Annotated in this window: 36 protein-coding genes (1 of these 36 running past the window's edge); 22 read left to right on the top strand and 14 right to left on the bottom strand. The window is 62.4% G+C overall.

Annotated features, from left to right (window positions below):
* Together HX815_RS29965 and ercA are read right to left on the bottom strand one after the other, a co-directional pair.
* On the bottom strand, window positions 1-810 hold the 5' portion of the coding sequence (locus HX815_RS29965) for a hybrid sensor histidine kinase/response regulator (RefSeq protein ID WP_003207799.1). The gene continues 561 nt to the left of window position 1, outside the view; 810 of the gene's 1,371 nt are visible here — the first part of the coding sequence; the start codon lies at window positions 808-810; its stop codon lies off the left edge, out of view.
* Window positions 794-1,957 (bottom strand): alcohol dehydrogenase-like regulatory protein ErcA, encoded by a 1,164-nt coding sequence (ercA, locus tag HX815_RS29960; RefSeq protein ID WP_003207798.1) that lies wholly within the window; start codon window positions 1,955-1,957, stop codon window positions 794-796. Before ercA ends, HX815_RS29965 begins: the two co-directional genes overlap by 17 nt.
* Window positions 1,958-2,194: 237 nt before the next feature.
* Here ercA and HX815_RS29955 point away from each other — a divergent pair, with 237 nt between their 5' ends.
* A complete protein-coding gene (locus tag HX815_RS29955; RefSeq protein ID WP_063028558.1) occupies window positions 2,195-2,860 on the top strand; it encodes a response regulator transcription factor in 666 nt (221 codons plus the stop codon).
* Between the two features lie 30 nt (window positions 2,861-2,890).
* Here the strand turns inward: HX815_RS29955 and HX815_RS29950 are convergent, their stop codons facing one another.
* Both HX815_RS29950 and HX815_RS29945 read right to left on the bottom strand, forming a co-directional pair.
* A complete protein-coding gene (locus HX815_RS29950) occupies window positions 2,891-3,706 on the bottom strand; it encodes a sulfite exporter TauE/SafE family protein (protein WP_003207794.1) in 816 nt (271 codons plus the stop codon).
* 9 nt (window positions 3,707-3,715) lie between these two features.
* Window positions 3,716-4,960 carry an FAD/NAD(P)-binding oxidoreductase gene (locus tag HX815_RS29945; RefSeq protein WP_177029416.1) on the bottom strand — a complete coding sequence of 415 codons (1,245 nt, stop codon included), beginning with the start codon at window positions 4,958-4,960 and terminating at the stop codon, window positions 3,716-3,718.
* Window positions 4,961-5,139: 179 nt separating this feature from the next.
* On the opposite strand from HX815_RS29945, the gene HX815_RS29940 reads away from it, so the two are divergent.
* On the top strand, window positions 5,140-6,003 hold the full coding sequence (locus HX815_RS29940) for an MBL fold metallo-hydrolase (protein ID WP_177029415.1): 864 nt from the start codon (window positions 5,140-5,142) through the stop codon (window positions 6,001-6,003).
* A 122-nt stretch (window positions 6,004-6,125) separates the two neighbouring features.
* On the opposite strand, the gene bkdR is transcribed toward HX815_RS29940, so the two are convergent.
* On the bottom strand, window positions 6,126-6,611 hold the full coding sequence (bkdR, locus tag HX815_RS29935; RefSeq protein WP_003212855.1) for a Bkd operon transcriptional regulator BkdR: 486 nt from the start codon (window positions 6,609-6,611) through the stop codon (window positions 6,126-6,128).
* A gap of 195 nt (window positions 6,612-6,806) precedes the next feature.
* On the opposite strand from bkdR, the gene HX815_RS29930 reads away from it, so the two are divergent.
* From HX815_RS29930 to HX815_RS29910, 5 genes are all read left to right on the top strand, one after another.
* A complete protein-coding gene (locus HX815_RS29930) occupies window positions 6,807-8,042 on the top strand; it encodes a 3-methyl-2-oxobutanoate dehydrogenase (2-methylpropanoyl-transferring) subunit alpha (RefSeq protein WP_003212857.1) in 1,236 nt (411 codons plus the stop codon).
* A gap of 1 nt (window position 8,043) precedes the next feature.
* Entirely contained in the window at window positions 8,044-9,102 is a 1,059-nt protein-coding gene (locus HX815_RS29925) for an alpha-ketoacid dehydrogenase subunit beta (protein WP_003212859.1), read from the top strand.
* On the top strand, window positions 9,103-10,386 hold the full coding sequence (locus HX815_RS29920; RefSeq protein WP_177029414.1) for a dihydrolipoamide acetyltransferase family protein: 1,284 nt from the start codon (window positions 9,103-9,105) through the stop codon (window positions 10,384-10,386).
* Window positions 10,387-10,389: 3 nt separating this feature from the next.
* Window positions 10,390-11,769: a dihydrolipoyl dehydrogenase gene (gene lpdA / locus HX815_RS29915; protein ID WP_177029413.1), complete on the top strand. Its 1,380-nt coding sequence runs from the start codon at window positions 10,390-10,392 to the stop codon at window positions 11,767-11,769.
* Between the two features lie 195 nt (window positions 11,770-11,964).
* On the top strand, window positions 11,965-12,984 hold the full coding sequence (locus HX815_RS29910; protein WP_003212864.1) for a branched-chain amino acid aminotransferase: 1,020 nt from the start codon (window positions 11,965-11,967) through the stop codon (window positions 12,982-12,984).
* Between the two features lie 140 nt (window positions 12,985-13,124).
* On the opposite strand, the gene HX815_RS29905 is transcribed toward HX815_RS29910, so the two are convergent.
* Window positions 13,125-14,021, bottom strand: coding sequence for a GNAT family acetyltransferase (locus tag HX815_RS29905; RefSeq protein WP_008434482.1), 897 nt, complete (start codon window positions 14,019-14,021; stop codon window positions 13,125-13,127).
* A gap of 284 nt (window positions 14,022-14,305) precedes the next feature.
* Here HX815_RS29905 and ctlX point away from each other — a divergent pair, with 284 nt between their 5' ends.
* The 7 genes from ctlX to HX815_RS29870 all read left to right on the top strand — a co-directional run bounded on the left by ctlX (window position 14,306) and on the right by HX815_RS29870 (window position 20,390).
* On the top strand, window positions 14,306-15,232 hold the full coding sequence (gene ctlX / locus HX815_RS29900) for a citrulline utilization hydrolase CtlX (protein ID WP_177029412.1): 927 nt from the start codon (window positions 14,306-14,308) through the stop codon (window positions 15,230-15,232).
* An 11-nt stretch (window positions 15,233-15,243) separates the two neighbouring features.
* Window positions 15,244-16,290 (top strand): ornithine cyclodeaminase, encoded by a 1,047-nt coding sequence (locus tag HX815_RS29895; protein WP_177029411.1) that lies wholly within the window; start codon window positions 15,244-15,246, stop codon window positions 16,288-16,290.
* Between the two features lie 389 nt (window positions 16,291-16,679).
* The gene (locus tag HX815_RS29890) at window positions 16,680-17,459 is read left to right on the top strand and encodes an ABC transporter substrate-binding protein (RefSeq protein WP_003212870.1); all 780 of its coding nucleotides are present in this window, start codon (window positions 16,680-16,682) and stop codon (window positions 17,457-17,459) included.
* A gap of 160 nt (window positions 17,460-17,619) precedes the next feature.
* Window positions 17,620-18,321 carry an ABC transporter permease gene (locus HX815_RS29885; RefSeq protein WP_177029410.1) on the top strand — a complete coding sequence of 234 codons (702 nt, stop codon included), beginning with the start codon at window positions 17,620-17,622 and terminating at the stop codon, window positions 18,319-18,321.
* Complete coding sequence (locus HX815_RS29880; RefSeq protein ID WP_003208574.1) at window positions 18,318-19,031, top strand: ABC transporter permease; 714 nt, start codon at window positions 18,318-18,320, stop codon at window positions 19,029-19,031. The genes HX815_RS29885 and HX815_RS29880 overlap by 4 nt, the downstream gene beginning before the upstream one ends.
* Before the next feature lie 3 nt (window positions 19,032-19,034).
* Window positions 19,035-19,880, top strand: a complete 846-nt coding sequence (locus HX815_RS29875; RefSeq protein WP_003208573.1) for an ABC transporter ATP-binding protein — start codon at window positions 19,035-19,037, stop codon at window positions 19,878-19,880.
* Between the two features lie 12 nt (window positions 19,881-19,892).
* Complete coding sequence (locus tag HX815_RS29870; protein ID WP_003208571.1) at window positions 19,893-20,390, top strand: Lrp/AsnC family transcriptional regulator; 498 nt, start codon at window positions 19,893-19,895, stop codon at window positions 20,388-20,390.
* A gap of 119 nt (window positions 20,391-20,509) precedes the next feature.
* Here the strand turns inward: HX815_RS29870 and HX815_RS29865 are convergent, their stop codons facing one another.
* From HX815_RS29865 to HX815_RS29850, 4 genes are all read right to left on the bottom strand, one after another.
* Window positions 20,510-21,343, bottom strand: a complete 834-nt coding sequence (locus HX815_RS29865; protein ID WP_102369559.1) for a TIGR03915 family putative DNA repair protein — start codon at window positions 21,341-21,343, stop codon at window positions 20,510-20,512.
* Window positions 21,340-22,560 carry a putative DNA modification/repair radical SAM protein gene (locus tag HX815_RS29860; RefSeq protein WP_177021070.1) on the bottom strand — a complete coding sequence of 407 codons (1,221 nt, stop codon included), beginning with the start codon at window positions 22,558-22,560 and terminating at the stop codon, window positions 21,340-21,342. Before HX815_RS29860 ends, HX815_RS29865 begins: the two co-directional genes overlap by 4 nt.
* 68 nt (window positions 22,561-22,628) lie before the next feature.
* Window positions 22,629-23,966, bottom strand: a complete 1,338-nt coding sequence (locus HX815_RS29855; protein WP_003208565.1) for a lysine N(6)-hydroxylase/L-ornithine N(5)-oxygenase family protein — start codon at window positions 23,964-23,966, stop codon at window positions 22,629-22,631.
* 127 nt (window positions 23,967-24,093) lie between these two features.
* Window positions 24,094-24,576: a sigma-70 family RNA polymerase sigma factor gene (locus HX815_RS29850; RefSeq protein ID WP_032899291.1), complete on the bottom strand. Its 483-nt coding sequence runs from the start codon at window positions 24,574-24,576 to the stop codon at window positions 24,094-24,096.
* Window positions 24,577-24,832: 256 nt separating this feature from the next.
* On the opposite strand from HX815_RS29850, the gene HX815_RS29845 reads away from it, so the two are divergent.
* From HX815_RS29845 to HX815_RS29835, 3 genes are read left to right on the top strand one after another with little or no spacing between them, the layout of a single operon-like run.
* Window positions 24,833-26,005: an efflux RND transporter periplasmic adaptor subunit gene (locus HX815_RS29845; RefSeq protein WP_177029409.1), complete on the top strand. Its 1,173-nt coding sequence runs from the start codon at window positions 24,833-24,835 to the stop codon at window positions 26,003-26,005.
* Window positions 26,006-27,976, top strand: coding sequence for a MacB family efflux pump subunit (locus HX815_RS29840; RefSeq protein WP_177029408.1), 1,971 nt, complete (start codon window positions 26,006-26,008; stop codon window positions 27,974-27,976).
* A gap of 7 nt (window positions 27,977-27,983) precedes the next feature.
* Window positions 27,984-29,393, top strand: a complete 1,410-nt coding sequence (locus HX815_RS29835; protein ID WP_177029407.1) for an efflux transporter outer membrane subunit — start codon at window positions 27,984-27,986, stop codon at window positions 29,391-29,393.
* 44 nt (window positions 29,394-29,437) lie between these two features.
* Here HX815_RS29835 and HX815_RS29830 read toward each other — a convergent pair whose 3' ends face one another.
* Window positions 29,438-31,066 carry a PvdJ/PvdD/PvdP-like protein gene (locus HX815_RS29830; RefSeq protein ID WP_102369565.1) on the bottom strand — a complete coding sequence of 543 codons (1,629 nt, stop codon included), beginning with the start codon at window positions 31,064-31,066 and terminating at the stop codon, window positions 29,438-29,440.
* A 152-nt stretch (window positions 31,067-31,218) separates the two neighbouring features.
* Here HX815_RS29830 and pvdM point away from each other — a divergent pair, with 152 nt between their 5' ends.
* The 5 genes from pvdM to HX815_RS29805 all read left to right on the top strand — a co-directional run bounded on the left by pvdM (window position 31,219) and on the right by HX815_RS29805 (window position 39,150).
* Window positions 31,219-32,568, top strand: coding sequence for a pyoverdine-tailoring dipeptidase-like protein PvdM (gene pvdM, locus HX815_RS29825; protein ID WP_177029406.1), 1,350 nt, complete (start codon window positions 31,219-31,221; stop codon window positions 32,566-32,568).
* Window positions 32,569-32,595: 27 nt separating this feature from the next.
* Entirely contained in the window at window positions 32,596-33,873 is a 1,278-nt protein-coding gene (locus HX815_RS29820; protein WP_003208551.1) for an aminotransferase class V-fold PLP-dependent enzyme, read from the top strand.
* 31 nt (window positions 33,874-33,904) lie between these two features.
* Window positions 33,905-34,780, top strand: a complete 876-nt coding sequence (locus HX815_RS29815) for a formylglycine-generating enzyme family protein (protein WP_003208550.1) — start codon at window positions 33,905-33,907, stop codon at window positions 34,778-34,780.
* A gap of 157 nt (window positions 34,781-34,937) precedes the next feature.
* Window positions 34,938-36,587 (top strand): cyclic peptide export ABC transporter, encoded by a 1,650-nt coding sequence (locus tag HX815_RS29810; RefSeq protein ID WP_003208548.1) that lies wholly within the window; start codon window positions 34,938-34,940, stop codon window positions 36,585-36,587.
* A 97-nt stretch (window positions 36,588-36,684) separates the two neighbouring features.
* Entirely contained in the window at window positions 36,685-39,150 is a 2,466-nt protein-coding gene (locus HX815_RS29805; RefSeq protein ID WP_177029405.1) for a TonB-dependent siderophore receptor, read from the top strand.
* A gap of 50 nt (window positions 39,151-39,200) precedes the next feature.
* Here HX815_RS29805 and HX815_RS29800 read toward each other — a convergent pair whose 3' ends face one another.
* The 3 genes from HX815_RS29800 to HX815_RS29790 form a co-directional block, all read right to left on the bottom strand.
* On the bottom strand, window positions 39,201-40,163 hold the full coding sequence (locus HX815_RS29800) for an alpha/beta hydrolase (RefSeq protein ID WP_177029404.1): 963 nt from the start codon (window positions 40,161-40,163) through the stop codon (window positions 39,201-39,203).
* An 84-nt stretch (window positions 40,164-40,247) separates the two neighbouring features.
* Window positions 40,248-52,577, bottom strand: coding sequence for a non-ribosomal peptide synthase/polyketide synthase (locus HX815_RS29795; RefSeq protein WP_177029403.1), 12,330 nt, complete (start codon window positions 52,575-52,577; stop codon window positions 40,248-40,250).
* On the bottom strand, window positions 52,577-57,671 hold a 5,095-nt coding region (locus HX815_RS29790), incomplete at its 5' end, for a non-ribosomal peptide synthetase (RefSeq protein WP_177029402.1). The genes HX815_RS29790 and HX815_RS29795, both read right to left, overlap by 1 nt.

Raw genomic sequence — 57,671 nt, 5'->3', positions numbered from 1 at the left:
CACGTCCAGTTGATTGAACTCCAGGAAGATGGCGTCCAGACGGTCCGCCGCAATTCCGCGCCCGGTGTCCCACACCTCCAGGCGCAACCGCTCACCCCGGCGGCGGGCGCCCAACAGGATGGAGCCCGCGCTCGTGTAGCGGCAGGCGTTGCTGAGGAAATTGCGCAGGATCCGCGTCACCAGCCGCAGGTCGGTGTTGATTGCGTAATGGCCTGTACGCGCCCGCAGGTTCAGCCCGGACGCCGCGGCCACCGACTGGAATTCCGAGACCAGCGGTGCGAACAGTTCGTCGAGACGGTACAGGGCGATGTCCGGCTTGACCGCCGCTTGATCGAGTCGGGAAATGTCCAGCAAGTCGGTGAGCAAATCCTCGGCGCCTTCCAGGGCCTGATGGGTGCGCTCCACCAACACGTGTTCGACGCTGGGCAAGTTGCGCTCGCGCAGGGTGGAAATCAGCAAGCGTGCGGCATTGAGGGGTTGCAGCAGGTCATGACTGGCGGCGGCAAGGTATTTGTCCTTGCTGCGGTTGGCGGCCTGGGCGGCATCCCGGGCATCGCGCAAGTCCTGCTCGATCTTCTCGCGCTGGGCGATTTGCTGTTGCAGGTTGCGGTTGGCTTCCAGCAACTCGTCGGTACGCGCCGCGACCCGCTGTTCCAATTCGTCGTTGAGGCGGATGTAGCGATTGCGCTCGGCTTCCAGCTCGTCGAGGCGCGCGGTCAGTTCGGGGTAATGACTCTTGCGCGCCGAGTGGTTGCCCAGCCCCAGCAGCCCCGCGAGTGCCCGTTGCTGATCGTCAGAGAGCTTCGCCATAGACGACCTCGACGTCACGCTGGCTGGATTCACGCGGGTTGGTAAGGATGCACGGGTCGTGCATGGCGTGCTGCGACAGAAAGGGAATGTCCGCCACTCGAATCCCATGCAGGCCGAGGGTTTCATGGAAGCCGATCGCATGCTTCAACGCGATCAAATGGTCCACCAGCCGGCCGCAGATTTGCCGGTGGTTGAGGCCCCGGCAATCAATGCCGAAGGTCTCGGCAATCACCTTGAAACGCTCCGGTGCCGCGCTGTAGTTGAACGCCACCACATGTTCCACCAGCACCGCGTTGCACAGGCCATGGGGCAGGTCGAGAAAGCCGCCAAGGCTGTGGGACATGGCATGCACCGCGCCGAGGATCGCGTTGGAAAACGCCAGCCCGGCCTGCATGCTGCCCAGCATGATTTTCTCCCGCAGGGCGATGTCGCCGGGGTTGGCGATCATCTGCACCAGGTTGCCATTGATAAGACGCATGGCTTCCAGCGCGTGGGGGTCGGTCAGCGGGCCGTGGCCGGTGGACACGAAGGCCTCGATGGCATGCACCAGCGCGTCGATGCCGGTACAGGCCGAGAGAAACGGGTCCATGCTCGCCGTGGTTTCCGGGTCGATCAGTGAGACATCGGGCACCACCGCCTTGCTGACGATGGAGAACTTCATGCGCTCCTGTTGGTTGGAAATGATCACGAACTGCGAGACATCCGCCGAGGAACCCGCGGTGGTCGGGATCAGGATCAGCGGCGGGCTCGGCACGCGGATGGTGTCGACGCCTTCGAAGTCGAGGATGCTGCAGCCATGGGCGACCACGATGCCGATGGCCTTGCCGCAGTCCATCGGGCTGCCGCCACCGACGGCGACGATCACGTCGCAATGGTTTTCACGGTAGACCTCGGCGCCGAGCATCACCTCTTCAACCCGGGGGTTGGGCGAAACGGCGGTGTACAGGCAGTAGTCGATGCCGATCGCTTGCAGGCTGGCCTCGACATCGGCCACCCAGCCGACAGCAACCACGCCGGGATCACTCACCACCAACACCTTGCGCGCGCCAAAGGTCTTGGCGTAGTTGCCTACGTTGTGCCGGCAGCCGGCGCCAAAGATGATTTCAGGGGAAACGAATTTACGCAGGAGACTCAGGTTCGGGCTCATTGGTAAGCCTGTTTTTATTATTCTGGAAGATGCGCTCCACACTAACCCATCCGACACTGATTGCAATCAGACCAATGGGGGGCGCTGAAACCGCGACGTACGGCACGATCTACTACTTTGGTACTGATTCCCCTCTCTATCGTCGCATTCCCAAGGCATCGAGACTGGCATGTAATGGGCGCATGACCCTATGGATCGGACCTGCTTGAATAAGCAAAAATAATAAGGCGAACGTCCATGTACAAAATTCTGATAGCCGACGATCACCCACTGTTTCGCGAGGCGATCCACAACGTCATCAGCGACGGGTTCCCGGGCAGCGAAGTGATGGAAACCGGCGACCTGGACAGCGCCCTGGCCCTGAGCCAGGAGCACGACGACCTGGATCTGATCCTGCTGGACCTGAACATGCCGGGCATGCACGGCCTCAATGGCCTGATCAACCTGCGCAACGAGTCGCCGACGATTCCGGTGGTGATCGTGTCTGCCGAGCAGGACAAGCAGGTCGTGCTGCAAGCCATCACCTATGGCGCGGTGGGGTTTATCACCAAGTCCTCGCCCAGGCTGCAGATGACCGAGGCAATCCAACAGATTCTCAACGGCAATGTGTATTTGCCGCCGGAGATTATTCGCAGCCAGAAAATCGGCGGGCAACGTCGCATGAATGATTGCCTGGGGCTTGCGCCGGAGCTGCTGCAGGCCCTGACCCGCAAGCAATTGCTGGTGCTGGAGCGGATGACCAAGGGTGACTCGAACAAGCAGATCGCCTATAGCCTGGAGATTGCCGAGACCACGGTGAAGGCCCATGTCTCGGCAATCCTGCGCAAGTTGAACGTGCACAATCGGGTGCAGGCGATTCTCAGCGCCGGGGACATCGACTTTGGTGCCTACCTGCGGCGCTGATACCCGTAGGGGCGGGATGCTGACCGCATTTCAAGGCACCTGAATGAGGGCCCGAAACAGCATGCCCGCCGCCACCAGCACACACAGGGTGGCAAAACCCACCTGCAAGGTGCGCGCCTTGATCACCGAGCACAGGCGCCGCCCCGCCAACATGCCGACAATGCTCGAACCGATAAACACCCAGCCCATCGGCTCGATACTGACCCCGGCATGAAACGCGCCGATCACGCCGATCAACGAGATCAGGCTGATCACCATCAGCGAGGTGGCGACGATGCCGCGCATCTGCACATCGGTCAGTTGCTTGAACGCCGGTACGATCAGGAAGCCGCCGCCCACGCCGAGCAACCCCGAGACCGCACCGGTCACTGCGCCGAGTGCTGCCAGGGTGGCGGTGCATTTGGCGGTCCAGGAAAAGCGCCCGGTCTGCTGGTCGAGCATGCAGTTCTTCTGGCCCCACGACGCGGTGCCGTGGTCGCTCGGCCCGGCCTCAAGCTTCTCCCGTTGCAGCATGCGCCAGGCCACCAGCACCATCAGCGCACTGAACAGGCCCATCAGGACTTTCTCCGACATCTGGTGGGCGAAGAACACCCCCAGCGGCGAAAACAGCGCGCCGAGCAGCGCAATCAGCAGCGCCGCACGGTAGCGCACCAGGCCATGGCGCAAACCGTCGACAGCCCCCACGGCAGCGGCCGCGCCCACCGCGAACAACGACACGGGCGCGGCCTGGGTCATGGTCAACCCCAGCCCCAATACCAGGGCCGGGACACCAAGAATGCCGCCTCCGGCACCGGTCAAGCCCATGACCAACCCCATCAACACGCCCAGAAAACTTGCCAGCAGCATAGGGTTGCCTCAATCCACCTTGGCCAGACGGGTCAGCCACTCGCGGCCCTTGAGCATGCCGTTCCAGTAGAACCACGGCAGGAAACTCGCCTTGAGGAACCACGCCGAACGCCGCGCCACAGTCGGGTCGAGGGGAAAGGTCGGCAGCAACTTGCCGCCATAGCCGAACTCGGCCAGCACCACCTTACCCTTCTCCACGGTCAGCGGGCAGGAGCCATAGCCGTCGTACTTGAGGGGCAACGGTGCCTGTCTGCGCAGGGCCAGCAGGTTTTCCGCCACCACCACGATTTGCTTGCGCACCGCCGCGGCGGTCTTGGCGTTGGTGGTGGAACACACATCGCCCAGGCCGAAGATGTGCGGGTAGCGCAGGTGTTGCAGGCTCTGGGGATTCACTTCGCACCAGCCGGCGGCATCGGCCAGGGGGCTGTGGCGAATGAAGTCCGGCGAGACCTGTGGCGGGACGACGTGCAGCAGGTCGAAGGTTTTCTCTTCGACGCGCACATTGCCTTCGGCGTCCTTGATTTCGAACCAGGCCTTGCGCGCGGGGCCGTCGACCTTGACCAGGTTGGAGTTGAACGCCAGTTGGGCGGCGTACTTTTCAACGTACTTCATCAGCGGCGGGACGAAGGTGGCCACGCCAAACAAGGCGGCACCGGCCAGGTTGAATTCGACCTTGATGTTTTTCAGGTCACCCTGCTTGAGCCAGTGATCGCACGACAGGTACATGGCCTTTTGCGGGGCGCCGGCGCATTTGATCGGCATGGTCGGCTGGGTGAACAGCGCCTTGCCATTTTTGAGTTGCTGCACCAGCTGCCAGGTGTAGGCGGCGTGTTCATAGCTGTAGTTGGACGTCACGCCATGCTGGCCGAGGGTCTCTTGCAGGCCTTCGATCTTTTCCCAGGCCAGGCGCAGGCCCGGGCACACGATGAGGTTCTTCCAGCTGACGCGCTGGCCGCTGTCGAGCACCAGGGTTTGCTCGTCGGGCAGTAATTCGCTGACCGCGGCCTGGATCCAGGTGACGCCGTTGGGCAGCACGTCGGCCATGGGGCGCACGGTCCTGGTAACGTCATAAGCCCCACCGCCCACCAGGGTCCAGGCCGGCTGGTAGTAGTGGTGGTCGCTGGGCTCGATCAGGATGATGTTCAGGTGCGGGTCGCGCTTGAGCAGGCTGGCCAGCAGGCCGATGCCTGCCGAGCCGCCACCGATGACAACGATATCGCCACTGATGGTAGGTCCCCAGTGTTGGTCGTTCATGGTCTATGGCCTTTTTCAGTTAATGCACGCAAGGGTCGTTGCCGTATGGCACCACGCCCTAGCTGTTTGCCACCACGATGCCATCCTTTGCCTCGGGTCCTTTAATTCACTTAAGCTCACAAGGTTATGTGGAAACCTAACTGAATGTAAGTCGCCATTAGCTATCTGGGAAACCCGTCATGTCAGTGTTGATTCAATCCTTTCTGGACGAGGCGTCGTCGACCTACACCTACGTCGTCTATGAAACGGACGGTGGCCCATGCGCCATCGTTGATTCGGTGCTCAACTACGACCCGGCCTCCGGACGCACCGGCACCGGCCAGGCGGACAAGGTGATCGCGTTTGTGCGCGAGCATGGCTTGCAGGTGCAGTGGTTGCTGGAAACCCACGCCCATGCGGATCATCTGTCGGCTGCGCCTTATTTGCGTCGCCAGCTGGGGGGCAAGATCGCGATTGGCCAGTCCATCAGCAAGGTGCAGGGAGTGTTCAAGAACCTGTTCAACCTGGAGCCGGAGTTTCGGGTGGATGGGTCGCAGTTCGACCATCTGTTTGCGCCGGATGAGGTGTTTCACATCGGCAACCTGAAGGCCCAGGCGCTGCATGTGCCGGGGCACACGCCGGCGGATATGGCTTACCTGATTGATGACCAGTTGATTCTGGTGGGCGACACGCTGTTCATGCCGGACGTGGGCACGGCGCGCTGCGATTTCCCTGGTGGGGATGCGCGCCAGCTGTATGGGTCGATGCGCAAGTTGTTGGCCTTCGCGCCTGAAACCCGCCTTTATGTGTGCCATGACTATCCGCCCGAAGGACGCGCAGCCAAGTGCCTGACCACGGTGGCTGAACAGCGGGCGGGGAATATTCATGTGCATGACGGGGTGGATGAGGCGGCGTTTGTCGAGATGCGCACCACGCGGGATGCCGGGTTGGGCATGCCGACGCTGTTGTTGCCGGCGATTCAGGTGAATGTGCGGGCCGGGGTGATGCCGCCGGCGGAAGGAAATGGGGTGGTTTATTTGAAGATTCCCCTCAACCAGCTTTGAAATGCACTACAAAATGTGGGAGCGGGCTTGCTCGCGAATGCGGTGTATCAGTCTATATTTTCGGTGACTGACACTCCCCATTCGCGAGCAAGCCCGCTCCCACATTTGTTTTGTGTCGTTCGTTAGCCGAGGTTGATGCCGTTAGCCGGTAGCGGCAGCGCGGTTTTGTAGCGCACTTGCTTGAGGGCAAAGCTGGAGCGGATGTTGGCGACACCCGGGACTTTGGTCAGGAAGTCCATCATGAAACGCTCCAGGGACTGGATGGTCGGCACCAGCACCCGAATCAGATAATCGGGGTCGCCGGCCATCAGGTAGCACTCCATCACTTCGGGGCGATCCGAAATCGCCCCTTCGAATTGCTGCAATGCCAGTTCGTTCTGCTTTTCCAGGCTGACGTGGATGAACACATTGACGTGCAGCCCCAGCAGGTCGGCGTCCAGCAGCGTCACCTGGTCGCGAATCAGCCCCAGTTCTTCCATGGCCTTGACCCGGTTGAAACACGGCGTGGGCGACAGGTTGACCGAGCGGGCCAGGTCGGCGTTGGTGATGCGGGCGTTCTCCTGAAGGGCGTTCAGAATGCCGATATCGATACGGTCCAGTTTGCGCATGAGACAAAACCACCTGTTTATTATGTTTATGCAGTTTTTTTATCCCCAAATGATCTCCAACGCAACGAAACAGAGATAAATATTCTCCTGAGCCGAGCCTATGATTGTTGTAGGACAAGATTTCTTCTACCCGAAGAAGGACTGTCAGCTACCGCGCCCACTACAAGAAATTCACAAGATAGAGCGTAGAAAGCCATGACTCAGCAGTACGAACCACTGCGCCTGCACGTTCCCGAACCCTCGGGCCGCCCAGGCTGCAAGACCGACTTTACCTACCTGCGCCTGACTGACGCTGGCCTGGTGCGCAAACCCCCAATCGACGTAGAACCCGCCGACACCGCCGACCTGGCCAAGGGCCTGATTCGCGTGCTCGACGATCAGGGCCAGGCCCTCGGCCCATGGGCTGAAGGCGTGCCGGTGGAGATTCTGCGCAAGGGCATGCGCGCCATGCTCAAGACGCGGATCTTCGACAACCGCATGGTGGTCGCCCAGCGTCAGAAGAAGATGTCGTTCTACATGCAGAGCCTCGGCGAAGAAGCCATCGGCAGCGCCCAGGCCCTGGCCTTGAACATCGACGACATGTGCTTCCCCACCTACCGCCAGCAAAGCATCCTGATGGCCCGGGAAGTGCCGCTGGTAGACCTGATCTGCCAACTGCTGTCCAACGAGCGCGACCCGCTCAAGGGCCGCCAGTTGCCGATCATGTACTCGGTAAAAGATGCCGGCTTCTTCACGATTTCCGGCAACCTGGCCACCCAATTCGTACAAGGCGTGGGCTGGGGCATGGCCTCGGCCATCAAGGGCGATACCAAGATTGCCTCAGCCTGGATCGGCGACGGCGCCACCGCTGAATCCGACTTCCACACCGCCCTCACCTTCGCCCACGTGTACCGGGCACCCGTGATTCTTAACGTAGTGAACAACCAGTGGGCGATCTCCACCTTCCAGGCCATTGCCGGCGGTGAAGCCACGACCTTTGCCGGACGCGGCGTGGGTTGCGGCATCGCCTCCCTGCGGGTGGACGGCAACGACTTTGTCGCGGTGTACGCCGCCTCCGCCTGGGCCGCCGAACGTGCCCGCCGCAACCTGGGCCCGACCCTGATCGAATGGGTGACCTACCGTGCCGGCCCGCACTCCACCTCCGATGACCCGTCCAAATACCGTCCCGCCGACGACTGGAGCCACTTCCCGCTGGGCGACCCGATCGCCCGCCTCAAGCAGCACCTGATCAAGATTGGTCAGTGGTCCGAAGAGGAACACGCGGCGGTCAGTGCCGAACTTGAAGCCGAAGTGCTCAAGGCCCAGAAAGAAGCCGAACAGTACGGCACCCTGGCCGGTGGCCAGATTCCAAGCGCCGCGACCATGTTCGAAGACGTTTATAAAGAGATGCCGGAGCACTTGAAGCGCCAGCGTCAAGAGTTGGGGATCTGACATGAACGATCACAACAACAATATCGAGCTGGAAACCGCCATGACCACCACGACCATGACCATGATCCAGGCCTTGCGCTCGGCCATGGATGTGATGCTTGAGCGAGACGACAATGTGGTGGTGTTCGGCCAGGACGTCGGTTACTTCGGCGGCGTGTTCCGTTGCACCGAAGGCTTGCAGAACAAGTACGGCACCTCGCGGGTGTTCGACGCACCGATCTCCGAAAGCGGGATCGTCGGCGTGGCGGTCGGCATGGGCGCCTATGGCCTGCGGCCGGTGGCCGAGATTCAGTTCGCCGACTACGTGTACCCTGCCACCGACCAGATCATTTCCGAAGCCGCCCGCCTGCGTTATCGCTCGGCCGGCCAGTTCACTGCACCGCTGACCATGCGCATGCCCTGCGGCGGCGGCATCTACGGCGGCCAGACCCACAGCCAGAGTATTGAAGCGGTGTTCACCCAGGTCTGCGGCCTGCGCACGGTGATGCCGTCCAATCCGTACGACGCCAAGGGCCTGCTGATCGCCTCCATCGAAAACGATGACCCGGTGATCTTCCTCGAACCCAAGCGCCTGTATAACGGCCCGTTCGACGGCCACCACGACCGCCCGGTAACCCCGTGGTCGAAACACCCGCAAGCGCAGGTGCCGGACGGTTACTACACCGTGCCGCTGGATGTGGCCGCCATCGCCCGCCCGGGCAAGGACGTGACCATCCTCACCTACGGCACCACGGTGTATGTGTCGCAAGTCGCCGCCGAAGAAACCGGCATCGACGCCGAAGTCATCGACCTGCGCAGCCTGTGGCCGCTGGACCTGGAAACCATCGTCAATTCCGTGAAGAAAACCCGTCGCTGCGTGATCGTTCACGAAGCCACCCGTACCTGCGGGTTCGGCGCCGAGCTGGTGGCGCTGGTGCAGGAGCATTGCTTCCACTACCTGGAAGCGCCGATCGAGCGCGTCACCGGTTGGGATACCCCGTATCCCCACGCGCAAGAGTGGGCGTATTTCCCTGGCCCGACCCGTGTGGGCGCGGCTTTGCATCGGGTTATGGAGGTCTGAATGGGCACGCACGTTATCAAGATGCCGGACATTGGCGAAGGCATCGCAGAAGTTGAATTGTCGGTATGGCACGTCAAGGTCGGCGACCTGGTGGTAGAAGACCAGGTGCTGGCGGACGTGATGACCGACAAGGCCATGGTGGACATTCCGTCGCCGGTGCACGGCAAGGTGATTTCCCTCGGCGGCGAGCCGGGGGAAGTCATGGCGGTGGGCAGTGTTTTGATCAGTATCGAAGTGGAAGGCGCGGGCAATACCAGGGAGTCGGCGTTGTCGGCGGTGGTTGAAGAGGTCGCGCCGGCACCGGCTCCTGCACCGAAAGTCGAAGCCAGGGCCGCGCCGGTGGTTGAACCCAAGCCGGCAGCCAAACCTGCGGTGGCGGCTGCGCAAGCGCCCGTGGCCCGCGAGGCCGATGACCGCCCGCTGGCCTCCCCGGCCGTGCGCAAACATGCGCTGGATGCTGGCATCCAGCTACGACTGGTCCAGGGCTCCGGCCCGGCCGGCCGGATTCTGCATGAAGATCTGGACGCTTACTTGCTCCAGGGTCCGGCGAAAAATTCCGGGGCCTCCAACCCGAACGCCGAACGCAACGACGAGCAGCAAATCCCGGTGATCGGCATGCGCCGCAAGATCGCCCAGCGCATGCAGGACGCCACCCGGCGCGCCGCGCATTTCAGCTATGTGGAAGAGATCGACGTCACGGCCCTCGATGAGTTGCGCGTGCACCTCAACGAGAAACACGGCGCTACCCGCGGCAAGCTGACCCTGCTGCCGTTCCTGGTGCGGGCCATGGTCGTCGCATTGCGCGACTATCCGCAGATCAACGCGCGTTATGACGACGAAGCCCAGGTCATCACCCGCCTCGGTGCGGTGCATGTGGGTGTCGCCACCCAGAGCGATGTCGGCCTGATGGTGCCGGTGGTGCGTCACGCCGAAGCCCGCGACCTGTGGGGCACGGCGCAAGAAATCAATCGCTTGGCGAATGCGGCGCGCAATGGCAAGGCCAGTCGCGATGAGCTGTCGGGCTCGAGCATCACCCTGACCAGCCTCGGTGCGTTGGGCGGGATTGTCAGCACCCCGGTGCTGAACCTGCCGGAAGTGGCCATCGTCGGGGTCAACCGCATTGTCGAGCGGCCGATGGTGATCAAGGGCCAGATTGTGATCCGCAAGATGATGAACCTCTCCAGCTCCTTCGATCACCGGGTGGTCGATGGCATGGACGCGGCGCAATTCATCCAGGCCATCCGTGGCCTGCTCGAACAACCCGCCAGCCTGTTCCTGGAGTAACCCATGTCTCAAACATTGCACACCACGCTGCTGATCATCGGCGGCGGGCCTGGCGGTTACGTGGCAGCGATTCGCGCCGGCCAGCTGGGCATCCCGACCATCCTGGTGGAAGGCCAATCGCTGGGCGGCACCTGCCTGAACATCGGCTGCATTCCGTCCAAGGCGCTGATCCATGTCGCCGAACAGTTCCAGCAAACCGTGCACCACAGCCAGGGTTCGCCGTTGGGTATCGAAGTCGATGTGCCGACCCTGGACATCGGCAAAAGCGTTGAATGGAAAGACGGCATCGTTGACCGCCTGACCACCGGCGTAGCCGCGCTGCTGAAAAAACACAAGGTCCAGGTCATCCAGGGCTGGGCCAAGGTCGTGGACGGCAAGACCGTCGATGTCGGCGACCAGCGCATCCAGTGTGAACACCTGTTGCTGGCCACCGGCTCGAAAAGTGTCAACCTGCCGATGCTGCCGATTGGCGGGCCGATCATCTCCTCCACCGAAGCCCTGGCGCCGAAACGCATCCCGAAACGCTTGATCGTGGTGGGCGGCGGCTACATTGGCCTGGAATTGGGGATTGCCTATCGCAAGCTCGGTGCCGAGGTCAGCGTGGTTGAGGCCCAGGACCGGATTTTGCCGGCCTACGACGCCGAACTGACCCAACCGGTGGCCGAATCCCTGAAGCAACTGGGGGGGAAGGTGTTCCTCAAACACAGCGTCACCGGTTTTGAGCACAACACCCTGCAAGTGCGCGACCCCAGCGGCGAGACGCTGTCGCTGGAAACCGACCAGGTGTTGGTTGCCGTTGGTCGCAAACCCAACACCCAGGGCTGGAACCTCGAAGCCTTGAACCTGGACATGAACGGTTCGGCGATCAAGATCGACAGCCGCTGCCAGACCAGCATGCGCAATGTGTGGGCCATCGGCGACCTCAGCGGTGAACCGATGCTCGCCCACCGGGCCATGGCCCAGGGCGAAATGGTCGCCGAACTGATCAGCGGTAAATCCCGCGAATTCAACCCGGCCGCGATCCCGGCGGTGTGCTTCACCGACCCGGAACTGGTAGTGGTCGGCAAGACCCCGGACGAAGCCAGGGCGGCCGGGCTGGACTGCATCGTGTCGAGCTTCCCGTTCGCCGCCAATGGCCGGGCCATGACCCTGGAGTCGAAAACCGGCTTCGTGCGGGTAGTGGCGCGCCGCGACAATCACCTGATCGTCGGCTGGCAGGCGGTAGGCGTTGGCGTCTCGGAACTGTCCACGGCCTTCGGCCTGAGCCTGGAAATGGGTTCACGCCTGGAAGACGTGGCGGGCACCATCCACGCCCACCCGACCCTCGGCGAAGCGGTACAGGAAGCAGCCCTGCGGGCCCTGGGGCATGCATTGCACCTATAAAATGGCGAAGTTCAAATGTGGGAGCGGGCTTGCTCGCGAAAGCGGTGGATCAGCACCGAATGCATCGAATGACACGCCGCATTCGCGAGCAAGCCCGCTCCCACACAAGCCAAGAATGAAGTATTGTTGCGCCCATCCAGAAATAAACCATAAGCCTGCCTTCGACCAGGCGGTTGACAAAAGATAGAGGGTGTCATGGGTAACGAAAGCATCAATTGGGACAAGCTGGGTTTTGACTACATCAAGACCGACAAGCGTTTCCTCCAGACCTGGAAAGACGGCGAGTGGCAAAAAGGCACCCTGACCGACGACAACGTGCTGCACATCAGCGAGGGCTCCACCGCCCTGCACTACGGCCAGCAATGCTTTGAAGGCCTCAAGGCCTACCGCTGCAAGGACGGTTCGATCAACCTGTTCCGCCCCGACCAGAATGCCGCGCGCATGCAGCGCAGCTGTGGCCGCCTGCTGATGCCACAAGTGCCGACCGACGCCTTCATCGAAGCCTGCAAGGAAGTGGTCCGCGCCAACGAGCGGTTCATCCCGCCGTACGGCACCGGCGGCGCGCTGTACCTGCGCCCGTTCGTGATCGGCACCGGTGACAACATCGGCGTGCGCACCGCGCCGGAATTCATCTTCTCGATCTTCTGCATCCCGGTCGGCGCCTACTTCAAGGGCGGCCTGACCCCGCACAACTTCCTGATCTCCGGTTACGACCGTGCGGCTCCCAACGGCACCGGCGCAGCCAAGGTCGGTGGCAACTACGCCGCCAGCCTGATGCCCGGTTCCCTGGCGAAAAAAGCCAACTTCGCCGACTGCATCTACCTCGACCCGGCCACCCACTCGAAGATCGAAGAAGTCGGCTCGGCCAACTTCTTCGGGATCACCCACGACAACAAGTTCGTCACCCCGAACTCGCCGTCGGTGTTGCCAGGCATCACCCGCCTGTCGCTGATCGAGCTGGCAAAATCGCGCCTGGGCCTGGAAGTGGTTGAAGGCGACGTGCTGATCGACAAGCTGTCGGACTTCAAGGAAGCCGGCGCCTGCGGCACCGCCGCCGTGATCACCCCGATCGGCGGCATCGAGTACAAAGACAAGCTGCACGTGTTCTACAGCGAAAAAGAAGTCGGCCCGGTCACCCAGAAGCTCTACAAAGAGCTGACTGGCGTACAGTCCGGCGACGTCGAAGCGCCTGAGGGCTGGATCGTCAAGGTCTAAGCAACACTGCAAAACCAAACTGTGGGAGCGGGCTTGCTCGCGAATACGGAGTGTCAGTCGACAGATTTATTGACTGATCCACCGCATTCGCGAGCAAGCCCGCTCCCACATTTTGATTTCAGTGTTTGGAAAACCGACGTTCAGGCCTTATCCATCGGGATGTTTTCCAGGATCTTCTTGCCCATGCTGATCCGCGGCTCCGCGCCATAACCCAGCGCCTCATAAAACCCCATCACCGCGTCATTGCCACTGGTGATCTGCAGGTTGATCTTCATGCAACCCAGCGCCGTCAACGCCTGCTCCGCATGCCGCACCAACGAAGCGCCCAGGCCCTGGCGGCGATAGTCGTTGTGCACCGCCACTGAATACAACCAGCCACGATGCCCGTCGTAGCCGGCGAGGATGGTACCGATCACCGCCTTCTTGTCGGTGGCCACGAAGAACAACCCATCGTTGACCGCCAGCTTCTTGTCGATCGCCAGGCTCGGCAGGTTATGCGCCGCGTCATAACCAAACGCCGCCTGCCACAACGCCACTACCTGCGCCCGATGGGCCCGATCGCGATAGACGCCGATGGGATGGCGGGATGACAACGCCTTCTCCATCACCAGCGTGCGCTCATTGCCATGGTAGACATCGCGCACCGTGTGGAAACCGAGCTTGGTGTAGAACGGCTCTGCCGTCAGCGAAGACGGCACATGCAACAAGGTCACCCCGGCTTCCCGGGCACGCAGCTCGATTTCAATCATCAGCAAGCGCCCGATGCCCTGCCCTTGCAGCGCCGGATTGACGAAGACCGAGCGCACCACATTGGCGTCAAGTGCCGCCGTGGCAACGATCACCTCATCCTGAATGGCCACCAGCACCGTTCGACGCGCGAGCAACGCCACGACAGCCTCGGGAGTAAAGTTGCTCGCCACCCGCGCAATCACATCCGCCGGATAATCCCGGGCGTTGCTGTCATGCAGGGCCGCCAGGATGACCTGGCTGATGCCCTCGGCATCGGTGGTTTGGGCGAGACGAACTTCAGTGGGCATGGTTTCTCCATCCAGACAAAAAACCTCAGGCAACACAATACCAATGTGGGAGCGGGCTTGCTCGCGAAGGCGGTGTATCAGCCACCGAATTTATTAACTGACCCACCGCTTTCGCGAGCAAGCCCGCTCCCACATTTTGATCTCCACTCACCTCCACAGCCGATTCGGCTGCCCCACCCCACTTTTCAGCTTTCCCGGCTGAGCCACCCCCTCAGTTCAGCCGGGATTCTTCCTTCACACCGCACAAAATAGCCTCACTGCCCAACCCATGGACCCGTGCCCCCATGCAAACCACCAACACCGTCCTGATGATCCGCCCGGCGCACTTCGCCTTCAACCCGGACACCGCGATCAACAACCGCTTCCAGCGTGCGCCCCTCGACCCGTTGGCGGCACAGCAGAAAGCGCTGGAAGAGTTCGACGGCTACGTCGACACCCTGCGCCACCACGGCGTGGAAGTGCTGGTGGTACAAGACACCCCCGCTCCCCATACCCCGGATTCGATCTTCCCCAACAACTGGTGGAGCAGCCACGCCGACGGCAGCCTGGTGCTGTACCCGATGGAAGGCCGGAACCGACGACTGGAACGCGACAAAGGCGTGCTGCAAGTGCTGGAGCAACGCTTCGCGATCCACAACACCATCGACTTCAGCCACCTCGAACAACAGAACATGTTCCTCGAAGGCACCGGCAGCATGGTCCTCGACCGCCAGCACCGCATCAGCTACGCCTGCCATTCCGGACGGACCCATCAGGATGCCCTGCGCCAGTTCGCCGAACGCCTGGACTACCAGGTCTGCGTATTCCACGCCGTCGACCGTCACCACGCGCCGATCTACCACAGCAACGTAATGATGAGTGTCGGCCGCGACCTCTCCGTGGTGTGCCTGCAAGCCTTGCCCGATGACCGCGAGCGCCAGGCCCTTGAACGCTCCCTGCGCGACACCGGCAAAGACATCGTCGCCCTGGACTTCGACCAGTTGGAAGCCTTCGCCGGCAACATGCTCGAAGTCCACGACCGCGACGGCCAGCCGCTGCTGGTGATGTCGGCCAGCGCCTGGGGCTCGCTCAAGCCCGCCCAGCGTCAGCATGTGGAGCGTCACACCCGGCCGGTGGTGGTGAACATCGACAACATCGAACGCATCGGCGGCGGCAGTGCCCGCTGCATGTTGGCGGAAGTACATCTGCCCGCCCGCCCCTCATTTCAATAAGGAGTCTTCCCATGACCCGCTATATCGACGTCAACGACTTGAGCTACCTGGTTTCGCAAAAAGGCCTGCAAACCTGCATTACCGAGATGGCCGAGTACATCCGTGCCGACTACCTGCGCTGGCAGGACTTTGAAAAATGCGCACGCCTGGCCAACCATTCCCCCGAGGGCGTGATCGAGCTGATGCCGGTGTCCGACGCGTCGCTGTACGCCTTCAAATACGTGAATGGCCACCCGAAAAACACCCAGAGCGGCATGCTCACCGTCATGGCCTTCGGCGCCCTGGGTGATGTGGACACCGGCAGACCGGTGCTGCTGGCGGAAATGACCCTGACCACCGCGATCCGCACGGCCGCCACCTCGGCCCTGGTGGCGCGCTACCTGGCCCGGGACAACAGCCGCAGTATGGCGCTGATCGGCAACGGCTCCCAGAGTGAGTTCCAGGCCCTGGCCTTCCACGCGATGCTGGGCATCACTGAAATCCGCCTGTTCGACATCGACGCCAAGGCCACCGCCAAACTGGCGGCCAACCTCAAAGCCTTCCCGGCGATCAAAGTGGTCCTGGCAGGCAGCGTGGCCGAAGCCGTGAAAGGTGCCGACATTGTCACCACCGTCACCGCCGACAAGGCCTACGCCACCATCCTCACGGACGAGATGATCGAGCCGGGCATGCACCTGAATGCCGTCGGTGGCGACTGCCCCGGCAAGACCGAACTGGACCGACGAATCGTCGAACGGGCCCGCGTGATTGTCGAGTACGAGCCACAAAGCCGCATCGAAGGCGAAATCCAGCACATGCCGGAAGATTCGCCGGTCACCGAGCTGTGGCAAGTGATCAACGGCCAGGCGCCAGGCCGCGAAAACGCGCGCCAGGTCACCCTGTTCGACTCGGTAGGTTTTGCCATCGAAGACTACTCCGCCCTGCGTTACGTACTGGACGTGGCCAAGGCGCTGGACGTGGGCAGCGAACTGGAACTGGTGCCGGACCTTGCCGACCCCAAGGACCTGTTTGCCCGCCTGGCCCAAGCACCGGTGGCACAGCAGAAAAAGCGCGCCTGAGACCGCTCTGGCCTGCCGCTTTGCGTGAAAGGCAGGCCGGAAAAACCCGGTCAACAAGCCGATTCAGCGGGTGCCGCAGCCGTTTCCGCTGCGACCCGCGTTTTAACAGCACATTCCGCCCGCCGCGGCAGGGGTAAACGACACAAAAAACGCACCATCTTGAAGCATTCTCTCTGACAACAAACAGCCCAATGTGGCGAGGCACCCAATGGTGAGGCAGCCCAATGTGGCGAGGGAGCTTGCTCCCGCTGGAGTGCGTAGCGCTCCCGGGATTTTGGGGCCGCTGCGCAGCCCAGCGGGAGCAAGCTCCCTCGCCACAAAAAGCCTCTTCACCTTAGCGTCCCGTTTTCTACTGCCCTGACATCAATTACAAAATATAGGGAATACACATGACTCCGCTCCGATCACTTTTCGCTGCGCTGCTCCTGCCATTGGCCGCAACCGCTGCCCAGGCTCAGGAATGGAAAGAAATCCGCTTTGGGGTTTTCCCCGAATACCCACCGTTTGAATCCGTCGCCGCCGACGGCAGCCTGCAAGGTTTCGACATCGACCTGGGCAACGCCATCTGCGCCAAGCTGGAAGTCAAATGCGTGTGGGTCCACAACGAATTCGACGGCATGATCCCGGCCCTGCGCGCCCGCAAGTTCGACGCCATCATGTCCTCCATGGCCGTGACCCCGGCCCGCCAGAAAGTCATCGACTTCAGCGACCGGCTGTTCCTCAGCCCGACCTCGGTGATCACCCGCAAAAGCGCCGACTTCGGCGACACCCCCGAATCCCTGAAAGGCAAACAGGTTGGCGTGCTGCAAGGCTCGCTGCAGGAAGCCTACGCCCGTGCGCACCTGGCCAAGCTCGGCGCGCAGATCAAGGCGTACCAGTCCCAGGAACAGAACTACGCCGACCTGCAAAACGGTCGCCTCGACGCCACCCTCACCGACAAGCTCGAAGCCCAGCTCAACTTCCTGTCCAAGCCTGAAGGTGCCGACTTCAAGACCGGCCCGGCCTTCAAGGACCCGACCCTGCCGCTCGACATCGCCATGGGCCTGCGCAAGAACGACAAGGACCTGGTGGAGCTGATCAACAAAGGCATCGCCGCCGTCCAGGCCGATGGCACCTACACACAGATCCAGAAGAAATACTTCGGCGATCAGGATATCTACAACGAGTGACGCCTCCTGTGGGAGCGAGCTTGTGTGGGAGCGCGCTTGCTCGCGAAAGCGGTGGGTCAGTCACACATGTATTGACTGAAACTCTGTCTTCGCGAGCAAGCCCGCTCCCACACAAGCTCGCTCCCACAGTAAAACTCTGCGCCCCATCGAGATACTTCCCATGAATGAACTCCTCAACTTGCAAGGCTTCGGCCCGCTGCTGGCCCAGGGTGCCTGGATGACGGTCAAGCTGGCGTTCCTGGCGCTGCTGCTGAGCCTGTCCCTGGGACTGCTCGCCGCCGCCGCCAAGCTCTCCAGCGTCAAGCTGCTGCGGGTTCCGGCCACGCTCTACACCACGCTGATTCGCAGCGTGCCGGACCTGGTGCTGATCCTGCTGATTTTCTACAGCCTGCAATTGTGGCTGAACGACCTGAGTGAAATGCTCGGCTGGGCCTACTTCGAAATCGACCCGTTCACCGCCGGTGTCATCACCCTCGGTTTTATCTACGGTGCGTATTTCACCGAAAACTTTCGCGGGGCGATTCTCAGCGTGCCCGCCGGCCAACTCGAAGCCGCCACCGCCTACGGCCTGAGCCGCTGGCAGCGCTTTCGCCTGGTGCTGTTCCCGCAACTGATGCGCTTTGCCCTGCCGGGCCTGGGCAACAACTGGCTGGTGCTGCTCAAGTCCACCGCGCTGGTGTCGATCATCGGCCTGTCAGACCTGGTCAAGGCCGCACAAAACGCCGGCAAGACCACCAATGACCCGCTGTACTTCCTGATCCTCGCGGGCCTGGTGTACCTGGTGATCACCACCCTCTCCAACCGCTTCTTCAAACGCCTGGAACGGCGCTACAACGTGGGCATCAAGGGGATGGCGCGATGATCGAACTGATCCAGCAATACGGCCTGGCCTACCTGTTCACCGACGGTAACGGCTTTTCCGGGGTGGCGATGACCCTGTGGCTGTTCATTATCTCGGTGGTGCTGGGCTTCATCCTCTCGATCCCGCTGGCGATCGCGCGGGTCTCGGAACACTTCTGGATTCGCTGGCCAGTGGAGGTCTACACCTACCTGTTTCGCGGCACGCCGCTGTATATCCAGTTGCTGATTTGCTACACCGGCCTCTACGGCCTGGACGTGGTGCAGGACAACGCCCTGCTCAACCAGTTTTTTCGCAATGCACTGAACTGCACGCTGCTGGCGTTTGTACTGAACACGTGCGCCTACACCGTGGAAATCTTTGCCGGGGCGATTCGCAACATCCCCCACGGCGAGATCGAAGCCGCCAAGGCCTACGGCCTGCATGGCTGGCGCCTGAACCTGTTTGTGGTAGTGCCCGCCGCACTGCGTCGCGCACTGCCGGCCTACAGCAATGAAATGATCCTGATGCTGCACGCCACGTCCCTGGCGTTCACCGCCACCATTGCCGACATCCTCAAGGTGGCCCGCGACGCCAACGCCGAGACGTTCCTGACGTTCCAGGCCTTCGGCATCGCTGCCCTGTTGTACATGCTGCTGTCCTTTGCACTGGTGGGCCTGTTTCGACTGGCCGAACGTCGCTGGATGCGTTTTCTTGTTCCTACCCGAGGCTAACCCATGAATCAGTCCGCGCAGGCCCTGGCCGCTTATCCCACCGATGTACGCCCCGCTACCCAGCCGGTCGCCGTGGCCGAAAACGCCAACGTCAAACTCCAGGTCGAAGGCCTGCACAAACGCTATGGCGAGCATGAGGTGCTCAAGGGCGTTTCACTGAACGCGCGCAACGGCGACGTGATCAGCCTGATCGGCGCCAGCGGCTCCGGCAAGAGCACGATGCTGCGCTGCATCAACTTCCTCGAACAGCCGGACGCCGGGGTTATCACCCTCGATGGCATCAGCATCGAAATGCAGCAAGGCCGCGCCGGCACGCGCGCGCCGCACCAGGCGCAATTGCAGAACCTGCGCACCCGCCTGGCCATGGTGTTCCAGCACTTCAACCTGTGGAGCCACATGACCGTGCTGGAAAACATCACCATGGCGCCGCGCCGGGTGCTGGGGGTGAGCGCCGCCGAGGCGGAAAAACGCGCACGCCTGTACCTCGACAAGGTCGGCCTGCCGGGCCGGGTGGCGGACCAATACCCGGCATTCCTCTCCGGCGGCCAGCAACAGCGCGTGGCCATCGCCCGGGCCCTGGCGATGGAACCGGAGATCATTCTGTTCGACGAACCCACTTCGGCCCTCGACCCTGAACTTGTAGGAGAAGTGCTCAAAGTCATACAGACGTTGGCGGAGGAAGGTCGTACCATGCTCATGGTCACCCACGAAATGGGCTTTGCCCGCCAGGTGTCCAGCCAAGTGCTGTTCCTGCATCAGGGTCGCGTCGAGGAACAAGGCGGAGCCGAAATCCTCGACCAGCCGAACAGCGAACGCTTGCAGCAATTTCTTTCCAACCGATTGAAGTGAACACCACACACCATGGATACCAAGGCCACCGGACCGAACGCCTCACCTGTGCTGGACCGCATCGATGAAGCCATCATCGACGTGTTACGGCACCAGGGACGCATCACCTACGAAAAACTCTCGTCGCTGGTGCACCTGACGCCCAGGCCGTGCCTGGAACGGGTACGCAAGCTGGAACGACGCGGGGTCATCCGGGGTTATGGGGCGATCATCGACGTGCAGATGGTCTCGCCGGGGCTGTCACTGCTGGTGCTGGTGGCCCTCTCCAACCAGAGCGGGCGCTCGGCGCAGAAGGCGTTCGAGGCATGTGTCAAAGCCTGCCCGCAAGTGTTCGAGTGCCAGTTGATCAGCGGGCCGTTCGACTACAGCCTGCGCATGCGCTGCCGGGACATGGAGCACTACCGCGTGCTGACGGAAACCTGGCTGAACAATGATGAATTGCACATTGACAAGTTGGTGGCGCATCCCGAGCTGGCGGTCGTAAAAAACACCGCCACCGAACTGGCCTGAACCCGCCCCTACAGGCAATAGAGATCAAATGTGGGAGCGGGCTTGCTCGCGAATGCGGTGTATCAGTCGCTGGATGTGCTGCTGACACACCGCATTCGCGAGCAAGCCCGCTCCCACATTTAACCGTGCCCGCTTGAAATTCGCTTGCCTGGACGCGCCCCAATCAGCTTCGCCTGCCCATCCCGCTGCTTGCCCGTACGCGCCTCGCTGATCAACCCCGGAATCAACTTGCCCTCCGGCAGATTCTTCCAGAACCGGCTCGGCAAATGCCCTTCCATCACCTTCGGATTCAACCGCGCCGGGTTAAAGATATGGCTGTAGTACGTCAACCACATCGCACTGTGGGGATCCTCGACATTCTGCGCCAACGCCTGCCATTCCACCGGGCATTGCCGCTGGTGAATCAACTGCTCCCCGTCGTAATAAACCCCATCCAGGGGCGTGGCGATCATCCAGCGATGACGCCCCATGCGCCCGACAAAATGCTGGCTGGCCACCTTCAAGATGTCGTGGGCCGGCTCATGCCACGCCACGTACTCCGGCAACTGCGGCCCCGCCTCTGCCGGCAATGCGATAAACCGCACAAACGCATGCAGGTGATGGGCCTCGCGCTGCACCTGCTTGATCCGCCGCTGCAATTCGCTGCCCAGCTTGTCCCCCGACATCATCGCCGTGCGGTCCCCATGGCTGACGCGCCACAGCACCTCATACAACAGGCTCCAGCGCTGTTCACCGTGATAACACGCGGCAGACTCCAGCAGCTCCAGCAGCGCCTTGGGAATCCGCGCCTGGAACGGCCCGCACTCCGCCGGGTACTGCTCGTCGGTGGCAAACAGGTCCGCCACCTCGGCCACGCCCCAACTCACGTGGCTGGGGTCGATCTGATGGCTGAGCAACCAGCGCGCCTGCTCGCGCCAGGTGCTGAACAGGTTGTCGCATTCCAGGCTGATCATCCCCACAGCCCCATTTGCTGCGGCTGCGGGCGGTCGCGCAGTTGTTCGCGCAGCAGCACGCTGGTGCTTTCCGCTTGCTGCGGGTGGTAGTCGCTGGTGATGAAAAACGGCTTGGCCTTGGTCAGCACACACCGCATGCGCGCCAGGTCTTCGAAGCGGATCTTGCGCTGGCGACGCAGGTCCACCAGCCGCTGGGTGGTGCGCAGGCCAATTCCGGGAATGCGCGCAATAAGCGTCGGCTCGGCCCGGTTCAAGTCCAGCGGGAACACCTCGCGGTGCTCCAGCGCCCAGGCCAGCTTGGGGTCGATATCCAGGGCCAGGTCGCCCGGCCCTTCAAACAGTTCATTGGCGCTGAACCCGTAGCTGCGCAACAGGAAATCCGCCTGGTACAAGCGGTGCTCGCGCATCAGCGGCGGCGCGGCCAGGGGCACGCTTTTCGGGCTGTTGGGGATCGGGCTGAACGCCGAGTAATACACCCGGCGCAGTTTGAAATTGCCGTACAACGCCTCGGCGCTGTGGAGGATGGTGCTGTCGTCGGTGTCATCGGCGCCGACGATCATCTGCGTGCTCTGCCCGGCCGGCGCGAAACGCGGCGCGCGGGGTTCGTTGAGCACCGTCTGCTCACCGGTATAGATGGTTTGCATGGCCTGCTTGATCGAGACGATCTGCTTCTCGGGCGCCAGGGTTTGCAGGCTCTTGTCCGTTGGCAACTCGATATTCACGCTGAGGCGATCGGCATACCGCCCCGCCTCGGCAATCAGTGCCGGGTCGGCTTCGGGAATGGTCTTGAGGTGGATGTAGCCGCGAAAGTCATGCTCTTCGCGCAGGAGTTTGGCGACCCGCACCAGCTGCTCCATGGTGTAGTCGGCCGAACGGATGATGCCGGAGCTGAGAAACAGCCCGCTGACGCAGTTGCGCCGGTAAAAGTCGAGGGTCAGGGTCACCACCTCCTCCGGGCTGAAGCGTGCACGGGGCACGTCGCTGGAGCGGCGGTTGACGCAGTATTGGCAATCGTAGAGGCAGAAGTTGGTCAGCAGCACCTTGAGCAACGACACGCAGCGACCGTCGGGCGTGTAGCTGTGGCAGATGCCCATGCCATCGGTGGAGCCCAGCCCCGCCTTGCCTTCCGAGCTGCGCTGGGGCGCGCCGCTGCTGGCGCAGGACGCGTCGTACTTAGCGGCGTCGGCGAGGATGCTGAGTTTTTCGATCAACTGCATGGGGCTTCTACCGATACTGGTTTTTTGTACAGTATCAGCAGCCGCCCCCGCGGTTCAAGTGCAGCCTGTCAGCTGGCGGTGGCCAGCAACACGTCCTGCACCGAACGGCTCTTGCCGCGGCTGCGGTCGTGTTCGTACAGCGACGCAGCAATCTCGTCGGCACGGATCGGCAGGATCGACAGCAAGGTATCGCTCAGGCCATGGCTGGCCTGGCTGAAGCCCTGCATGTAGATGCCGGCCTTGCAGCGCTCGTCGGTGACGATGCGGTAGTCGCGGCTGACTTCAAAGTCGCCCATATAGTCGGCCAACGGTGCGAGCAACTGACGATGCATCTGGCGCTCGTAACCGGTGGCCAGTACGACGGCATCGTAATGGTTGAGGCTGGTTTCGCCGGTGGCGTTGTTGCGCAGCGCCAACTCCACACCCAGCGGCCCGGCCGTGGCTTTTTCCACGGTGGTCAGGGTACGGAACGCGTGACGGGCAATGCCGGAAACTTTCTGGCGGTAGAAAATCCCGTAGATGCGCTCGATCAGGTCCAGGTCCACCACCGAATAGTTGGTGTTGTGGTACTCGTTGACCAGGCGCTCGCGTTCGCTGCCGTTCTGCTGGAACACCAGGTCGGTGAACTCCGGCGAGAACACTTCGTTGACGAACGGGCTGTCATCCGCAGGCTTGAGGGCCGAGCCGCGCAGGATCATGTCGACCTGCACCGACGGGAAGCTGTCGTTGAGGTCGATAAACGCCTCGGCTGCGCTCTGGCCACCACCGATGATCGCGATGCGCATCGGCTTGCCGTCGACACACGGTTGCTGGGCCATGCGTTCCAGGTACTGGGAGTGATGGAACACCCGACCGTCATCCTTGAGCGCCTTGAACGACGCCGGAATACGCGGCGTACCACCGGCGCTGACCACCACCGAGCGGGTGGTGCGCACGTGCTGTTCACCCTGGGCGTCCCGGGAAATCACCCGCAGCGCCTCTACCTGCTGCTGATGCAGGATCGGCTCGATGGCCAGCACTTCCTCGCCGTAGCGGCTTTGCGCCTGGAACTGCCCGGAGACCCAGCGCAGGTAGTCGTTGTACTCCATGCGGCACGGATAGAAGGTACCCAGGTTGATGAAATCCACCAGGCGCCCGTGGGCCTTCAGGTAATTGACGAAGGAATAAGGGCTGGTGGGATTGCGCAGGGTCACCAGGTCCTTGAGGAAGGAAATCTGCAATTCACTCTGGGTGACCAGGGTGTTGCCGTGCCAGCGGTAGTCGGCCTGTTTGTCGAGGAACAGCACGTCCAGTTTGCCCTGGGCTTTCTCGCGTTCCTGCAGGGCGATGGCCAGCGCCAGGTTCGAAGGGCCGAACCCGATACCGATCAGGTCGTGAACGGCGGGCGATGCAATTGCCTGTGTCATTCCAGTGTCCTCTGGATAAGCCCCGTGGCAGTGGGGCGGGAAAGCCTCAGAGACCTGAAGGCACAGCAACAGGTCGTGTGTTGATAGGAGACGAGGACAATGAAATAAAATTTAGCTAACGCTGGAATCAGTGCGCATCCCACTCACGCATGCGCGCCCGGCAATGCTTCATGGCATTGACGATGTGTTTTTCCACCAGCGCGCGGGAAATACCCAGGCGCTCGGCGATTTGCAGGTGGGACAGGCCGTCGAGCTTGCGCAACAGGAAACTGTCACGGCAGAGCGCCGGCAGCTCGGCCAGCGCGCGCTCAAGCATTTCCAGGCGCTGGCCGTGGTCCAGGCAGTGATGGGGCGAAGACAGCGAAAAACGCTCCTCGCTGTCGAGTACTTCCAGGGGTTCATCCTGGCGCAGGGCGTTGCGCCGATGACCGTCGATCACCAGGTTCAGCGCCGTGCGATAGAGAAACGCCCGGGGCTGCTCGATCGGGACCTCGCTGGCACGCCCCAGCACCCGCACATAAGCGTCATGCACCACATCTTCGGCCACCTGACGGTTGCCCAGCTTGGCGTTGAGGAAACACACCAGCTCGCGATAGTAGTTTTCCAACATGACTCCCGACCGCCTGTAGGCGGCATTAGGTCCTTTGAATACGAAGATAACGGCCGATTCGATGATGGCAGTTTGAGGTGCGTGTAATTTATAGTAATTCTCATCTAGTTTTAAACAAGACTTGCAACGCCGGCCAATTATTTTGCCTGACACACCTGTAACGGCATATGTAACGGCCTAAATCCCCGGACAATTTCCTCGTCTACCTGTCAGCTTCCCGCTCCTGCGGGCCGATCTTTCCTGGCTGGAACTGTGCATGAAACGTCCTCGACCTGCCCGACGCGCCCTGCTTGTGGTCGCGTGCCTGATCCCCGTCATCGCTTTAGCTGCCTGGCAGGTCCTGCCGCCGGGCCGGGACAAGCTGGCGACCGTCACCGTGACCCGGGGCGATATCGAAAGCAGCGTCACCGCCCTGGGCACCCTGCAACCCCGGCGCTACGTCGACGTGGGCGCCCAGGCGTCCGGACAGATCCAGAAGATTCATGTCGAGGCCGGTGCCCAGGTCAAGGAAGGCCAATTGCTGGTAGAGATCGACCCCTCCACGCAAAAAGCCAAGCTCGACGCCAGCCGCTATGCCATCGAGAACCTGCAGGCCCAGTTGCAGGAGCAACGGGCCCAGCACGAACTGGCCCGCCAGAAGTACCAGCGCCAGCAACGCCTGGAAGCCGGTAACGCCACCCGGGAAGAAGACGTGCAAACTGCCAGGGCCGAACTGAGCGCCACCCAGGCGCGGGTCGACATGTTCCTGGCGCAGATTCGCCAGGCCAAGGCCAGCCTGCGCAGTGACGAGGCAGAGTTGGGCTACACGCGCATTTATGCGCCAATGAGCGGCACCGTGGTCGCGGTGGACGCCCGGGAAGGCCAGACACTCAACGCCCAGCAGCAAACCCCGCTGATCCTGCGGATCGCCAAGCTTTCGCCGATGACCGTATGGGCCGAAGTCTCGGAAGCCGACATCGGCCATGTCAAACCCGGCATGACGGCCTACTTCACCACCCTGAGCGGCGGCAGCCGACGCTGGACCAGCACCGTACGGCAGATTTTGCCGATCCCGCCCAAGCCGCTCAACGAAACCAGCCAGGGCGGTGGCAGCCCGAGCAGCGCCAGCAAAAGCGGCACCGGGCGAGTGGTGCTTTACACGGTGCTGCTGGACGTCGACAACACCGATAACGCCTTGATGGCGGAAATGACCACCCAGGTATTCTTCGTCGCCGGCCAGGCCAGGGACACCCTGACCGCGCCGGTCGCCGCCCTGCAAGGCAGCCTCGGCGGCGACAAACAGATCGCCCGCGTGGTGGCGAAAAACGGCAGCATCGAGCAACGCGAAATCCGCCTGGGCCTCAGCGACCGCCTGCGAGTCCAGGTGCTGGAAGGCCTGAACGAAGGCGATCACCTGCTGATCGGCCCGGCCGATGGCAGCGGAGGTTGAATGTCGACCCCACTGATCGAACTCAAGGGCATCCGCAAATCCTACGGCGGCGGCGACACGCCGCAGGTTGATGTGCTGCGCGGCATCGACCTGGCGATCCATGCCGGGGAATTCGTGGCGATTGTCGGCGCTTCCGGCTCCGGCAAATCCACGCTGATGAATATCCTCGGCTGCCTCGACTGCCCCACCGAGGGCGACTACCTGTTCGCCGGAGAGAACGTCGCCCAGCTCGACAGCGACGAACTCGCCTGGCTGCGCCGCGAGGCCTTCGGTTTCGTGTTCCAGGGCTATCACCTGATCCCATCCGGCTCGGCCCAGGAAAACGTCGAGATGCCGGCGATCTATGCCGGTATCAGCGCCGCCGAACGCCATGCCCGCGCCAAGGCCCTGCTCACGCGCCTGGGCCTGGCCGAGCGCACCGGCAACCGCCCGCACCAGCTTTCCGGCGGCCAGCAACAGCGGGTGTCGATTGCCCGGGCGTTGATGAACGGCGGGCATATCATCCTCGCCGACGAACCCACCGGCGCCCTCGACAGCCACAGCGGCGCCGAGGTCATGACCTTGCTGGACGAACTGGCCAGCCAGGGCCACGTGGTCATCCTGATCACCCACGACCGCGAAGTCGCGGCGCGGGCCAATCGCATCATCGAGATCCGCGACGGGCTGATCATCAGCGACTCTGCCGAGACCAGCGAGACGCCCCCCGTGGCCATCTCCGGCGCGTTGCAAGCTGTGGACCTGCGCCAGCGCCTGGCCGATGGCGCCGAGCACAACGGCGCCTGGAAAGCCGAGCTGCTGGATGCCGTGCAAGCCGCGTGGCGGGTGATGTGGATCAACCGTTTTCGCACGGCGCTGACGCTGCTGGGGATCATCATCGGCGTGGCGTCGGTGGTGGTGATGCTGGCGGTGGGCGAAGGCAGCAAGCGCCAGGTGATGGCGCAGATGGGCGCTTTCGGCTCCAATATCCTCTACGTCAGCGGGTCGGCGCCCAACCCGCGCACACCACCCGGCGTGATCACCCTCAACGACGTGGCCGCCCTGGCGGCCCTGCCTCAGGTCAAGCGCATCATGCCGGTGAACGGCGCAGAGGCCGGCGTTCGCTTTGGCAACGTCGACCATATGGCGTATGTCGGGGGCAATGACACCAATTTCCCGGCCATTTTCAACTGGCCAGTGGTCGAGGGGAGTTACTTCACCGAGGCCGACGAGCGCGCCGGAGCCACGGTGGCAGTGATCGGCAAACGGGTACGCGACAAGTTGTTCAAGGATGTGACCGACCCGATCGGGCAATACATCCTGATCGAAAACGTTCCATTCCAGGTGGTCGGTGTGCTCGCCGAAAAAGGCGCCAGCTCCGGCGACAAAGACAGCGACGACCGTATCGCCATCCCCTACTCTGCCGCCAGCGTGCGCTTGTTCGGCAGCTATAACCCCGAATACGTAGTGATTGCCGCCGCCGACGCGCGCAACGTGCACGACGCCGAACAGGCTATCAATCAGTTGTTGCTGCGCCTGCACAACGGCAAGCACGACTTTGAACTGACCAACAATGCCGCGATGATCCAGGCCGAGGCACGCACCCAGAATACCTTGTCACTGATGCTCGGCTCGATTGCCGCGATTTCGCTGCTGGTGGGAGGTATCGGGGTGATGAATATCATGCTGATGACCGTACGTGAACGCACCCGGGAAATCGGCATTCGCATGGCCACCGGGGCGCGGCAGCGGGACATCCTGCGCCAGTTCCTCACTGAAGCGGTGATGCTCTCTGTGGTCGGCGGCGTCACCGGCATCGGCCTGGCCCTGCTGGTGGGTGGCGTACTCATCCTCAGCAACGTGGCCGTCGCGTTCTCGATTCCGGCCGCCGTGGGGGCCTTCTTCTGCGCCCTGGTCACCGGCGTTATCTTCGGTTTCATGCCGGCCCGCAAAGCCGCTCGACTTGACCCGGTCAAGGCCCTTACCAGTGAATGATCGCCCTATGAAAGTGTCCCTGACCCTCCTCGCCGCCAGCCTGCTGCTGGCCGCCTGCAGCAGCCCCGCACCGCGTCCGGACGCAGGCATGCAAACACCGCCCGCCTGGCACAGTGCAAACGACGCAACGGCGCTGCGGGACAACCAGCAATGGTGGACAAGCTTCGACAGCCCCCAGCTCAACCAACTGATCGAACGGGCCCGCAGCGGCAGTTACGACCTGGCCAGCGCCATGGCCCGGGTGCGCCAGGCCCAGGCCAGCGCAGTGATAGCCGGCGCACCGTTGCTGCCTGAACTCACCGGCGCGTTCAATGCAAACCGCCAGAAGCTGCTGCGGGGCAAGGGCTACAGCCAGCTGGATGCCACCAGCAGCAACAAGGCCGTGGATTACTTCGATGCGCGCCTGAGCGCCACTTACGAAATTGATTTCTGGGGTGGCAAGCGCGCCGCCCGGGACAGCGCCGTGGAAGAGGTGCGCGCCATCGAGTTCGACCAGGCCACCGTGGAACTGACCCTGCTCAGCGGTGTTGCGACCAGCTATACCCAGTGGCTGTCATTGCGTGAGCAACTGCGCATCGCCCAACTCAACCTGGACAACGCCCAAAACGTGTTGAAGCTGGTGCAGACTCGCCACGATGCAGGCTCCGCCACCGCCCTGGAACTGGCCCAGCAAAAAAGCCTCGTGGCCGCACAACAACGCCAACTGCCGCTGGCACAGCAACAGGCCGACGAGGCCTTGATCAGCCTCGCGGCACTGCTGGGCACACCGGTGCAGGACCTGCACCTGGCCCCGCAACCCTTCGCCCAATTGAACTGGCCGGGCATCGCCGCCGGTGTTCCCAGCCAACTGCTCAGCCGCCGTCCCGACATCGCCAGTGCCGAGGCCCGGCTGGCAGCAGCCCAGGCAGACGTCACCGTGGCCCGGGCAGCCATGCTGCCCACCCTCACCCTCAGTGCCGACCTGGGTTCGGGCGCCAACAAGCTCGCCGACGTAGTGCGCAGCCCGTTCTACAACCTCACTTCCGGCCTGGTCGCACCGATCTTCAACAATGGCCGCCTGAGCGCCGAGCGGGACAAGGCCCGGGCGCGCCAGGATGAGCTGCTGCAGACGTACCGGGGAGCGATCATCAATGGCTTTGCCGATGTGGAAAAAGCCCTGAGCAGCATTCGCGGGCTGGATGCGCAGCGTCAGTGGCAGAGCGAGGAACTGAGGGAGGCGCAGACTGCCTTTGAGATTGCCCAGAGCCGATACGAGGCCGGAGCGGAGGATCTGCTGACGGTGCTGGAGACGCAGCGTACGTTATACGCGGCGCAGGATTTGAATGTGCAATTGCGCCGATCACGGCTGAACGCAAGCATTGCGCTGTATAAGGCGCTGGGGGGCGGCTGGCAGGTGCCAGCAAGCACAATCAACTGAATGAAAGCCGGGCTTGCCCGGCCCCCACCGTTGAGCGGCGCGCTTTAGAGCACCCGCTCCTTGACCTTCAAATGGCGCGCGTACCAGGGACGCTTCGGCACCTTGCGAAACAGCCCGGCCAGCCTGTCCTCATCCGCCCCGAAGGTAATCCGCAGCGCCAGCTTCATGGTCTCCGGGTCCATCTCCATCGACTTGCCCATCTGCAACCCCGGCGTGGTGCTGCAACCATGGGTGTCCGGCCCCAGCCACGGGTCATCCACCTCCACCCAGCGCCCCGGCGCAAACCAGGGCACGCCGTTGACTTCCAGCCGGCTCACTTCACCCGGATGAAAACGCTCATGGGCACGAAACCAATCCTCGATGCGGTCATCGATCCAACCATGAAAACGCCAGAACACCGGATTCACGTGAGAAGAAAACGGATCTCCAAGGAAGTCATTCTCTGCCACGTACCAACGCGCGGCAAAGTCAGCCGGGTCCCGTGCAAAAGGCACCGGCGCGCCGTTGGACGGGTCCCGCGGCACCGAGGCCCAGCGCATATGCAGCCAGTCGTGCAGGCCCAGCTCCACCTCCGAGCCGAACTGCCCCAAGGTGAGTTTCGCCAGGTAGCGCGGGTCGCGGTACTGCGACTCCCAGACCTCAAAGTTACTGTGGTAAGTCTCGGCCGCCTTGATATCGCTGACCCACTGGGTATACGCACTGTCATTCGCCGCCATCCAGGTAGGCGGCAACGCGAAACCGTCATGATTGTCGAAATAACGCACAAACCCCTGGCGATCACGCTCCAGCCCCGGCTGTGGCTGAGGGAAGTACGTCCACGATGGCAAGTCCTGCATCGAACGTGCGGCGCCCAGCATGTGCCGATGCATGAAAAAGAAGTCGATGCCCGAACCGTTGCGATCCTTGCGCGGCCCCCGTGCATCGCGCTCCCGGTCACGCGGACCAGGCTGCCAGCCGATCCCCCGCAAGGCATTACGCTTGTCTTCGGAGAGTTTGTGCCACTGGTCACGGGAAGCGTGCCAGAGCTGGTGAAACAGGCGATGTTCGGGAGCAATCAACCAGGCCAATAGAACCGGGTTGAGACCGATGCGCTCACGCGCCTCGGGAAACAGCCGCTTGGTGGCGACAAAATGATTGTCCCGTTCGAGCAGGGCCAATGGGCGGTCCAGGCTGAGGATCTGCCCACTCAGGGTGCCGCTGCCGGCGTTACCGAATTCGGCCCAGACTTCATCAAGGGTCATTGTGAACTCGTAGGCCGGAGCCCCATCCACGGCATCGCGGTCGATCAGGCGCCAGTACAGATGCGCCCCGTCGCCGGGAGTCAGGTCACCCAACACACGATAGCGCGGCTCGCCGTCGGCACGCAGTTGTTCGCCAGTGTCGAGGTAGCCCCGCAGGCCACGCCCACGCGGGGCAACGTCGAGGAGCAATTCCAGGCCCTCCAGGGGCAGGCCTTTCAGGCCGGCATCGCGGCCTGCCAACTGCACATGCCAAACGCCACGCAGGCTGTCCGCCAAATGCTGGCCGGCGGTGTCTGCCAGATCCACCGTGGCTTCGCCCGGGGTAATCGGAAACTCTTCACGCGTCAGCTCGCGATGGGCATAAAAGGCCGCAGGCACTGCAGCGCCAGTCAGTGCCAGGCCGGCGATGAACCCTCGTCGAGAAATCGTCATTGCTTTACCTGTGTCAGCCATCAAGCAGGCTTTATCCAAGCTAGAACGTTCGCTGACAGGGGAAATTTAGCACCGCGCCTCCCAGGCTTAAATTTTCCCGCCCATCGCTCGTTCATCCCAGATAGCAAAGGCCTCAACTGACTGAGATGGCAATGACAAAACCACGTTCGAAAAAGGCGTTGTACTTCGGCCTGCCGCTGGTCCTGGCCATTGGCGCCGGGGCCGGGTTCCTGGCTTGGGACCATTGGTTCAGGGGCAATGCCGGGTACCCGTTGGCGGTAATCAAGCAGGCCAATGAGATGCAGGACCGCCTGCTGTCGTTCGACAGTCACATCACCGTGCCGCTCAACTTTGGTACCACCGGCAACGAAGCCGACAAGGACGGCAGCGGCCAGTTCGACCTGGCCAAGGCCAACCGGGGGCGCCTGTCGGGTGCAGCCCTGACGATTTTCGGCTGGCCGGAAATGTGGAACGGCCCCAATGCGCCCCACAAGCCCACTGCGGGTTTTGTCGAAGAAGCCCGCCACCAGCAGGAGACTCGCTACAAGATCATCTCCGGCATGGTTCGCGACTTCCCCAACCAAGTGGGCATTGCCTACACCCCGGATGATTTCCGGCGTCTGCATGGCGAAGGCAAGTTTGCGATCTTTATCAGCATGCTCAACGCCTACCCGCTGGGTGATGACCTTAATCAGTTGAACCTGTGGACCGCGCGCGGCATGCGCATGTTCGGCTTCAGCTACATCGGCAACAACGCCTGGTCGGACTCGTCACGCCCACTGCCGTTTTTCAATGACTCACCCGATGCCCTCGACGGCCTCTCGGATATCGGCAAGCAAGCCGTGCATCGCCTCAACGACCTGGGGGTAATCATTGATGTCTCGCAGATGTCCACCAAGGCCCTGGAGCAAGTTGCGCAACTGAGCCGCACACCGATGGTGGCCTCCCACTCGGCGCCACGGGCGTCGGTGGACATACCGCGCAACCTCAGCGACAAGGAACTGCAACTGATCAAGAACAGCGGCGGTGTCGTTCAGGTGGTGGGCTTCCCAGCTTACCTGCGCCCCCTCAGCCAGCCCACCCAGGACAAACTCAACGCGTTGCGCGCGCGCTTCGACCTGCCGCCACTGCCCAACCTGGCCGTAGCCCTGATGCCCGGCGACCCGATCATCTCGGCCTGGCCAGAACAAAAGTTTGGCCAATACGCCAGTGCGCTGTACGCCATCCTCGAAGAAGAACCCAAGGCCACCCTCAAGGACTTGGGCGATGCCATCGATTACACCGTGCGCAAGGTTGGCATCGACCACGTCGGCATCGCCTCGGACTTCAACGACGGCGGCGGCCTCAAGGGCTGGGAGAACGTCGGCGAAGTGCGCAACGTGACTGCGGAACTGATCCAGCGCGGCTACTCCGAAGCCGATATCGCCAAGCTCTGGGGAGGCAACTTCCTGCGGGTCTGGGACCAGGTACAAAAAGCTGCCAAGCCATTGGCCAACCGCTGAACCACCCTCAATGAATGAAGTGAATTCATGACCGACCGCCGTACGTTTCTCAAGCAGGCCGGGCTTCTCGCCGCGAGCCTGCCGCTGGGCACTGCCATCATCCCCCAGGCACTGGCAGGCAATGCGGCACCACCTGGCGACCCTTGGGCAGGCTTTCGCCAACTGTTTACCCAGGACCCGGACTACCTGCACTTTTCGAATTTCCTGGTGGCCTCGCACCCCAAGCCGGTGCGTGAGGCCATCGAGCGCTACCGCGCGCAGATCGACCGCAACCCCGGCCTGGCCATGGATTGGGACCTGCAAGAGACATGGAAGCGTGAAGGCCAGGTGCGCGAATGGGCCGGCCGCTACCTGAATGCCAGGCCCGGCCAGATAGCCCTGACCGGCAGCACCTCCGAAGGCCTGGCGATGATTTACGGCGGGATCCAGGTACGCCCCGACCAGGAAATTCTCACCACTGTTCACGAACATTACGCCACCGCCTACAGCCTCGATTTCCGGGTACGCAAGGAAGGCACCCAGGTACGCAAGATCAAATTGTTCGAGAGCGCCCATTCGGTGTCCGTCGATGAAGTGCTCGGTTCTATCGAGCGCAATATCCGCCCCAATACCCGTGTGCTCGGCATGACCTGGGTGCAATCCGGCAGCGGCGTCAAGCTGCCGATCGGCGCGATCGGCAAGCTGGTGGATGAACACAACCGCAACCGTGACGACAAGGACCGCATCCTCTACGTGGTCGATGGTGTGCATGGGTTTGGCGTCGAGAACCTCGACTTCCCGGACATGCATTGCGACTTTTTCATTGCCGGCACCCACAAGTGGATGTTCGGCCCGCGGGGCACCGGGATCATTTGCGCCCGCTCGGAACAGAACACCGACGTGACACCGATGGTGCCGACCTTCTCCGAAGACACCAACTTCGCCACCACCATGACACCCGGCGGCTACCACGCCTTTGAACATCGCTGGGCTGCGGATGAAGCCTTCAAACTGCACTTGCAGTTGGGCAAGCCGCAGGTACAGGCACGCATTCATCAGCTCAACGACGAACTGAAGACCCAACTGCTGGCGCACTCGAAGATAGAGCTGGTGACACCCCGCAGCAGCGAGTTGTCGGCAGGCTTCACCTTCTTCCGGGTCAACGGCCAGGACAGCCGCGACGTGGCCGCCCACATGATGAAAAACCGGGTAGTGATCGACTCGGTATATCGGGACGCCGGCCCGGTGATTCGCACTTCCCCGGGCCTGCTCAACACATCGGCCGAGATCCAGCGCTTCATGACGTTGCTGAGCCAACGGTTGTGACGCCTCTTTTCCATTTCAGCGAGATGCTCCCATGAACCATCACCCGCACCTGAAACCGCTGGCCGCAGTGATTCTGACAACACTGTGCAGTGCCCTGCTACCGGGGCTGGCCCAGGCGGCCACGCCGACACCCGGTAAAGTGTTCAAGGACTGCAAGGACTGCCCGGAAATGGTCGTGTTGCCCGCCGGTACGTTCACCATGGGCACCCCGGAAGACGAAGTGGGCCGCGAGCCTGATGAAGGCCCGATGCACCCGGTCACCTTTGCCAGGCCCTTCGCCATGAGCCGCTTCCAGGTCACCGCCGGCGAGTGGGACAGCTATGTACGCCAGTCCGGGGTCAAGATCGCCAATGGTGATGAACGACCCGGCCGCGAGTGCGTCGCCAGCAAGCCACGCTACCCCCAGGGGCCGCGCCAACCTGCCGTGTGCATGGACTTCGAGGATGTGCAGAACTACGTCGCCTGGCTATCGAAGAAAACCGGCCATCACTACCAGATGGTCAGTGAAGCCCAACGTGAATACGCCGCCCGCGCCGGCTCCACCGGCCCGTTCCCCTTCCCGTTCGACGAGGGCAAGGGCTACAGCATTGCCCAGCATGCCAACACCTACGGCCCGGCGGATGGCTACAGCTACTCGTCCCCGGTGGGCAGCTACCCGCCCAACGCGTTCGGCATGTACGACATGCACGGCAACGTCTACGAGTGGACAGCCGATTGCTACAACGACGATTACGTCGGCGCCCCAAGCGACGGCAGCGCCTGGCTGACCGGTAAATGCCAGTTCAGACGCATCCGCGGCAACGACTGGGGTGAAGCCCCCGTGTTCTCCCGCTCCGGCAACCGCAATGCGTTGGTACCGGACAACCGCGGTGACTGGATCGGCTTTCGCGTCGTGCGGGATCTGTAAGGCAGCCAGCGCTCTAAATTAACCCTCCCCCCAGTCGTTTTACAGGTGTGTGTGACCCGTCATGCAACGCATTGCGGCGCACCACCGCCCTCTATGCCACCCAGGCCGAGCCCGCGACCGAAGCCGGGCCCGGCCGATCTTCAAGCAGGGAACCTCCATGAGCAAACCAACACGTGGGGTGATCAATGAATTGTTCACCCTGCTCAAACCCTTTCGGCTGATCGTTGTCGGCTCCATTCTGCTCGGCATGGTCGGCGGCCTCAGCGTCACGGTATTGCTGGCGACCATCAATACCGTGCTGCACGCCGACAACGGCCTGACCAACACCGTGGTCGGCGCCTTTGCCGGCCTCTGCCTGCTGGCACTGGTCAGTTCGATCTTTTCCGATATCGGCACCAATTATGTGGGGCAAAAGATCATCGCCCGGCTGCGCAAGGAGCTTGGGGAAAAAGTCCTGTCGGCGCCCATCGAACAGATTGAGCGCTACCGCAGCCACCGCCTGATCCCGGTGCTCACCCACGACGTCGACACCATCAGCGATTTCGCGTTCGCCTTCGCCCCGCTGGCCATTTCGCTGACCGTCACCCTTGGCTGCATGGGTTACCTGGCGATGCTGTCATGGCCGATGTTCTTGATCATGGTGGTCGCGATCATCATCGGCACGGTCGTCCAGTACATCGCCCGGGGCCGGGGGATCAAAGGCTTCATGGAGGCCCGCGACGCCGAAGACGAACTGCAGAAACACTACAATTCCATCGCCGAGGGCGCCAAGGAGTTGCGCATCCATCGTCCGCGCAGGCACCGCATGTTTGTGTCGGGGATAGAAAGCACCGCCGACAAAATCTGCGACACACAAATTCGTTCGGTGAATATTTTCGTCGTCGCCAAGACCCTCGGCTCCATGCTGTTTTTCGTGGTCATCGGGCTGGCACTCGCCCTGCAATCACTGTGGCCGAGTGCCGACAAATCAGTGATGAGCGGCTTTGTGCTGGTGCTGCTGTACATGAAAGGGCCGCTGGAGCATCTGATCGGCACCCTGCCAATCGTCAGCCGCGCGCAGATCGCATTCCGCCGTATCGCCGCGCTGTCGGAGCAGTTTTCCTCGCCCGAACCCCACCTGCTGCTCAGCGACCAAGGCAACCAGAGTACGCCGGTGCACAGCCTGGAATTGACGGACGTGTCCTACAGTTTCCCCGCCACCGAAGGCAGCGCACCGTTTCGCCTGGGCCCGGTCAACCTGAAGATCGAGCAAGGCGACATCATCTTCATTGTCGGCGAAAACGGTTGCGGCAAGACCACCCTGATCAAGCTGCTGCTAGGCCTGTACGCCCCGCAGCAGGGAGAAATCCGCCTCAACGGGCAGCCCGTGACGGCAGTGACACGTGACGACTATCGCCAGTTGTTCACCACGATCTTCGCTGACTACTACCTGTTCGACGACGTGGTGCAGGGCGATACCCATATTCCCGAAGATGCCAACCAATACCTGCAGCGCCTGGAAATCGGCCACAAGGTCAGCGTGCGTGACGGTTCGTTCACCACCACCGACCTGTCCACCGGCCAGCGCAAGCGCCTGGCGCTGGTCAATGCATGGCTGGAGGAACGCCCGGTGCTGGTGTTTGACGAATGGGCCGCAGACCAGGACCCGACCTTCCGGCGGATTTTCTACACCGAGCTGCTGCCGGATCTCAAGCGCCTGGGCAAAACCATCATCGTGATTTCCCACGACGATCGTTACTTCGACATTGCCGACCAACTGGTCCGCATGGAAGCCGGGAAAGTAGCCACCGAACTGCAACCGGCATGAATAAGTTAGATTCTCATTCTGGTTTTTTCGGCCTCGTGCGTCTAATTAAGAATCGCTAACAACTACGCAACCATTAAAACCAGTAAGAGTGAGCACAATGTCAGCAATTGCGGGGATTCCACGTTTTACCAAAGCCTTGTTCATGCGCCGTATGCTGCAGCCGGGCTTCAGCGCCACCGCGTTCAGCATGGCGCTGGCGTTGCCGTTCAGTGCGCATGTTCAGGCCCAGGAGATCAACTTCAATATCCCGGCACAATCGCTGGCAAGCGCCCTGCAGGCACTGGGCACCCAGTCGAACATGCAAGTGCTGTACAGCGCCGATGATGTAAAGGGCCAGCACAGCCAGCCGGTGAGCGGCCGGTTGTCGCCTGAACAGGCGTTGTCGCAGATGCTGGTGGGGACCGGCGCTGTGTTCACCGTTCAAGCCAACACCGTCACCGTACGTGCCCGGGCAACGGGTGATTCACTGGAGCTGGGTGCCACCACCATCAGTGGCCAGGCTGTTGAATCGGCCTACGGCCCCGTGGACGGCTACGTTGCCACCCGCAGCGCCACCGGCACCAAGACCGATACGCCCCTCCTGGAAATTCCGCAAACCGTCAACGTGGTCACCGCTAAACAGATCGAAACCCAGGGCGCACTCAACCTGACCCAGGCCTTGCGCTACACGCCAGGCCTGAACACCGGCGGCTTCACCGACCGCAATGCGATCGCCGACGAAATCACCAGCCGTGGCTTCGCCCCTACCCAGCTGTACCTGGACGGCGCTTACTTGCCCTATGCCGGCAGCCTCGGCGGCGCCCCGCAAATCGATCCGTATACCCTGGAGCGCATCGAAGTGCTCAAGGGCCCATCGTCGGTGCTCTTTGGCCAGAACCAGCCGGGCGGCCTGATCAACATGGTCTCCAAGCGACCGACCACCGAACAACGCAGCGAGGTCAAGATCGGTGCCGGCAGCTACAACCGGGTCAACGGCGCATTCGACACCAGCGGCCCGCTCGACGATCAGAAAGAGTTCAGCTATCGCATCGTCGGCGTCGCGAAGAAAGGCAACCAGCAGGTCGATCATACCCACAGCGAACGCATGCTGCTGGCACCCAGCCTGACCTGGGCCCCGAACGACGACACATCCCTGACCGTACTGGCGCAGATCCAGCGGGACCGAGGCCTGGAAGACTATCAGGCGTTGCCAATGATCGGCTCTCTCGAGCGCGGCCCCAACGGCAAACGCATCGACCGCAACTTCTTCTCCGGCGACTCGAAATACAACGACTACAAACGTGACCAGTTCATCCTGGGCTACGACTTGACCCACAGCTTCAGCGAAAACCTGAAAGGTCGCTCCACCGCCCGCTACACCGACGTACGCGACGACTACAAAGGCTTCTACCTGCGCAGCTTCGTCACCGATGCAGTCACCGGTGCGGTCGACCAGACCCGGGCCAACCGTGTCAAACTCGACTGGCGCCAGCACAACACCGCCTACACCATCGATAACAACCTGGAATACAAATTCAACACCGGCGCGCTGGAGCACACCACCCTGGTCGGCCTGGACTATCGCAACTTCAACCGCAAATACACCGGCTACAACGCCTACAACGTACTGCCGATCAACCTCTACGGCGAAAACAACAACTACGACACCAGCAGCGTGACCCCGGAAAAAACCACCAAGTGGGACAACACCGTGCGCCAGACCGGCGTCTACCTGCAGGACCAGATCAAACTGGACAAGTGGATCCTGACCATTGGTGGCCGTCAGGACTGGGCCGAAGTTGAAAACAAGGACCTGATTGCAAACTCCATCACCGAACAGCGTGACAACAAGTTCACCGGCCGTGTCGGCCTGACCTATGTCACCGACTTCGGGCTGGCGCCGTACGTCAGCTACTCCGAATCCTTCCTGCCGACCGTTGGCACTACCGCGCCCGAACGTGGCGGCAAGGCCTTCGCGCCGACCGAAGGCGAACAGTACGAAGTGGGTGTGAAGTACCAGCCGTTCGAGAAGACGCTGATCACGGCTTCCGTGTACCAGATCAAGCAGAAAAACGTGTTGAGCCAGGATAACGAGTACACCCAGTACTCGGTCCAGCAAGGCCAGGTTCGCTCCCGCGGTGTTGAACTGGAAGTCAAATCGACGATTGCCAACGTCGACGTACTGGCTGCTGCGTCCTACCTCGACGCGTTCTACATCAAGAACAACTACGGCAACACCGGTAACCGCACCGAGCAACAGGCTCCGGTTTCGGCATCGCTGTGGGTTGACTACCACTTCACCCAGGCGGTGCTCAATGGCCTGACCTTCGGTGCCGGCGCCCGCTACACCGGCCCCAAACCCGGTGATGCCGCCAACTCGTTCGAGGTCCCGGGCTTTGTGGTCTATGACACCACCGTCAGCTACGACCTGAGCAAGGTATCGCCAAGCCTGCGTGGCGTGGAGACCAGCCTGAACGTGCAGAACGTGTTCAACCGCGAGTACGTGTCCCACTGCAACTACTCGTTCGGCTGCTACTACGGCCAGGAACGCGTCGCCTCGGTTGACGTGACGTACAACTTCTAGCCGACACCCACAAAAAAACCGGGCCTGGCCCGGTTTTTTTGTGCCTGTTCTCAAGCTGCCAGCGCGGCTCGCAATGCCTGGGTCAATTGACCGTACACCTCGTCGATATCCGGCACCACGCTCTGCAGGCGCAGGAAATCGTGAATCAACCCGGTGTACTCGATCACTTCCACCGCCACCCCCTGCTCCTGCAACCGTCGGGCATAGGCACGCCCTTCATCCAGCAGCGGGTCATGACCGGCCAACGCAATCAGCGCCGGTGGCATGCCCGGGTACCCCGGCGCCAGTAACGGCGAGAAGCGCCAGTCAAGACGATCCGCCGCCTCCCGGGCGTAATGCCGGTAGAACCATTCCAGTGTCTCGGTCTCCAGCAGATAGCCCTCGCCGAACAGCTCGCTCGACGGGCTATGGGTGGAAGCGTCCGTCACCGGATAGCACAGCAGTTGCCAGCAGGGTTTAATTGCCAGCGTCGCGGGCTCGAGCACCGACTGCAACGCCAGCACCGTCGCCAGCGTGGCCCCCACACTGTCGCCACCGAAAGCCACGCGGGTGAGGTCCAGGCCTTCGGCTGCAGCGTTATCGGCCAGCCAGGCCATGGCATCGGCGCCATCGTTCAGCGGCGTCGGGAACCTGTGCTCCGGCGCCAGTCGATAACCCACTGAAACCACCGCACACGGAGTTCTGGCGCAGAATTCGCGGCACACCCCGTCATGGGATTCCAGGCTGCCGACCACGTAGCCACCGCCATGGAAGTACACCAGCACCGGCAGGCTCTGCGCCGAAACGTCAGCGGGACGGTACACACGCAACGCCAGCGTCGCGCCATCGCGTGCCGTGAATTCGATGGGGCTGCAGCGCACCTGCGCAGGCGCCTGCCAGCGCAGTTGCGCGGTGGTGCGCTCGAACGCCTCACGAGCCTGGGCGGGCGTTGACAGGTGAAACGGCCCAGGACCGTCCGCCTGGCTTTCTTGCGCCAGGTCGAGGAAGGCATTGAGTTCCGGATGCAAGGACATCGCAGGTTTCCTTATGAAAAAGCCACAGACGAAAGAGGAGCCACAAGGGCCCCTCTTTGTATAACGATGGATCGGCCTCAATCCTTAAGCCGCTTGTGCCACGCAATGCTCGATCAGCGCCTCCAGTTCGGCCTGGTACTCTCGCATCAACTGTTCGACGGTTTCGGCACGGTAGCGGCGCGTGCTGAAAATACAGCGCATCGCCAGGCGTCCGTCATACACCTGCCCCACCACTTCCAGCCAATTGCCCAGGGCCGCCTGCGGGCTGTAGCAACTGCCATAGCTCTCCTGAGCCGGCACCAGCATCGCCTTGTCATCGAAGCTCTGGTCGAACTGCCCCAGGTAGTTGAAGGTGACACGCGCCTGGGGTGCCAGGCGCAAGGTATCGGCCATCGACACACCGCTCATGTGACGCAGGATGCCGTAGCCCAGGCCCTTGTTCGGTACGGCCGCCAATTGCCGCTGCACCGCACGCACCGAGCTCCCGATATCAGCCCCGGCACCGGGTGCCAGGCGCACCGGGAACATGCTGGTGAACCAGCCCAGGCTGCGGCTCAGGTCGATGTCCTTGACCAGGTCTTCGCGGCCATGGCCTTCGAGCTGGATCAATACCGAAGGCTGCCCGCTCCAGCGGCACAACACCCGGCTCAGCGCGGCGAGCAACACATCGTTGATCTGCGTCTGGTAGACCGCAGGCACTTGCTTGAGCAACTGCTGGGTATGTTCCTGCGACAGGCCCATCAGCGCGACCGACTGGTACTGCACCTGGTTCTTGCCACGCGGGTTATCGCACGGTAGCTCACTGCCCGGCTGGTCGATCTGCTCAAGCCACCAGGCTTGCTCCTGCGCCGGATAATTCGCCGCGTACGCTTGCAGACCCTCGGCCCAGGCCCGGTAGCTGCTGGTACGAATCGGCAGGGCCGGCGCCTGGCCATTGCGGTAAGCCTCATAAGCGACCTGCAAATCCTGCAGCAGCAAACGCCAGGAAACGGTGTCGATCACCAAATGATGGATCACCATCAATACCCGCACCTGGCCATCGCCCAACGTCACATGAGCGGTACGCCACACCGGCCCGTCTTGCAGGTCCAGGCTGCGCTGTACCTGTTCGGCGTACAGCTCAAGCTCCGCTTCATCGGTCACGGTGTGTTGCCATAACAAGGGCTCAGTGGCCCATTGCGCCTGCATGTCCTCCAGCGGCTGGTAATGCTGGTAATAGCGTGCGCCCACCTCACGAAAGCGCAGGCGCAGGGCGTCGTGCTGCTTCAACATGCAGCGCAATGCCAGCTCCAGCGCCGGCAGATTCAGCGCCTGGCGTGCACGCAGCATCAATGCCTGGTTGTAATGGTGCGGCTCGCTCATACGCTGGTCGAACAGCCACTGCTGGATCGGAATCAGGTTGAACTGGCCCTCGGCGGCCACCTGCGAAACATCCTCGATCAGCGTGGCGACGGTGCTTGAACGCTGCTCGAAAATCGCCTCGATGGTCTGCCCGCGCATCAGGTCCCGCAGCTTGAGGTCCATCTTCAGTTCAGGGTGGTTGCGTACCCGCGAGACGACTTGCAGGCTGAGGATCGAGTCACCGCCCAACTCGAAGAAGTTGTCGGTGATGCCCACGCGCTCCACTTGCAACACATCAGCCCAGACCTGTGCCAGCAGTTGCTCGTCACGAGTACGGCCGGGAACATACTCGCCGCCCTTGAATTCAGGCTCCGGCAAGGCCTGGCGATCCAGCTTGCCGTTGGGCGTGACAGGCAGCGCCGCCATGCAGATGACCTGGGTGGGCACCATGTAATCCGGCAATTGCGCGCGCAAGTCCGCCTTGAGGCGATCACCGATGGCCATGCCATCGGGCGTCACCACATAACCGATCAGTTGCTTGCCCGACGCACTGTCACGGGCGATCACCAACGCGTCACTGACATCGTCCAGTTGCCGCAGGCTCGCCTCGATTTCCCCCAGTTCAATGCGAAAGCCCCGGACCTTGATCTGGTGGTCAATACGCCCGACGTAATCAAGCACACCATCAACACGCTGGCGTACCAGGTCGCCGCTGCGGTAGAGACGATCGCCCGGCGACCCGAACGGGTCCGGCACAAAGCGCTCGGCACTCAGGTCCGGACGACGGTAATAGCCGCGGGCAATGCCCTGGCCACTGATGTAGAGCTCACCGGCAATCCCCGGCGGCAGCGGGTTGAGGTCTTCGTCCAGCACGTACAGCGCGCGCTCGCCGACAGCACGCCCGATCGGCGCATAGGCGGCCTCGCACCGGGTGTCGACCGGGACCTTCCAGAGCATCGGCGTGACCACGGTTTCGGTGGGGCCATAGCCGTTGGTAAAGAACTGTGGACGCAGTGCCGCTTTCACTTGTTCGAAGGTCTGGTCCGGCACCGCATCGCCACCGAAGCAATACACCCGTACCGCGGGTGGTTCCTGTTGGCTATGGGCCGCGTACTCGGCCAACTGCTTGAGGTAGGCCGGCGGGAAACAGGCAATCGTGATGCCGTGTTGATGCAAGGCGTCGAAGGTCTGCTCCGGTGTCCACAGGCTGGCATCGCGGATCACCAGCGTGCCCCCGCTCAATAGCGTACTGAGCCAGCGCTCATGAGCGCCGTCGAAGGCAAACGACATGAAATGCAGCTCGCGGGTGCGCTCATCCATGTCATACAGCCCGGCAATGGCCTGGCAATGCATGCTCATCGGCCCATGCGCCACTGCCACGCCTTTCGGCCGACCGGTGGAGCCCGAGGTATAAATCAAGTAGGCCAGATTGGCGCCCAGCAAACTGCTGGCGGGCGGCGTGTCGCTGTAGCCGGCGCGGTCAAACGTGTCGATGGCCAGTTGCGCCAGGCCTTCCACCGCCGGGAGGCGCGCCTGCACCTGGCTATGGGTCAGCAACAGCGCCATCGCCGAGTCTTGCATCATGAACGCCAGGCGTTCGGGCGGATAGTCGATGTCCAACGGCACATAAGCCGCGCCGCTTTTCATCACCGCCAGTAACGCCACGATCATCTCGACGGAGCGCTCCAGGGCCACCCCGACCACCACTTCCGGCCCGGCCCCCAGCTCGATCAAGCGATGGGCCAGGCCATTGGCTCGACGTTCCAGCTCACCGTAGCTCAGCGAATCGCTCCCGCACACCAGTGCCGTCGCCTCGCCACGCGAATGGGCATGGCGTGCGATCAGTTCCGGCAAGAGCTGCGCGTGATAGCTGGCATTCGGCGCCGCACTCCACTGCTCAAAGGCTTGCCACTGCTCGGCCCCAAGGCGCTGAAGGTTGCCCAGTCGCGCCGTCGGCGCAACGATCATGGCCTCAAGGGTGTCTTCCATGCAGCGGCGAATCTGCTCTACCGCCTCGACACTGAAGGCATTGCGCAGGAACAGATATTCGATCGACAACTGTTCGCCGAGATTGACCGCCAGGTCCATCGCAAAGTTGGTCACGTCATGGTTACGCGACTCGCCGAAACTCAGGCCGGTGTCCTGTTGCTCACCCAGGCGCTCATCGATCGGGTAGTTTTCAAACACGATGATGCTGTCGAACAGCCCTTGCCCGCCCAGCCCCGACCAGCGCTGGATATCCGCCAGCGGCGCGTGTGCGTACTCACGGATGTCCATGTTGCAGGCCTGCAACGCTTGCAGCCACTGATCCAGCGGCTGCGCGGGTTCCAGGGTCTGGATCACCGGTAGCGTATTGATGAACAGCCCCAGGATGTTGTCGGCATTGGCCAACCCCGCAGGACGGCCAGCCACGGTGGCACCGAACACCACAGTGTTCTGCCCGGTAAAGCGTTGCAGCAACAACAGCCACGCGCCCTGGATCAGCGTGTTGGGGGTGATTTGCAAGGCGCGGCAAGCCTGTTGCAGGCGTGCGGTTTGCACCGCATCCCAACGTGAGTAAAGCGCTTGGTGCCCGGGCAAATCCTCGACATGCCGCGGGAACATCGCCTGGTTCAGCGAAGTGGCCTGCTCCAGCGTTGCAAGACGGCTTCTCCAGAAGCCCTCCAGCGCCCGTTGATCCTGGCGTTGCAGCCATTCGATGAACTCGCGGTAACGACCGTTGCGTGTCGGCACGTGGCCCTGGGCATAAAACTGCATTACCTCGCCAAACAGTCGCGAACTGCTCCAGCCGTCCATCAGGATGTGATGGCAGGTCCAGATCATCTGGTAGCGGTCGTCCTCAAGCCGCAGCAACAGCACACGCTGCAACGGCGCACGGGCCAGATCGAACCCTTGCAGGTAATCAGCCGTTGCGCGCGCGCTGATCGCCTGTTCGCTGATGTCCCGGCCGCGCCAGTCTTCGATCAGCAGCGGCAATTCGGCCTGGCGGTGGACAATTTGCACCGGGGCGCTCAAGCCATCCTGCCAGTGAAAGCTGGTCCGCAGAATGTCCTCACGCTCAATCACCGATTGCCAGGCTGCGGCGAAGCGTTCGGTATCCAGCCCGTGTACCGGCAGGCTGATCTGGTTGATGTACAAACCGCTGCTGTCGTCGGCCAGGGTGTGGAACAGCATGCCTTCTTGCATCGGTGACAACGCATAGACGTCTTGCACCTGCGCCACGGGCACCGGCAAGCCGTCAAGGTGCGCCTGGGTCAAACGGGCCAGCGGGAAGTCAGACGGCGTCAGGCCCTGATGCTCTTCGCCGCAGCAATGCTCTATCAGTGCCTGCAACGCGACGCCGTAGGCATCGGCCAATTGCTGGACGGTGGCCTCATCAAAAACGTCGCGGCTGAAGGTCCAGTCCAGGGACAACTGGCCGTTGTACACCCGGCCATCGATGGTCAGCCAGTTGCCCAGCGCCACGTCATCAGCGTGCCCAGCCCCGCTGCCCTCCTCGCTCGGCGCGAATAACGCCTGCTCATCAAAGCTCTGGTCGAACTGGCCGAGGTAGTTGAAGGTAATCCGGGCCTGCGCGAGTTTCGCCAGACGCGAGCGGACATCCTCTGCACCGAGGTAACGCAGCACGCCATAACCCAGGCCCTTGTTCGGCACCGCGCGCAGCTGTTCCTTGATGCCCTTGATGGTGTCTGCCGCGTGCACCGATGGGGTCAATACCACCGGGAACAGGCTGGTGAACCAGCCCAACGTGCGGCTCAGGTCGACGTCGCCGAACAGTTCCTCACGGCCATGGCCTTCCAGTTGCACCAGGCACGCAGGTTGCGCAGTCCACTGGCAAATCACCTGCGCCAGGGCACTGAGCAAAAGGTCGTTGACCTGGGTGCGATAGGCCGACGGTGCCTGCTTGAGCAGGCGCCGAGTCTGTTCTGTATCCAGACGCGTGTTGACCGAATGGCCATGCACCGAAGCCTGGCTGCCCTCAGGCCGCGCCCGTGGCAGTTCCGGCAACGCATGGGCCTGTTGCCCGGTCCAGTAACTCAACTCCCGAGCCAGCCCTTCGCTGTGGGCGTAGCCCTGCAACTGCTCGGCCCACGCCTTGAACGCGGTGGACTTGGGTGGCAACACCACAGGCTGGTTTACCGCCAGTTGCCGGTAGGCCGTTTGCAAGTCTTCCAGCAGCACGCGCCACGACACACCGTCCATCACCAGATGGTGAATCGCCAGATGCAGGCGCGAACTGCCGTCCTGCACTGCGATCAGGCTGCAACGCAACAGCGGGCCGTGTTGCAGGTCGAGGCTGCGTTGCGCCTGGTTGGCAATGGCGATGATCTCATCGGCGTTCTCTGCCTGGCGCTGCCAGAGGCCTACCGGTTGTGCGCCGACGGCCTCATGGCTGGCCTGCCAGGTACCATCGCCCGATTGCACGAAGCGCAAGCGCAAGGCGTCATGATGGGCCACCACGTGCTCAAGGGCCTGCTGCAGACATGCGCCGTCCAATGGCTCGCGCGGGGTCAGCATCAGCGACTGGTTCCAGTGGTCACGGTGCGCCATGTCATTGGCGAAGAACCAGTGCTGCATCGGAACCAGATGGCTGTCACCGCTGACCGGCCCCTGATCGATCGTTGCGGCTTGATCGGCGCTCGCAGCCCGGGCCAGCGCCTGGATGTTCTGGTGCAGGAACAGGTCCTTGGGGGCCAGGCCGATTCCCTGCTGACGTGCACGGCTGACCACTTGAATCGAATTGATCGAGTCACCGCCCAAGGCGAAGAAGTTATCGGCAGTGCCCACCCGGGCCACGCCGAGCACGGCTTGCCAGATCTCGACCAGGGCACTTTCGACTGCATTGGCGGGAGCCACGAAGTCCTGCTGTACCTCAGCCATGTCTGGCACCGGGAGAGCCTTGCGGTCGAGTTTGCCGTTGGGGCTCAGGGGCATTTTTTCCAGCGGCGTCAGGTGCGTCGGCACCATGTGTTCCGGCAGGGTCTGGCGCAGATGCGCAGTCAGCGCCTCGCGCAGTGCCGGCCAGTCGCTGGCGGCGCCAGGCTGGGTAACGACGTAGCCACTCAGGGCTTTGCCGTTGCGGCTGTCCTGCGCCACCACCACGGCTTCGCGCACGGCCCCGTGCTCCAGCAGACGGGCCTCGATTTCACCCAGCTCGATACGAAAGCCGCGGATTTTCACCTGATGGTCGATACGGCCAATGTAATCAATCACCCCGTCAACGCGGTAACGGGCCAAGTCGCCCGTGCGGTACAGCCGTTCACCCGCGACAAACGGGCTTGCCACGAATCGTTCGGCCGTCAGCTCCGGGCGACGGTGATACCCACGCGCCAGTCCCTGGCCGCTGAGGTACAGTTCGCCGTTGACGCCGCAGGGCACCGGGTTGAGCTCGGCGTCGAGAATGTAGGTCATCAAGTTCGCAATCGGCTCGCCGATGGGCACGGCGTCACGGCCCTCGTCACGACAGGTCCAGTGGGTGACATCAATTGCGGCTTCGGTAGGGCCGTAGAGATTGAACAGCCCCGCGCCCGGCAGCTTGGCGAAGACCTGCTGCTGCGCATCGATCGGCAACGCTTCGCCACTGCAAACGATACGGGTGAGGCTGGTGCAGCGGCTGACATTGGCATCCAGCACGAACGCTTGCAGCATCGACGGGACGAAATGCAGGGTAGTAATGCCTTCGCGCTCGATCAATTGGACCAGCTTCTGTGGATCGCGATGATCCCCTGGCGACGCCACGACCAAGCGGACGCCGGTCATAAGCGGCCAGAAAAACTCCCAGACGGACACATCGAAGCTGAACGGCGTTTTTTGCAGCACGCGGTCGTCGGCGTGCAACCCGTAGGCCTGTTGCATCCAGCACAACCGGTTGGTCAGGGCACCGTGGCTGTTGCCAGCCCCTTTGGGTTTGCCAGTGGATCCGGAGGTGTAAATCACATAGGCGAGGTTTTGCGCGACGGCCCGCGACTCGGGGTTGCCTTGCGCCTCACCGGCCAGCCAGGCATCGTCACCATCGAGTATCAGCGTGCGCACCCGTTCCGGCAGCGGCAAGGTTGCGACCAGCGCTTGCTGGGTCAGCAACCATTCGATGCCGCTGTCGTCGATCATGTAGGACAGGCGTTCCGGCGGGTATTCCGGGTCCAGCGGTACATAAGCGCCGCCGGCCTTCAGGATCGCCAACAGGCCCACCACCATTTCCAGGCTGCGGTGCAGTGCAATGCCCACCAGCACATCGGGGCCTACGCCACGCGCGATCAAGGCATGAGCCAATCGGTTGGCCCGCGCGTTGAGCTGGGCATAGGTCAGCGACTGCCCCTCGAACACCAACGCCACGGCATGCGGGGCCCGCTCCACCTGGGCTTCGATCAAGTGGTGCACCGGCTGGTTGTTCGGGTAATGGGCGAACGTGCGGTTCCAGTCCTCAACCATCATCCGGCGCTGCACCGCATCGAGCATCGGTAATTCGGCGATGCGCTGGGTGGGGTTGGCCACAATCGCGCGCAGCAGGTTCAGCCAGTGTTCGCCCAGGCGTGCGACGGTGGCTGGCTCAAACAAGTCAGAGGCATAGGACAGTGCGGCACTGATGCCTTCGCTGTACTCGAACGTATCCAGGGAGAGGTCGAACTGCACGCTGCCCGAATCCCAGGTCAATTGCTCCAGGCTCAACCCCGGCAGTTCAATCGCCTCGCGACGAGCATCACTGGCATGGTTGAACATGGCCTGGAACAATGGCGTATGGCTCAGGTTGCGTGCAGGTGCAAGCAGCTCCACCAGTTGCTCGAACGGCAGGTCCTGATGGGCCTGTGCTCCCAGTACCCGCTGCTTGACCTGATGAAGCAATTGGTCAAAGCGCAGGTGCCCCTCAATGTCGGCCCGGAGTACCTGGGTGTTGACGAAGAAACCCAGCATCCCTTCGGTTTCCAGGCGATTGCGGTTGGCAATCGGTACCCCGACACGAATATCCTGCTGCCCGCTGTAGCGGTGCAACAAGGTCTGGAAGCCGGCCAGCAGCAGCATGAACAGTGTGGTGTTTTGCTGCTGCGCCAGGCGCTTGAGACTCTCGGCCAGGGACGGCTCGAGGGTGATCGGCAGCCGGGCCCCACGATAGCTTTGCTGAACCGGACGTGGATGGTCGGTTGGCAGTTCAAGGACCGGTTGCTCGCCGCCCAACTGTTCTGTCCAGTAGCTGAGCTGCCGTTGCTGCTCACCCGCCGCCAGCCACTGACGCTGCCACTGTGCGTAATCGGCATACTGGATCGGCAGTGCCGCCAACGCCGCCGGTTGGCCTTGACTGAAGCCGCGGTATAACTGCATCAGCTCATCGATCATGACCCGCATCGACCAGGCATCCGACACGATGTGGTGCTGGGTCAGGATCAGCACGTGATCTTCAGCGCCCAGTTGCAACAGCTTGACCCGCAGCAACGGCCCACGCTGCAGATCAAAGAGTTGGCGGGTTTCAGTTTCAATCAAGCCGCGCAGGCCAGGGTCATCCAGCCCGGCAGCCGCCGACTCAAGCGCAATCGCCACCGGTGCCGGCGCGTCGACCCGTTGTACGGGACGCTCGTTCTCCAGCACAAACCGGGTACGCAAGCTCTCATGACGCGCCACCAGGGCGTCAAAACACTGTTGCAAGGACGCCAGATCAAGGTGTCCGCGCAAACGCAGGGCCGCGGGAATATGGTAGGCGCTGCTGGTGGGCTCCAATTGCCACAAAAACCATTGCCGTTGCTGGGCATATGACAGGGCAAGCGGCTGGTCGCGTGCAACGCGCGGGATGGCCTGTTCAGGAGTCAACGATGCCGGGGCCATCGCCTCGACAAATGCTTGCAGGGTGTTATGGGCGAACAGCAGGCGCAAAGGCACCTGGACTTGCAGTTGCTGGCGAATCCGCGAAACCATTTGGGTCGCCAGCAGCGAATGGCCGCCCAGCTCGAAAAAGTTGTCACTCAGGCCAACCCGCGGCACGTTGAGCACCTCGGCCCAGATCGCCGCCACCGCTTGCTGCACCGGTGTCTGCGCAGCCACGTAGGTTTTCTGCCATTGGCTGGCATCGGGCTTGGGCAGTTGCCTGCGGTCCAGCTTGCCATTGGGGGTCAGCGGGAACCTTGGCAACAGCACCATATGCGCCGGCACCATGTAGTCGGGCAAGTTGGCCTTGAGCCGGGCGTTCAGGCTGTCGCGCAGGCGACCCTGGCCGTCGGCATCCAGGCCCTGCCATTCGGCGGCGGGGACCACATACGCCACCAACGCCTGGCCGCCCGGGGCATCCTGGGCCAGTACCGCGGCTTCACGTACAGCGTCCTGCTCCAGCAGGCGCGCTTCGATTTCCCCGAGCTCGATGCGGAAACCGCGAATTTTCACCTGATGGTCGATCCGCCCCAGGTATTCGAGGATACCGTCCGGGCGCTGACGTGCGAGGTCGCCGGTGCGGTAAAGCCGCTCGCCGGTGCTGGAAAACGGATGGGGAACAAAACGTTCGGCGGTCAATCCCGGGCGCTGGAAGTAACCCCGCGCCAGGCCGTCCCCGCCGATCAGCAATTCGCCGGCAACACCATAGGGCACCGGCATCAGGTCTGCACCGACGATGTACAGCGATGTGTTGTCGATTGGCCCGCCCAGCCAAGGTTGCGCAGCCTGCGGACGCAGCCGGTGCAACGCCGACCAGACCGTGGTTTCCGTCGGGCCATAGAGATTCCAGACTTCACCGCCAAGGCCAAGCATGCGCACCGCCAGTTCCTGGGGCAACGCCTCGCCGCCGCACAGGCACGTGCACCCCTGGAGCACGTGGGCCTGTTCATTGTCGAGCAACATGCGCCAGGTCGAGGGAGTCGCCTGCACCACGTTGACCTGTTCGGCGTCGATCAGGGCCAGCACGGCGTACGGGTCCTGCGCCACCTCCTGGCCGGTCAGCACGATGCACGCGCCGACCATCAGCGGTACGTAGATTTCCAGGCCGAAAATATCAAACGAGAACGTGGTCAGTGACAACGCCCGATCCTGGGCGGTCATGCCCGGCACCCTGGCCATGCTTGCGACAAAGTTGGTCAGGGCGCCATGTCGCACCATCACCCCTTTCGGCTGGCCGGTGGAGCCGGACGTGTAGATGACATAAGCCAGGTGCTCCGGATCCAGCCGGGTTGGCAGATCGTCACCGGCATGGCCGTCAAGCCAATTGCCTGGTTGATCCAGCACCAGCGTAGTGACCGTGTCAGGCACCGGGATCTGGCTGAGCAGTGAATGTTGGGTCAGCAACAGGTCGATGCCACTGTCCTCAATCATGTAGGCGAGGCGATCCTGCGGGAACGCGGGATCGAGAGGCAGATAGGCGCCGCCGGCCTTGAGGATTGCCAACAACCCGATCAGCATGTGCGGGCTGCGTTCGACGGCAATGCCCACCAGCACACCCGCGCCCACCCCGTGACGTTGCAGCTCCACCGCCAACTGATTGGCCCGGGTATTGAGTTGCCCGTAGCTCAAGCGCTGGCCATTGATGACCAGCGCCTGCGTCTCCGGCGAGCGGGCCACCTGTGCCTCGAACAATCGATGAACATAACCCGCCTGCGGGGTGGCTACCGACGTGCGGACGCAATCGTCGAGCTGCGCTTGGCGCTGTTCAGCGTCAAGCAACGGCAGCTCACCGATGCTTTGTGCCGGGTTCGCGATGATTGCCTGCAGCAGGTTTTGCCAGTGCCCGGCCATCCGCGCAACCGTGTCTGCACCGAACAGATCCGTGGCATAGATCAGCGCCGCAGACAGCCCATCGGGGCGCTCCATGGTTTCCAGGGTCAAGTCGAACTGTGCACTATGGGTATCCCAGCGCAGCCCCTCGACCTTCAATTCACCGGCCGGCCCCTCGCCCGCCGGGCCTTGGGTCTGGTGGTTGAACATCACTTGAAACAGCGGGCTGTGGCTCAGGTTGCGTTGCGGCTGCAAGGCTTCCACCAGTTGCTCGAACGGCAGGTCCTGATGCGCCTGGGCATCCAGCGCAGTCTGCTTGACCTGTTGCAGCAAGGCACTGAAGGAGCCCTGGCTGTCGACCTCACTCTTGAGCACTTGGGTGTTGACGAAAAAGCCGATCAACCCCTCGGTCTCCACCCGGTTACGGTTCGCGGTCGGCACGCCAACCCGAATGTCGTTCTGCCCGCTGTAGCGATGCAGCAAGGCCTGGTAGGAGGCCAGCAGGATCATGAACAGACTGACCCCTTCGCGCTGGGCCATCTGCTTGAGGCCGCAGGCCAGCGCGGTGTCGATATCCAACTCCAGCCGGGCACCGCGATAGCTCATCACGGCCGGGCGCGCAACGTCAGTCGGGAGCTCAAGCACCGGCTGCTCGCCGCCCAGTTGCGCGGTCCAGTATTGCAACTGCCGCTCCCGCTCGCCGGCCTCCATCCAGTGCCGCTGCCAGATGGCGTAGTCGCTGTATTGAATCGGCAACGCTGGCAGTTCCAGGCTCAACCCTCGACTGAACGCGGCGTAACCCTTGACCAACTCCTCGACCATTACCTGCATCGACCAGCCATCGGAAACGATGTGGTGCAAGGTGACAATCAGCACATGGTCATCCGCGCCCAGTTGCAACAGGCACGTACGCAACAAGGGCCCCTGCTGCAAGTCGAACAGCCGGCGCGTCTCGTCTTCGATCAAATGCCGCAGTTGCGCCGCATCCGGCACCTGGGCCAGAGGCTGCACCTGCAGACTTACCGGTGCAGCCTCCTGCACTTGCTGCACCACTTGCTCGCCGTGCACCACGAAGGTGGTACGCAGGCTCTCATGGCGCGCGACCAGCGCACTGAAACTCTGTTGCAGCGCCGCAATGTCCAATGGACCGCGCAAGCGCAGGGCCGTAGGCATGTGATAAGCCGCGCTTTCCGGGTCCAGCTGCCACAAAAACCATTGACGCTCCTGGGCAAAGGACAATGACAACGTGTCGAACTCGGCACTGACAGGCGGAATCGGCAGGTTCGCCGGGGAAACGTCCTCTTCGAGCATTTTCTGCAGGTAAAGACGGCGTTTTTCCAGCGGCAGCGTTATGAAGCGCCTGGCAATACGTTGTGCGACAGCGGTGTCCATCAAACCTCCTCGAATTCATCAAGCAGCGCTTCAAGCTTGCTCAATTTTGACGTGCTCATTGACGTGCCGGTCTGCTCCAGTTGCGCGACAAACGCACCGAGGACCGGAAATTGGAATATCAATTGGGGCGTTAACTTCATGCCCAGTTCGAGCTGCAGGCGCGACACCACATTCACCACCAGCAGCGAATGCCCGCCCAGCTCGAAGAAATCATCCGCCAGACCGACCTGCTCAACGTTGAGCACGCCTTGCCAGATGGCCGCGACCTTGCATTCCAGATCGCTTTGCGGCGCCAGGTAAGCCGAATGCAGCGCGCGGTTATCCGGCGCGGGCAGTGCCTTGCGGTCGAGTTTGCCGTTGGGTGTAAGCGGCAGTTGATCGAGGAAGACCAGATGGGTGGGCACCATGAAGTCCGGCATCTGTTGTGCCAGCCGCGCCTTGAGCTGTTCACTCAAGCGCGCCTCGGCCGCCCTATCCAGGCTGCTGTCCTGGCTGACAAGCCAACCCACCAGGCTCGTGCCGGTCGCCGTTTCCCGAGCCAGCACTACCGCATCTCGTACTTCAGGTTGAGCGTGGAGGCGGGCTTCGATTTCACCCAGCTCAATGCGCAGGCCACGGATTTTCACCTGATGGTCAATCCGGCCGATGTATTCGATTACGCCATTTTCGGCGTGGCGCACCAGGTCGCCGGTGCGATACAGGCGTGCAGCGGCCGACTCGCCAAACGGATCGGGAACGAAGCGCTCGGCGGTCAGCCCTGGACGCTGGTGATAACCACGGGCCAGGGATTCACCACCGATGTACAACTCGCCAATCGCCCCCACGGCGCAAGGCTGCAAGGCGCCGTCCAGCACATAGGTGCATACGTTGTTGATCGGACGACCGATGGCGATGATTCGCCCGTCGTCTTCGACAGTGGCCGCCACGGCATGGCTGCTGGTATCAATCGTGGCCTCCGTGGGGCCATAAAGATTGCGCAGCTCGCCATCGAAGAGGCCCAGGACCTGGCGGGAAAGGTGCGCACTCAGCGCTTCGCCGCCGCACAGCAGCAGGCGCAAGGAGGCCAGGTGTTCACGGGTCGCCAGCGGCAACAGCGCCTGCAGCAACGATGGCGCCATTTGCAGCACACTGATCCCCCAACGCTCCACCTCGACCCACAAGGTGGTCAAGTCCAGGTTCAATTGCGGCGCGGCCAATACCAGTTGCGCGCCGCTCATCAGTGGCAACCAGAACTCCCACACCGAGGCGTCGAAACTGATGGCGGTCTTCTGCAGGACACGGTCACTGTGATCCAGCTTCAGGCAACCCTGCATCCATTCCATATGGTTGCTCAGGGCGCCATGGCGAATCGTCACGCCTTTGGGTTTCCCGGTGGAACCGGAGGTATAGATCACATAGGCGAGGTTCTGGCTGTCGACGGTTACCGAAGGCTCATGCTCGCCGTAGCCATCGAACCGCTCGGGCAGTGCGTCCAGCAGCAGGCAGTCCACGGCCACGTCAGCGAAGTACGGCTGTACGCTGGTTTCGGTCAACAGCAAGGCAATGCCGCTGTCCTCGACCATGTACATCAAGCGATCCTGGGGATAAGCGGGGTCCAGCGGTACATAGGCACCACCGGCCTTGAGGATCGCCAGTAGCCCGACGACCATCTGCACGCTGCGCGGCATGCACAGCCCCACCAACACGTCCGGGCCTACACCCCGCTCGATCAACGCATGAGCCAGGCGATTGGCGCGCAGGTTGAGCTGGGCATAGGTCAGCGACGCTTGATCGGCCAACAGGGCCGGCGCATCAGGCGTGCGTCGAGCCTGGGACTCGAACCATTGATGAACGTGGCGTGGGTCGGTGGCCGGCACTGCCGTGGCATTCCAGTCGCGCAACAGCACGGTGCGCGTCGCCGCGCCAACCAGGTCGATATCGCCCAGGCTACGGTCGGCGGCCAGGCTCACCATCTGTGCGAGCACGTGCTCCACCTGCTCAGCCAGGCGCTGGATTGTATGTGTATGGAACGCAGCATGGGCATAAGTGAAGTGCAGGCTCAGGGTCTCATTGAGATTAACGGCCAGGGTCAACGGGAAATTAGTCTGTTCCTGATTACCCACCGTGCCGAAGCTCAGGCCTGACGGTGCCTGCGCTTGCAGGGCCTCGGCCAGCGGGTAGTTTTCGAACACCAGCAGCGTGTCGAACAGGCCTTCACCGCCCTGCCCGGCCCAGCGCTGAATCTCGAACAGCGGCGTGTGTTCATGCTCGCGCAACGCAACGTTGCGGGCCTGAAGCTGTTGCAGCAGGCTGGTGACCGATTGTTCCGGCCGGGGGCTGGCAATCACCGGCAAGGTATTGATGAACAGGCCTATCTGCTGTTCGACGCCTTTGAGTTCGCCGGGGCGTCCGGACACCGTGGCGCCGAAGGCCACCGTGTCATGCCCGGTGTAATGTTGCAGGAGCAGCAACCAGGCCGCCTGGACCACGGTATTGAGGGTGACCTTTTGCTGGCGGGCGAATTCGCCCAGGCGCTGGGTCTGCTGTTGGGACAGTGAGTGATACAGGCTGGCATGGCTGGTTTCGACAGCCGGCTGCGGCGCGGCGAAACGGTTTTCGGCGAGGCGCGTCGGCGCGTCGAGCGCGTGCAGTTGCGCACGCCAGAACGTTTCACTGGCCTTGGCATCACGCCCTTGCAGCCAGGCGATGTAGTCACGATAGCGGCCCGCCGGGCGCGGCAGCACCTGGCCATCGTAACGTTGCAACACCTCGCCCAGCAGCTGCGAGTTGCTCCAGCCGTCCATCAGAATGTGGTGATGGGTATAAATCAGGTGATAACGCTGTTCAGCGGTCTTGACCAGCACCAGCCGCAGCAGCGGCGCGAGGGCGAGGTCGAAACCCTGGTCGCGCTCGCTGGACGCCAACTCGACGAGGGCCTGCGGGGCATCCGTGCGTGTGCTCCAATCCAGCGCGGTGAAGGGTACGCGCACCTGTTTATGCACCACCTGCACCGGTTGCTCGCTGCCTTCCCAGATGAAACTGCTGCGCAAAATGTCATGGGCGTCGACCGCCGCCTGCCAGGCATCTTCGAAACGCTGTGGGTCGAGACCGTCGATGTCCAGGCACATCTGATTGATGTACTGACCGCTGCCGTGTTCGTACAAGCTGTGGAACAGCATGCCCTGCTGCATCGGCGCCAGCGGGTAGATGTCATCCACCGAACGGGCGGCGAGGCCCAGGTTATCGAGCTGCGGTTGGGTAAAGCTGGCCAGCGGGAAGTCGGAAGGCGTCATGCCATGGTTTGCAGGATCGCAGCAATGACCGATCAACAGAGCCAGTTCCACGGCATAATCGTCGGCCAGTTGCTGGATGGTGGCCTGCTCGAACTGTTGGTGGCTGAACGTCCAGCCCAGGCTCAGTGCGCCATCAAATACCCGCCCGTTGAGGCTCAGCCAATTGCCCAGGGGCGCCATCGCGCTTTGCTCTTCACCGGCGCTTTCGCTGGCCGGGCTGAACAACGCGCCCTGTTCCTTATCGAAGCTGGCGTCGAACTGCCCCAGGTAGTTGAAGGTAATGCGCGGCACCGGCAGCGCTTGCAAGGCTGACCGGCTGGCCTCGTCACCGAGGAAGCGCAGCGCGCCGAAACCCACCCCCTTGTCCGGGATCGATCGCAACCCTTGCTTGATCGACTTGACCGAGTCCCCGAGTGCCGCCGCCGGCGACAACTGGACCGGGAACATACTGGTGAACCACCCCACGGTGCGCGTCAGGTCGATGTTGGCAAACAACTCTTCGCGACCATGGCCTTCAAGCTGGATCAAGGTACTTGCATGCCCGGTCCAACGGCAGACCACCCGCGCCAGGGCGGTCAGCAACAGGTCGTTGACCTGAGTGCGATAGGCGGCTGGCGCTTCCTGCAGCAGTTGCCGCGTCAGGTGTTTGTCCAGACGCGTATGAACAGTGACGGCCTGGCCGTTCTGTGGGCTCGCCTCGGGGTTGAGGCACGGCAGGTCAGCCGGCGCACCTTGCAGTTGCGCCTGCCAGTAGGCCAACTGCTGCTGCAATTGCGCGCTGCGTGCATGCGCTTGCAACTGTTCGGCAAACGTCTTGACCGAGCTGGTCTTGGCCGGCAATTGCAAGGCTTGCCCGGCGAGCAATTGGTTGTAGGCCGTTTGCAGGTCGTCGAACAGAATCCGCCACGACACACCGTCCACCGCCAGGTGATGGATCACCAGCAACAGCCGCTGGGTGCCATCGTCCAGGGTCGCCAACACGGCGCGCAGCAAGGGTCCGGTTTGCAGGTTCAGGCTGCGCTGGGCTTGATTGGCCAGCACTTCCAGCGCGCCAGCATCGGCCACCGGGCGCACCCATAACAGATCATTGCGCATCGATGCGTCGCGATGGCTGGCACTCCAGCCTTCGGCGCTTTCGTTGAACATCACCCGCAACGCATCGTGATGCAGCACCAGCGCCTGCAATGCTTGCTCCACCAGCGCCGCTTGCAGCGCACGGGCCGGTTGCAGCAGCACCGACTGGTTGTAGTGGTGACGCTGCGGGATGGCGTCGGCAAAGTAAGCCTGTTGAATCGGCAGCAGCAACGCCGGGCCCTGCACCGCAGCCTGATCGATTACCTGCACCGGGTCACCGGTCTGCGCGACAGTCGCCAATGCCTGCACCGTCTGGTGCTGGAACAGGTCTTTTGGACTAAAGCGGATGCCGGACTGCCGGGCGCGGCTGACCACTTGAATCGAGATAATCGAGTCGCCACCCAGTTCGAAGAAGTTGTCGGTGAGACCAACCCGCTCCAGTTTCAGCACGTCTTGCCAGACGGTTGCGATTTGCTGTTCCAGCGCGCTTTGCGGCGCCACGTACTCGTGCTGTACCTGGCTTGCGTCCGGCTGCGGCAGGGCCTTGCGGTCGAGCTTGCCGTTGGCGGTCAGTGGCCATTCATTCAGGAACAGCAGGTGCGTCGGCACCATGTAGTCCGGCAGGTCCGCTTTCAGCTGCGCCTTGAGGGCGCCTGCATCCTCGGCGCCTTGCGCCGGGATCACGTAAGCCACCAGTTGCTGGCCGTTCAGCCCTTCCTGGGCCAACACCACGGCTTCGCGCACCGCC

The organism is Pseudomonas sp. E6002 (assembly GCF_013385565.1).
Lineage (GTDB): Bacteria > Pseudomonadota > Gammaproteobacteria > Pseudomonadales > Pseudomonadaceae > Aquipseudomonas.
This window is presented reverse-complemented; position numbering and strand designations above follow the sequence as displayed.

Excerpts from the sequence above, each read along its gene's own strand:
- HX815_RS29805 (WP_177029405.1), top strand. The coding sequence starts at position 36,685 with ATGTCAGCAATTGCGGGGATTCCACGTTTTACCAAAGCCTTGTTCATG.
- HX815_RS29815 (WP_003208550.1), top strand. The coding sequence starts at position 33,905 with ATGAACCATCACCCGCACCTGAAACCGCTGGCCGCAGTGATTCTGACA.
- HX815_RS29865 (WP_102369559.1), bottom strand. The coding sequence starts at position 21,343 with ATGATCAGCCTGGAATGCGACAACCTGTTCAGCACCTGGCGCGAGCAG.
- lpdA (WP_177029413.1), top strand. The coding sequence starts at position 10,390 with ATGTCTCAAACATTGCACACCACGCTGCTGATCATCGGCGGCGGGCCT.
- HX815_RS29910 (WP_003212864.1), top strand. The coding sequence starts at position 11,965 with ATGGGTAACGAAAGCATCAATTGGGACAAGCTGGGTTTTGACTACATC.
- HX815_RS29955 (WP_063028558.1), top strand. The coding sequence starts at position 2,195 with ATGTACAAAATTCTGATAGCCGACGATCACCCACTGTTTCGCGAGGCG.
- HX815_RS29850 (WP_032899291.1), bottom strand. The coding sequence starts at position 24,576 with ATGTTGGAAAACTACTATCGCGAGCTGGTGTGTTTCCTCAACGCCAAG.
- HX815_RS29890 (WP_003212870.1), top strand. The coding sequence starts at position 16,680 with ATGACTCCGCTCCGATCACTTTTCGCTGCGCTGCTCCTGCCATTGGCC.
- ctlX (WP_177029412.1), top strand. The coding sequence starts at position 14,306 with ATGCAAACCACCAACACCGTCCTGATGATCCGCCCGGCGCACTTCGCC.
- HX815_RS29810 (WP_003208548.1), top strand. The coding sequence starts at position 34,938 with ATGAGCAAACCAACACGTGGGGTGATCAATGAATTGTTCACCCTGCTC.
- ercA (WP_003207798.1), bottom strand. The coding sequence starts at position 1,957 with ATGAGCCCGAACCTGAGTCTCCTGCGTAAATTCGTTTCCCCTGAAATC.
- HX815_RS29820 (WP_003208551.1), top strand. The coding sequence starts at position 32,596 with ATGACCGACCGCCGTACGTTTCTCAAGCAGGCCGGGCTTCTCGCCGCG.
- HX815_RS29905 (WP_008434482.1), bottom strand. The coding sequence starts at position 14,021 with ATGCCCACTGAAGTTCGTCTCGCCCAAACCACCGATGCCGAGGGCATC.
- HX815_RS29925 (WP_003212859.1), top strand. The coding sequence starts at position 8,044 with ATGAACGATCACAACAACAATATCGAGCTGGAAACCGCCATGACCACC.
- HX815_RS29950 (WP_003207794.1), bottom strand. The coding sequence starts at position 3,706 with ATGCTGCTGGCAAGTTTTCTGGGCGTGTTGATGGGGTTGGTCATGGGC.
- HX815_RS29895 (WP_177029411.1), top strand. The coding sequence starts at position 15,244 with ATGACCCGCTATATCGACGTCAACGACTTGAGCTACCTGGTTTCGCAA.
- HX815_RS29860 (WP_177021070.1), bottom strand. The coding sequence starts at position 22,560 with ATGCAGTTGATCGAAAAACTCAGCATCCTCGCCGACGCCGCTAAGTAC.
- bkdR (WP_003212855.1), bottom strand. The coding sequence starts at position 6,611 with ATGCGCAAACTGGACCGTATCGATATCGGCATTCTGAACGCCCTTCAG.
- HX815_RS29880 (WP_003208574.1), top strand. The coding sequence starts at position 18,318 with ATGATCGAACTGATCCAGCAATACGGCCTGGCCTACCTGTTCACCGAC.
- HX815_RS29870 (WP_003208571.1), top strand. The coding sequence starts at position 19,893 with ATGGATACCAAGGCCACCGGACCGAACGCCTCACCTGTGCTGGACCGC.
- HX815_RS29840 (WP_177029408.1), top strand. The coding sequence starts at position 26,006 with ATGTCGACCCCACTGATCGAACTCAAGGGCATCCGCAAATCCTACGGC.
- HX815_RS29800 (WP_177029404.1), bottom strand. The coding sequence starts at position 40,163 with ATGTCCTTGCATCCGGAACTCAATGCCTTCCTCGACCTGGCGCAAGAA.
- HX815_RS29795 (WP_177029403.1), bottom strand. The coding sequence starts at position 52,577 with ATGGACACCGCTGTCGCACAACGTATTGCCAGGCGCTTCATAACGCTG.
- HX815_RS29945 (WP_177029416.1), bottom strand. The coding sequence starts at position 4,960 with ATGAACGACCAACACTGGGGACCTACCATCAGTGGCGATATCGTTGTC.
- HX815_RS29940 (WP_177029415.1), top strand. The coding sequence starts at position 5,140 with ATGTCAGTGTTGATTCAATCCTTTCTGGACGAGGCGTCGTCGACCTAC.
- HX815_RS29855 (WP_003208565.1), bottom strand. The coding sequence starts at position 23,966 with ATGACACAGGCAATTGCATCGCCCGCCGTTCACGACCTGATCGGTATC.
- HX815_RS29835 (WP_177029407.1), top strand. The coding sequence starts at position 27,984 with ATGAAAGTGTCCCTGACCCTCCTCGCCGCCAGCCTGCTGCTGGCCGCC.
- HX815_RS29845 (WP_177029409.1), top strand. The coding sequence starts at position 24,833 with ATGAAACGTCCTCGACCTGCCCGACGCGCCCTGCTTGTGGTCGCGTGC.
- HX815_RS29920 (WP_177029414.1), top strand. The coding sequence starts at position 9,103 with ATGGGCACGCACGTTATCAAGATGCCGGACATTGGCGAAGGCATCGCA.
- HX815_RS29885 (WP_177029410.1), top strand. The coding sequence starts at position 17,620 with ATGAATGAACTCCTCAACTTGCAAGGCTTCGGCCCGCTGCTGGCCCAG.
- HX815_RS29930 (WP_003212857.1), top strand. The coding sequence starts at position 6,807 with ATGACTCAGCAGTACGAACCACTGCGCCTGCACGTTCCCGAACCCTCG.
- pvdM (WP_177029406.1), top strand. The coding sequence starts at position 31,219 with ATGACAAAACCACGTTCGAAAAAGGCGTTGTACTTCGGCCTGCCGCTG.
- HX815_RS29830 (WP_102369565.1), bottom strand. The coding sequence starts at position 31,066 with ATGACGATTTCTCGACGAGGGTTCATCGCCGGCCTGGCACTGACTGGC.
- HX815_RS29875 (WP_003208573.1), top strand. The coding sequence starts at position 19,035 with ATGAATCAGTCCGCGCAGGCCCTGGCCGCTTATCCCACCGATGTACGC.